This window comes from Jiella pacifica, from assembly GCF_010500815.1.
GTDB lineage: Bacteria > Pseudomonadota > Alphaproteobacteria > Rhizobiales > Rhizobiaceae > Jiella > Jiella pacifica.
The window spans coordinates 56,900-114,570 of sequence record NZ_JAAAMG010000002.1 but is presented as its reverse complement, the minus strand read 5'-3'; the positions used below and the strand labels follow the sequence as shown (position 1 = coordinate 114,570).

Below are 57,671 nucleotides of genomic sequence, written 5' to 3'. Positions count from 1 at the left end.
GGCTGGGTGGAGCACGATCCGGAAGACATCTGGAGCTCGGTCGTCGACACCGTGCGAGGGGCGATTGCCGATGCGTCCCTCTCTGCGTCGGACATCGCCGGCATCGGCATCACCAATCAGCGCGAGACGGTCGTCCTGTGGGACCGGGAAACCGGCAAGCCGCTCCACAACGCCATCGTCTGGCAAGATCGTCGGACGTCGGACCTCTGCCACAGACTTGTGGCCGACGGCATGGAGCCGATGATCACCGAGAAGACCGGGCTGATCGTCGATCCGTATTTTTCCGGCACCAAGATCGCCTGGCTGCTCGATCACGTCGAGGGCGCGCGGACGAGGGCCGAGCGGGGCGAACTCGCCTTCGGGACGGTGGATTCCTTCCTCCTCTTTCGTCTCACGGGCGGCAGGGTCCACGCCACCGACGCATCCAACGCCTCGCGCACCATGCTGTTCGACATCTCGGCTAACGAATGGGACGACGATCTCCTGGGGCTCCTGAACGTGCCCCGGGCAATCCTGCCGCAGGTGATGGACTGTGACGCGGATTTCGGCCTGACGGAGCCCGGGCTGTTCGGGGCGGCGATCCCGATCCTCGGCATGGCCGGCGACCAGCACGCCGCGACCCTCGGCCAGGCCTGCTTCGAGCCGGGCATGCTGAAATCGACCTACGGCACGGGGTGCTTCGCCGTCCTCAACACCGGCATGGAGCGCGTCGCGTCCAACAACCGGCTGCTCACCACCATCGCCTATCGTCTCGGCGGCCAGACGACTTACGCCCTCGAAGGCTCGATCTTCATCGCCGGCGCCGCCGTGCAGTGGCTGCGCGACGGGCTGAAGATCATCGACAAGGCCGAAGTCAGCGGGCCCTTGGCGGCAAAGGCCGATGCCGAGCAGGACGTCTATCTCGTCCCCGCCTTCACCGGCCTCGGGGCACCCTGGTGGGACGCGGACGCGCGGGGGGCGATCTACGGGCTCAGTCGCAAGACCGGGCCGAACGAAATCGTCCGCGCCGCACTCGAAGCGGTCTGCTATCAGACCGCGGATCTCCTGACCGCGATGAAGAAGGACTGGTCGCGGGCCGGGGACACGACCCTCAGGGTCGACGGCGGTATGGTGGCGTCCGACTGGACGATGCAGTGCCTCGCCGATCTTCTCGACGCCCCGGTCGACCGGCCGGTCGTGCTCGAAACGACGGCGCTGGGGGCGGCCTGGCTGGCGGGCCAGAAGGCCGGCGTCTGGCCGGGCATGGAGGGCTTTGCAGCGCGCTGGCGGCTGGAGCGGCGCTTCGAGCCGCGGATGGACGCCGTCACCCGCGGCCGCAAGCTGTCGGGCTGGGCGGATGCGGTGAAGCGGACGCTGACGGTATAGAGGCGCCCGGTCCTTCGCTGGCGAGGGCGCCTCTCATAGGCGGCACCCAGCGCCCGTCTTCGGACGATCCGACGCTGGAAGCGCTGCGGAAGTCGGCGTGTTTCCCGGACCATTTTTTATCAAATTGTGAAATTTGTAAAGTTTTATTCCTGCGTGTAGAAGCGTCGGCGATGACCGGCGGCCCGCCAGATTCGCGAGGGGGGGAGGAATGGCGCGCAGTGCCTATAAGTCGATGGAAGATTTTGCCAAGGCCTGCGGCGTTTCTCGCCCGACGCTGGCGAAGTATTTCAACAACCCGCAGGATGTGAAGCCGATCACCCGGCGGCGGATCGAAACGGTGCTGCGGCAGTCCGATTTCGAGCCGAGTTCCTTCGTGCGGCATCTCAGCAGCAAGATGGTGGTGAATGTCGGGATCATCGTGCCGACGATCTACGATCCGTTCTTCGCCAAGTTCGTCTCGCATATCGAGGCCGCGTTGCGCGGGCGGGACCTGCGCCCAATCCTGATCTCCTCGCAGACCGCGCCGGACCTCGAGGAAGAGGCGGCCGAACGGATGCTCGACTTCAAGGTCGCCGGCATCATCGTCGCGCCGCTGGGCAACCTGTCGCGGCCGGGCGTCTTCGATCGGCTGAAGAGCGAGATCCCGACCGTCAGCTTCGATGTTCCGCTCGGTGACGACGTTCCCTTCGTCAGCAACGACCACCGCTTCGGCATGACCGCGATGGTCCAATATCTCTGCCGCTCCGGTGAGCCGCCCGTCCTGATCGAGGGGCCGCATCTGACCGACAACGTGCTCATCCGCCAGGACGCCTACCGACAATGCATGAAGGCGGAAGGGCACGAGCCGCTCGTGGTGGATTTCGACCGCGCGGCTTCCTGGGACATGGAGCGCCTCGGCCGCGAGCAGATGCGGCGGCTTTTGCGGGAAGGGCTGCCCGGCAAGACGTTGCTCTGCTCGAACGACCGCATCGCCTTCGGGGTGATCTCCGCCGCCTGCGAGGCGGGCCTGAAGATCGGCCGCGAGCCCGGGGATGACATCCGTGTTGCTGGCCACGACGACCACCCCCTCAGCGAATATGTCTGGCCGCCGCTGACGACCACGGCCCAGGACACCGAGACGATCGCCTTCGAAACCGTGCAGCAGCTCGTCGACGTCCTCGGCGCCGAGCAGCGCGGCGAGACCATCGTGCCGCGCCAGAAGCGGATCCGCTCGACGCTGATGATGCGGCGGTCTGCCTGAGGGTGGGAGCGGAGCTGTCGCTCTCTTTTCAGGCTGAGTTGGCACTCCTTATTCAGAATTGAGACCGGGTGGCTTCGGCAGCTTTCGGCTCCTGCACGAACCCGCTCTCGCGGGATGGGCGGCGGCGTCTTGGTCATCAGGGGGTAACCGCCGAGAACGCACCGAATTCCGTCTGATCCATTTCCCCGAAGTCCATACGGATCCCCATCACAGAGAGCGGCCTCTCGTCCGGATGGCTGCAAATTCTCGTGTGGTGGCTTCGGGAGGTTTGGCCGGCAGCCAGTCGCAAACTGCCGAGGGTACTACCCCCCGAAACTCCCCGCCTGGGCCGGCACCATGTAGCGCCGGTCCATATACAGTAGCGCGTTCGGCCCCTTGTTCGTGCCGAGCCTCAAATCGGTGACGCGGCCGATGAGGATGTTGTGGGTGCCGACGCGGTGGATGTCGGCGGTTTCGCAGTCGAGGGAGACGATGGCGTCGGTGAGCGCCAGGGCGCCGGAGGCCATGGTCACCCAATGGGCGGCGGCGTAACGGGCCTCCATTTCGGGGATGCCGCCGGCAAAGCCGGACGCGAGGCCCGTGTGGTCGTTGGTGAGAACGTTGACGCAGAAGCGGCCGTTGGCCTTGAAGGTCTTAACCTGCGCCGAATTGGCGTTCATGCAGACGAGCACCGTCGGCGGCTCGTCGGTGACGCTGCACACCGCCGTGGCGGTGAAGCCGCCGCGGCCGTTGGCGCCGTTGGTGGTGACGATATTGACGGGGGCGCAGACCCGCGCCATCGCATCGCGGAACGAATCTTTGGAAACGGCGTCCGTCATCGCCGGGCTCACTCGGCTGCCTTGAGACCGACCTCGGCGCCGAGCGGCGGCAGCCAGGTATCGCCGGTCCAGCCGCTTTCGTCGTAGTCGGACATGCACTGGTCGACGAGGGCTTCCATCTCGGCGAGGCGACCGCCGCGCTCGGCGCCCTTCAAGACCTGCAGGCGAACCTCTTCCGGCGCGCCGGCATAGTTGAGCTCGTAGAGCGCATGGCGGCCGCCGAATTCGGTACCCGTCGCGTCCCATAAAAGCTTCATGATCTTGATGCGTTCGATATGCCCCATGCCGCCGGAACCGCGGACATATTGCGACAGATAGCGGTCGATTTCGGGATTGGCGAAGTCCTTGGCCGAGGAGGGCAGATAGATGAGGCCGGAGGCGACGACCCGACGCACCGTCTCGATCACCCGCGGATAGGCCTCCGACATGAAGGTGCGGTAGGCGAGCGCCGCCTCGAGATTGGGCAGGACGGCGCCGTTCGCCCAGGGGATGGGGTTGTGGGCCATGGCGTTGGAAAAGCTCCAGAACATGTGCCGGAGCGCGATCACCTCGCCGAGCGCCGCCTGGTTGCCGCGAAAGGCCGCGCCGCCGGTGGCGCGCAGCGCTTTCGCCAGAAGGCCGGCGAGAAAGTCGAGCTTCACTGCGAACCGCGTGCAGCCCTGGAAGCAGTAGCCGTGCATGAAGCCGGAGGCCGGATGGAATGACAGGATCTTCTTGGCATCGCGCAGGACGAGCACGTCCTCCCAGGGGATGAAGACGTCGTCGAGCACCAGGATCGCGTCGTTCTCGTCGAAGCGCGAGGAGAGCGGATAGTCGAAGGGATGGCCGGTCTTGTTCGCGGTTTCCTCATAGGAGACGCGGCAGAACATCTTGATGCCCGGCGCATTCATCGGCACGATGAACATCACCGACAGCGAGGGATCCTCGGTGACGGTCGCCGACCCTTGAGCGAGGAAGTTGTAGTGGGTCAGCGCCGAGGAGGTGGCGACGACCTTAGCCCCTTTCACATAGATGCCGGCGTCGGTCTCCTTGGTGATGTGGACGAAGACGTCCTTCACCTGATCGGCCGGCTTGTCCCGGTCGATCGGCGGATTGACGATCGCATGGTTCATGAACATGGCGGCTTCCTGGGCGCGTTTGTGCCAGGCCAGCGCGTTGTCCTTGAAGGGCCCGTACCACTCGGCATTGGCGCCGAGGGTGTTCATCAGCGCGGCCTTGTAGTCGGCGGTGCGGCCCATCCAGCCATAGGACATGCGGGCCCAGTCGGCGATGGCGCCCTGCTGGGCGACGAGGTCTTGCGGCGAGCGGGCGACGCGGAAGTATTTGTGGGTGTAGCCGCCATTGCCGGTATCCGTCGGCGAGGTCAGTCGGTCTCTGGTCTTTTCGTCGTGCAGCGCATCGTAGAGGCGGGCATGGGAGCGGGCCGCATTGCGCATCGCCGGGTGGGTGGTGACGTCCGCAATGCGCTCGCCGTTGATGTAGACCTCGCGGCCGTCTCGCAAGCTTTCGAGATATTCGGCGCCGGTGAAGGGGCGCGTCCTGTCGCGACGAAAGTCTTCGGCTCGCATGAAATCCTCCCTGATTATCATGTTAAGTTTATACCGGCGCGAGGGGCCGTTTCCATGGACAGAACGGGCGAAAGGATTGTACTTTTTCGCTCATGGAAAAGCTGTCGTCGCCGCCTGCCGCCCTGTCCGGGATCCCGGATTTCTACATCTATGGGGAACCGTCTCGGCATCTCGACATCGGCTTTCTCCATGTCGAGCAGGTCCGTGATCGCAATGCGATCCATCGCGGCGAGGTGGCGCTGCACACCCATCGCCAGATGGGCCAGATCACCTACTGGACGGGCGGCTCGGGCCGATACCTTATCGAGGCGGAGGCCCTGGACTTTTCCGCGCCTGCTGCGAGCTTCGTGCCGAGCGGCGTCGCCCATGGGTTCTCGATCGCGCCGGACGCCGACGCCGTCGTCGTCTCGGTGTCGGATGCGCTGCTGTCGTCCCTCACCGAGCTGACCGCGCTGCCGCTTGGCGCACCCAGCTTCGTCGCGGGGACGGGCCAGCCGGAGGCCTGGAGCCGGTTCGACGCGACGATCCATGCGATCGCCGCGGAACAGCGGACGCATGGCGGCAACGACAACGGCTTGATGGCGCTGCTCCTGGCGACGGCGCTGACCTATCTCGGCCGCCTCTGCCAGTTGCGGCGGCTGGAGCATCTGACGCCGACTATGAAGCTCGCCGGCGAGTTGCGCGCGGCGATCGACCGGGACTATCGCACCGACCAGTCGGTCGGCGAATACGTGGTGAAACTCGGCACCACCCGCTACCAGCTAGAGCGGGCGGCGACGTCGGTGTTGGGGCTCTCGGTCAAGCAGGCGGTGCTGCGCCGCCGGCTGCTCGAGGCCAAGCGTCTGCTGCTCTTCACCATCCGGTCGGTGGAGGAGATCGCCTATGAAATCGGCTTTCGCGATCCGGCCTATTTCTCGCGGTTCTTCACCCGGCATGTCGGTCGGCCGCCGGCACTCTGGCGCCGCGAGGAGGCGAGGCGTGATGGGCGGTGACCGACCGTGACGATCGACCGTCTTCGCACCCGGGCAGGCCCGTCGCCGGCTCGGGATTCCGGCGTCAGGCCGTCGCGGCGACGGCGTCGCCCCAGGGCGAGGAGGGTTCGCTCGCGCCCGAGTTCACGGATCCCTCCCGCATCACCCCGGCCGGGCAGGCGAAGGCGTAGGGGAAGGGCAGGCGCTCGGCCGTGCGGACCTGAAAGCTCGCCGCGAGATGCTGCAGCACCTCGCCCGGCAGCGCCTCGTCCGCGATGATCGTGGTGCCGCCGGAGACGTCGATGCGCGGGCCGTGGAAGGCGGTTTCGATGTCCTCGCCGAGCGCCAGCAGCCGGTGGGACAGTTGCGCGACGGCCGGCAGGATTTTTCGCCCGCCCGAGGCCCCGACCGCAAAGCGCCGGTCGCCGATTTCGCCGATCACCGGGCAGACGTTCATCAGGCAGCGTTTGCCGGGCTGGAGCGAGTTCGGCCGCCCCTGTTCAGGGTCGAACCACATGATGCCGTTGTTCAGGAGCAGACCGGTCGAGGGCGAGACAACCTTCGAGCCAAAGGCCGACAGCAGCGTCTGCGTCATCGCCACCATGTTGCCGTCTCGGTCGACGATCGAGAAATGCGTCGTCGAGCCGGGGGCCGCCGGGCTTTCGTGATCGCCCATCCGGGTCAGACGGTCCGCGTAGGCGCCGGATAGGGCCGTTGCCATGGCGGCGAGCCGTTCGCCTTCGCTGGGCTCCGGCCCGAGCGCCTCCAGCCCCGCCTCCAGACGGGAAAACGTATCGGCGAAGGTCGGCCCGGCGGTGAGCGTCGGGGTGACGTGAAATCTGCCCTCGAAGGCGCCAAAGGATAGCGGCTCCTCAATGGTGGCGCGATAGCCGGCAAGGTCCTCGTAGCGCAGCGAGCCGCCCTTGGCGGCGACGTCGGCGGCGAGGGCTCGGGCGACGTCGCCGTCATGCATCTCGCGCGGGCCATTGGCGGCAATCGCCTCCAGCGTGTCGGCCATTCGGGCGAATGGCAAGCGGATCTCGGTCAGCGCCGTCCAGGCGCCGACCGGCGGGAAGATCCCGTCCTCCAAAAACAACGCCGCCGCATCTGGGTCGCGGGCGAGCGCCCGGGCGGCGGAGGCGATGATGAGGCCGGCGTACCAGTCAACCGACAATCCCTCGCGGGCGAGGGCGGCGGCCGGGCGCACCAGATCGCCCCAGGGCATACGCCCCCAGCGGCCATGGGCGATGCCGATGCCGTCGACGACACCGGGCACGGCGACGGCGGTGGCGCCTTCGAGGTTGCGGTCCCCCACCACCCGCTTCCACGGGAAGAGATCGCCGGCGACGCCTTCGCCGGAGAGCGGAAAGTCGCGCGGGTCGAGCCCCCGCGGCGCCCGCATGCCGTAAGAGACCGCGTAGGGACGAGCCTCGCCAGCCCGCCAGACCATCATCGCCCCGCCGCCGGCCGGCCCGCTCATCCAGGGTTCGAGAGCCCCGATGGCGAAGGAAACGGCGGTCGCGGCATCGAGGGCGTCGCCACCCGCTGCCAGCACCTCGGCGCCGATTTCGGCAGCACGCCGATGCTGCGCCGCCACGATGCCGTGTTTCGAGATCGTGGCCGGCTTGCGGACGGTCCGGGCTTTGGAGAAATTGCTCAAGGGAGACGCTCTTCGGTCGGCAGTTTCGAAAGGGGCGAGGCAGTTCCGTCGAAGCGGATGCAACAGGGATCGAGGCGCGGCTCAGCCGATGCCGTTGGCGGCGTCGCGCAGCCGCGGAACCACTTCCCGTGTCAGTCGCTCGCGGCTCCATAAGGTCGCGCTGACCGAACAGTGAATGGCGCCGCCGCCACCGGAACGGTCGACGGCGACGGCGACGGCGAGTTCGTTCATCTGAAGTTCGTTCTCCGCAATCGAATAGCCAGTCTCGGCCGCCTCCTCGACGAGATCGCGTACGGTGTCCCGGCTCATGAGGGTGTCGGCGGTGAAGCGGCGCATCGGCCATTCGCGGATGCAGGCGAGGCGTTCTTCCGGGCTGCGCTGGGCCAGCATCACCCGGCCGCTGGACGTGTTGAGGGCCGGTACGCGGCGGCCGGCGATCATCGCCGCATAGCTGGTGCGGGCGCTCGGCAGGCGGACGGTGTAGACGATGTCGGAGCCGCTCAGGCGGGAGAAGTTGATCGTCTCGCCCAGTGCCTGCCGCAGATCGATCAGCCGGGGCATCGCCCGGTGCACCAGTTCGTCCGACCAGAGATAGGCGTTGGCGAGTTCGGTCATGCGGATCGACGGGCTGAAGCGGCGCGTCGCCGGATCCTTGTCGAGATAGCCGAGCCGGTGGAAGGTCGTCGTCACCCGCTGCACGCTGCTTCGGTCGAGGCCGGTGACATGCGCGAGCTCGGTCAGTCCCATGCGCGGCCGGTCCGAGCCGAAAGCTTCGAGCACCCGCATCGCCTTTTCGAGCGACGCGACGAAGTGGGTGTCGCTTCGCTTGCTCGTTTCCGACGGCATTGTTGCACTGCACACTATTTGATCATTCAAAACGGTTGACTGAATCCTAGTCGTGTTCCTACGATATCTCAATCCACAAATGATTGGCGCAATGCGCTAATCTATGCCGCTGCTTCCTGGGTTCCTCGCTCGTTCAACCGGAGACGCTCGCATGTCCTTCCTCGCCAACGCTTCCGCCTTCAAGCCGTCACGGCTCGTCCGATCGGCGCTGCTGGCTTCCGTCGTCGCCCTGTCCGGCTTCGTCGCCGCGCCGGTCGACGCCCAGGAGATCCGCGCCGTCATGCATTCCGGCATCCGCGTCCTCGACCCGGTGATCACCACCGCGCATATCACCCGCAACCACGGCTACATGATCTACGACACGCTGCTCGGCATGGACGAGAACCTGAAGCCGCAGCCGCAGATGGCGTCCTGGGAAGTCTCCGACGACGGGCTGACCTACACCTTCACCCTGCGCGACGGGCTGAAGTGGCATGACGGTGGGCCGGTCACCTCCGCGGACGCGGTCGCCTCGCTGAAGCGCTGGGGCGAGCGCGACGGCGGCGCGCAGATGATGTTCAAGTCGGTGGAGAGCCTGGAGCCGACCGGCGACAAGACCTTCGTCCTGAAGCTCTCCGAGCCGTTCTCCTACGTGCTCGAGCTGATGGCCAAACCCTCGGGCCTTCCGACCTTCATCATGCCGGAGCGCGTCGCCAAGACGCCGGCGGGAGAATCGATCACCGACTATACCGGGTCCGGCCCGTTCAAGTTCGTCGAGGCCGAGTTCGAGCCGGGCGTGCGTGCCGTCTACGAGAAGAACGAGGACTACGTGCCGCGCGACGAGCCGCCGAGCTGGACCGCCGGCGGCAAGGTGGTCAAGGTCGACAAAGTGACCTGGGTCGTGATGCCCGACGTCCAGACCGCCGTGAACGCCATCAATGGCGGCGAGATCGACTTCATCGAGCAGACGCCGATCGACCTCCTGCCGCTGCTTCAGGCCAATCCGGAGCTGACGGTCGAGGTGCTCAGCCCCCTCGGCTACCAGACCATGGCGCGGCTCAACTGGCTGAACCCGCCCTTCGACAACGTGAAGATCCGCCAGGCGGCGATGACCGCGCTCGGCCAGGAGCCGATCCTCGCGGCGCTGGTCGGCAATGCGGAATACATGAAGAGCTGCGGCTCGATGTATGGCTGCGGCACCCCCTTCGCGACGGATGCCGGCTCCGAGCCGATCATGTCCGGCCCCCAGCCCGACAAGGCCAAGGCGATGCTGGAGGAGGCGGGCTACGACGGAACCCCCATCGTCCTGATGCAGCCGACGGACGTTCCGTCGATCGCCCCGCAGCCCGTCGTCGCCGCGCAGCTGTTGCGCCAGGGCGGCTTCACCGTCGACATGCAGCCGATGGACTGGCAGACGCTGGTGACGCGGCGGGCGAGCCAGGCGGGCGTCGCCGAGGGCGGCTGGAACATGTTCTTCACCAACTGGATCATCCCCGAGGTGTGGAGCCCGATCAACAATCCGATGCTCAACGGCGGCGGCAAGGAGGCGGCCTGGTTCGGCTGGCCGAACGATCCGGAGCTCGATGAGATGCGCACGAAGTTCGCCCAGGCGAGTGACGAAGAGACGCGCAAGACGATCGCCGCAGACATCCAGGCCCATGCCTACGAGGTGGTGAACTACATCCCGGTCGGCGAGTACACGATCCCCTCGACGTCCCGCAATTCCCTGAGCGGCATGCTGAAGATGCCGGTTCCGGTGTTCTGGAACGTCGAGAAGGCGGCCGACTGACCGCCCGCATTCGAAATCTGCCCCGGCCGCCAAATCGGCCGGCCGGGGCGAATGTTCGTCGGCGCCACGCCGACCCGCCTGCCGCGAGGCTCGACCTATGTTCGCCTATATCGCCCGCCGCATCCTCGCCTCCGTCCCGGTGATGATCGTCGTCGCCCTGTTCGTCTTCCTGTTGCTGCGACTGACGCCCGGCGATCCCGCTGCAATCATCGCCGGTGACATGGCGACGCCCGCGCAGCTCGATCAGATCCGCCAGAGCCTCGGCCTCAACGAGCCGCTGGTGACGCAGTTCGTCACCTGGAGCGGGCAGCTCCTCAGCGGCGACTTCGGCCGCTCGCTGATCTCGCGGACGCCGGTGCTGACGCTGATCGGCCAGCGACTGGAGCCGACGCTGAGCCTTGCGATCGTCACGATGATCATCACGCTGGTCCTGTCGATCCCGATGGGCGTCCTGGCGGCCTGGCGCCACGGCAGCCTGACCGACAGCGCGGTGATGGCCGTCTCGGTCCTCGGCTTCTCGATCCCGGTCTTCGTCACCGGCTACATCTTCATCCAGATCTTCGCCATCGATCTGCGGATCTTTCCGGTGCAGGGCTTCAAGAGCATCAGCGAGGGGCTGTGGCCGTTCTTCTCGCGAATATTCCTGCCGGCCCTGACGCTGGCGACGATCTACATCGCGCTGATCGCCCGCATGACCCGTGCCGCCATGCTCGACGTTCTCGGCGAGGACTATGTGCGGACCGCCCGGGCCAAGGGCCTTTCCGAGCGGGTCGTCCTGTTCCGCCACGCGCTGCGCAACGCCGCGGTGCCGATTCTGACCGTCGTCGGCACCGGCTTCGCGTTGATGATCTCCGGCGTCGTCGTCACCGAAAGCGTCTTCAACATTCCCGGCCTCGGGCGGCTGACCGTCGACGCGATCCTGGCGCGCGACTATCCGGTGATCCAGGCGCTCATCCTTCTGACCAGCGGCATCTACGTCGTCATCAACCTGTTGATCGACATATCCTACGCCTTCATGGACCCGAGGATCCGCTACTGATGGCCGACAAAGCGACCCTTGCTGCGGCCGAACCCGTCATCCGGCAACGATTCCTGCCGAAGATCGAGGTCTCCCGCCTGCGTTTCGCCCCGACACTCGCGGCGATCTGCCTTGCCGTGATCGTCGCGGCGGCGATCCTCGCGCCGCTGCTCGCGCCCTACGATCCGATCGCGATGAACCCGATGGAGCGGCTGGCGCCGGCGAGTTGGGCGCATCCCTTCGGCACTGACCCCTACGGCCGCGACGTCTTCTCGCGCACGCTCTACGGCGCGCAGATCTCGCTGATCGTCGGTCTCGGTGCGGCCTTCGTCGCCGTTCTCGTCGGCCTGCCGCTCGGGCTTCTCGCCGGCTTCTTCCGCTGGGTCGACGCGGTCCTGATGCGGATCATGGACGGGCTGATGGCGATCCCGTCGATCCTGCTCGCCATCGCCATCGTCTCCCTCGCCGGCTCCAGCCTCTGGACCGTCCTCGTCGCCATCACCATTCCGGAGATTCCACGGGTGGTGCGGCTCGTTCGCTCCGTCGTCCTGTCGGCGCGCGAGGAGCCCTATGTGGAGGCGGCGATCGCCGTCGGCTCCAGCCTCATCAAGATCATGTGGCGGCATCTGACGCCGAACACCATCGCACCACTGATCGTCCAGGGCACCTATGTCTGTGCCTCGGCGATCCTGACGGAAGCGATCCTGTCCTTCCTCGGCGCCGGCATCGGCACCGAGACGCCGTCCTGGGGCAACATCATGTCCGAGGGCCGGCTCTACTTCCAGCTGAAGCCTGGCCTCATCTTCTGGCCCGGCCTGTTCCTGTCGCTCTGCATCCTGTCGATCAACATCCTCGGCGACACCGCGCGCGACGTCATGGACCCGCGGCTCGGCAAGGGGAGGAACGGGTGATGAGCGCATCGACGAACGCTGCAGAGAAGACCGGTGACGTTCTCGTCGTCGAGGACCTCGTCGTCGAGACAGGCGGGCGAAATCCGGCGACGATCCTCGGTGGCGTGTCGCTCCGGGTGGCGCCGGGCGAGACGGTCTGCCTCGTCGGCGAGAGCGGCTCCGGCAAGTCGGTGACGTCGCTGGCGACCATGGGGCTTCTGCCCAAGGGCGCGCTCGTCGCCCGTTCGGGGCGCATCCTGGTCGAGGGCGAGGACGTCCTCACCGCCAGGCCCGCGCGGCTGCGGCAGCTGCGGGCGACGCGCATGTCGATGATCTTCCAGGAGCCGATGACGGCGCTCAACCCGGTTCTGACGATCGAGAGCCAGCTGGAGGAGGTTCTCAGCGCCCATTCGCAGATGGGGGCGAAGGAGCGCCGCGACCGCATCCGCAGCATTCTGGAGCTGGTCAAGCTGCCGGACGTCGAGCGCATGTGCCGCTCCTATCCGCACCAGCTGTCCGGCGGCCAGCGCCAGCGGGTGATGATCGCCATGGCGCTCGTCCTCGAGCCGAAGCTCCTCATCGCCGACGAGCCGACGACGGCGCTCGACGTGACGACGCAGAAAGAGATCCTGCGGCTGATCGCCGAGATCCAGGAGCGGCTCGGCACCTCCGTCCTGTTCATCACCCACGACATGGGCGTCGTCGCCGATATCGCGACGCGGGTCTATGTCATGCGCCACGGCGAGATCGTCGAGGAGGGGCCGATCCAGCGGATCCTGGAGACGCCGCAGCGCGATTACACCCGCGACCTCCTCGCCTCGGTGCCGGCGCTGCATCCGCGCGAGGGGCGGGCGGCAACGTCGCGCGAGGTCGTGCTGTCGACTTCCGAACTCGGCATGGTCTACCGCCAGCCCTCGCTGTTTCGCAAGCGCCAGGGCACCGTCGCGGCGACGGACGTCAATCTCACACTCACCCGCGGGCGGACCCTCGGCGTCGTCGGCGAGAGCGGCTCCGGCAAGTCCACGGTGGCGCGCTGCGTGATGAGGCTGATCGATCCGACCGCAGGCAGCATCCGCCTGCGCGGCGAGGAGATCGTCGGCCTGTCGCGCGGGGCGCTGCGGCCGATGCGCAAGCGCATCCAGATGATCTTCCAGGATCCGAACCGCTCGCTCAATCCACGCCTCACCGTCGGCGACAGCATCACCGAGGGTCCGATCAACTACGGAACCGCGCCCAAGGCGGCGCGCGAGCGGGCGAAGGAGCTTCTGCAACTCGTCGGCCTTCCCCCTGACGCGGTCGACCGCCATCCGCACCAGTTCTCCGGCGGCCAGCGCCAGCGCATCGCCATCGCCCGGGCGCTCGCCATGGAGCCCGACGTCCTCGTCGCCGACGAGGCGGTGTCGGCCCTCGACGTCTCGGTGCAGGCGCAGGTGCTCGACCTCCTCGACGAGATCCAGACGAGGCTTGGCGTCGCCCTGCTCTTCATCACCCACGATCTCAGGGTCGCCGCCCAGATCTGCGACGAGGTGGTGGTGATGCAGCACGGCCGGGTCGTCGAATACGGACCGACGGCCGAGGTGCTCGGCCATCCGCGCGAGGCCTATACGCGCCAGCTGATCGAGGCCGCGCCCGGCAGGCACTGGGATTTCCCGAATTTTCGCCCGCTCGCTCCCGGCGGGCCCGGCAGCATCGAGGCGATGGAATGACAGGCATCGTCGAACGGGCGGGCGCCCCGCGGATCGCGGTGGGCGGCTTCATGCACGAGACCAACACCTTCGCCCCGACGAAAGCCGGGCTCGACGCCTTCGAGCATGGCGGCGGCTGGCCGGCGATGGTCGAGGGACCCGCCGTCTTCGAGGGGCTGCGCGACGTCAATATGGGCCTCTGCGGCTTCATCGAAGAGGCCGGGCGGCAGGGCTGGGCGCTCCAGCCGACGCTGTGGTGCGCGGCCAGCCCGTCGGCTCATGTCACCGAGGACGCCTTCGAGACGATTTCGGCGCGCATTCTCGACGGGATTAAGGCCGCGCTTCCCCTCGACGGCGTCTATCTCGACCTGCACGGGGCGATGGTCACGGACCATTGCGACGACGGGGAGGGCGAACTTCTCGCCCGTGTGCGCAGCCTCATCGGCCCCGACGTGCCGCTGGTTGCCAGCCTCGATCTGCATGGCAACGTCACCGCCCGAATGGTCGAGGCGGCCGACGCCCTGATCGCCTACCGGACCTATCCCCATGTCGACATGGCCGAGACCGGCCGGCGCACGGCGGTTCACCTCGCAAGGCTCCTCGGCGGCGAACGCCACGCGAAAGCGTTCCGCCAGATCGACTTCCTGATCCCGATCGCCTGGCAGTCGACGGTCATGGAGCCCAATGCCGGGATCTACGGCGCGCTGCCGGAGATCGAGACCGGCCCGGTCGCCTCCGTGTCATTCCTCTGCGGCTTTCCCGCCGCCGACATCGCCGATTGCGGCCCCTCCGTCCTCGCCTATGGTGAGACGCAAGTCGTCGCCGACACTGCGGCCGACGACATCGCCCGCCGGATCGAGGCGGCTAGGCCCGCCTTCGCCGGCAAGTCCTATGCGCCGCTCGATGCCGTGCGCGAGGCGATGCGGATCGCCGGGATTGCGGAAAAACCCGTCGTCATCGCCGACACCCAGGACAATCCCGGCGCCGGCGGCGATTCCGATACGACCGGCATGCTGCGCGCTCTCGTCGAGGCGGGCGCAACCCGAGCGGCGATCGGCGTCATCGTCGATCCGGCCGCCGCACGGGCCGCGCATGAGGCAGGCGTCGGCGCACGCCTGCGGCTGGCGCTCGGCGGCGGGTCGCAGATCCCCGGCGACGCGCCCTTCGAGGCCGAATTCGAGGTTGCCGCCCTCTCGGACGGCGCCTTCGTCGCGCCCGGCGCCTTCTATGGCGGGGCGCGCATGCGACTGGGGCTTTCGGCCTGCCTGACGATCGGCGGCGTCAGCGTCGTCGTCGGCTCGCAGAAGGCACAGATGGCCGACCGCGAGATGTTCCGCTTCGTCGACATCGAGCCCGAAGCCCAGGCGATCCTGGTGGTCAAGAGTTCGGTGCATTTCCGCGCCGACTTCGCGCCGATCGCCGAGACCATCCTGGTCGCGACGGCGCCCGGCCCGATGCCGCTGTCGCCGGCGTCGCTCGATTTCACAAAGCTCCGGCCCGGCGTCGATCTCAGCCCCGAGGGGCCGGTCGTCGCTTCTGCCGATTAACCGCATCGAAGCCGGGCGCGGTGCCGACGCCCGCAAGGAGACCAAGATGACCATCATTCCCGAGATCAAGAGCTTCGCCACCGATCTGACGGCGATCCGGCGCGATCTCCATGCCCATCCGGAGATCGGCTTCGAGGAGGTCCGCACCGCCGGCATCGTCGCCGAGGCGCTGGAAGCCTACGGCTTCGACGAGGTTCATACCGGCATCGGCGGGACCGGCGTCGTCGGCATTCTGAGAGGGACCGGCGGGGAGGGGCGGACGATCGGCCTTCGCGCCGACATGGACGCCCTGCCGATGGACGAGTTGACGAACCTTCCCTACCGCTCGACCAATGCCGGGCGCTTCCATGGCTGCGGTCATGACGGCCACACGACGATGCTCCTCGGCGCGGCGCGCTATCTGGCGGCCAAGCGCGACTTCAAGGGCACGATCACCTTCGTCTTCCAGCCGGCGGAGGAGGGGCTCGGCGGCGCCCGCGCGATGATCGCCGACCGGCTGTTCGAGCGCTTTCCCTGCGACGAGATCTACGGCATCCACAACATGCCCGATCTCGAGCTCGGCCAGGTCGCGGTGTTTCCCGGCAAGGCGATGGCCGGCGCCAGCTTCTTCGACATCCACATCAAGGCGCGTGGCAGCCATGCGGCGATGCCGCATAATTCCAAGGACGCCATCGTCATTTCGATGGCATTGGCGCAGAGCCTGCAGACCATCGTCAGCCGCAACGTCGAGCCGCTGAAGCCAGCCGTCCTGTCGATCACCAGGATGAATGCCGGCTCGGCCTACAATGTGATTCCCGAAGAGGCCCATCTCGCCGGCACGATCCGCTTCTTCCACGACGAGGTGGGCGAACTCGTCCGCCGCCGGCTGCGGGAGATCACGGCAGGCGTGGCGTCGAGCTTCGACTGCCAGATCGACGTCGACATCCGCGAGATCTTCTCGGTGCTCGACAACGACCCCGCCTCGACCAACGCCCTGCGTCAGGCGGCGGTCGACGTCGTCGGCGCGGCCGGCGTCATCACCGAGCCACGCCCGACCATGGGCAGCGAGGATTTCGCCGACATGTTGAAGGCCGTGCCCGGCGCCTATTGCTGGGTCGGCCACGGCGGCACCGTGCCGCTGCACAATCCGGGCTTCATCCTCGACGACGAGATCCTGCCCATCGGTGCGAGCCTGCTCGCGCGGGTCGCCGAGATGCGGCTGGCGGGGTGACGAGAGAGCCGGAGCCTTGCGAATGCACCTGTCGGCGCAAACGTGGCGCAAAGTGACCAGTCCCCCTCATCCGGAGGTGCCGCCAAAGGCGGCCTCGAAGGGCGAGGGGGCCGCGCGGACGGGGAAATGCGGGCGGCGGGGTGACGGTGTCGGTGGAATGGGCTTGGGCGGCGGATTTCTGCGCAAGGTTCTTCCAGAAGGCTGCGACGCTCGACGCTTCGTCATTCTCGGGCGCCGTCCCGAGAATCCAGGAATCGCAGGGCGCCTTTTGCTTCCGTTTGGATGGGCGTCGCGTCATCCAGAGTCGCGGCAACCGCCCTTGGATTCTCGGGACGGGGCCCGAGAATGACGATCTGGAGGGGCTGCAAAGCCCTTCAGTACAAGTCGCCGCCGGCCAAACAAGTGTCCACCCGCTTCCACCGGAAAGCCCGCACCCGCCACCTTGCACAGCCTGATGAACCGACGAAACGAGGACTGAAATGACGATCGACGTGAATGCCGTGCCGCTCGATGCGGAGGCGATGCTGAACGGGCTAAAGCGCTGGGTCGAGCTGGAAAGCCCGACCTATGACAAGCCCTCGGTGGACAAGATGACGGCGATGGCGGCTGAGGACATGGAGGATCTCGGCTTTTCGGTCGAGGTGATCCCCGGTCCCGAAGGCCTCGGCGACTGCGCCAGAGCCGCCTTTCCGCATGAGCGAACCGGCGAGCCGGGCATCCTCATCATCGGCCATCTCGACACGGTGCATCCGCTCGGCACGCTGGAGAAGCTGCCGTTCAAGCGGGAGGGCAACCGCTGCTGGGGGCCGGGCATCTGCGACATGAAGGGCGGCAACTTCGCCGCCATCAGCGCGGTGAAGGCGCTGGCCGACATGGGCGTCAAGACGCCGCTGCCGGTGCATGTGCTTCTGACTTCCGACGAGGAGATCGGCACGCCGGGAACCCGGGCGCTGATCGAGGCGGAGGCGCAAAAGCACAAATACGTCCTCGTTCCCGAGCCCGCCTGGGGCCGCAACACCGTCGTCACCGGCCGCTACGCCATCGCCCGCTATCATCTGACGGCGATGGGCCGGCCGAGCCATGCCGGCGCGGCGCTGAAGGCGGGGCAGTCGGCGGTGAAGATGATGGCCAGGGAACTCCTCGCCATCGAGGACATGACCGACGACGACTGCACCTTCTCCGTTTCCGTCGTCCATGGCGGGCAGTGGGTGAACTGCGTGCCGACGGTGTGCCGGGCGGAATGCCTGTCGATGGCCAAGCGCCAGGAGGATCTCGACCGCGGCGCGGCGCGGCTGATGGCCTTCGATCGGCGGCAGGCGGACGGCACCGGCTTCCTGGTGGAGAAGAGCGTCGTCCGGCCCGTCTGGGAGGCGAGCGAGGGGACGATGGAGCTGTTCGAGCGGGCGAAGCGTATCGCCGGCGACCTTGGCTTCCCGCTCTCCCACGCCTCGGAAGGCGGCGGCTCGGACGGCAACTTCACCGGCGCGATGGGCTTGCCGACCCTCGACGGCCTCGGCGTCGTCGGCGCGAACGTCCATACGCTGGACGAGCATATCGAGGTGGACAGCCTCGCCTCGCGCGGCCGGCTGATCGCCGGTCTTCTGGCGGAGCTCGACTGATGGGCGCTCTTCCTCTCCTCGCCGGGGCGCGGCCGTGACGCTTTCGGGCGACATGTCGGAGGAGACGGCGGCGAAGGGCGGCGTCCTGCCGCCCTTCGCTGTCGCCGGATCGTTGCGGGCGCCCGAGGGCGACATTCCTGCCATCTGCGCGATGTCCGCCGGAGATCTCGTTCGCGCGATCGGGGCGGGGGAGGTTTCGGTCGTCGAGGTGGTCACCGCCTTTCTCGACCGGATCGAGGCGGTCAATCCGGTCCACAACGCCATCGTCTCCCTGCGCCCGCGGGCGGATATTCTGGCCGACGCCGCGCGCAAGGACGCCGAACGTGCGGCTGGGGCGACAGTCGGCCCGCTCTTCGGCCTGCCCGTGGCGATCAAGGACCTTTCCCCCACGAAGGGGCTGACCACCACCTTCGGCTCGCCGCTCTTCCGCGACCACGTGCCGGACGAGGACGGGATCTCCACGGCCCGCATCAGAGCCGCCGGCGCGATCGTCACCGGCAAGACCAACACCCCCGAATTCGGGCTCGGCTCCCACAGCTTCAACGAGGTCTTCGGCGCGACCGGCAACGCCTTCGATCCGACGCGCTCGGCGGGCGGCTCCTCCGGCGGGGCGGCGGTGGCGCTGGCGACGCGGATGGTGCCCATCGCCGACGGCTCCGACATGGGCGGCTCCCTGCGCAATCCGGCCGCCTTCAACAACGTCTACGGCCTGCGCCCGTCCTTTGGCCGGGTGCCGAGCCTGCCGGCGGGCAGCGTCTTCGAGGCGCAACTGGCGACCGACGGCCCGATGGCGCGCAGCGCCGAGGATCTGGCGCTGCTGCTTGCGGTGCAAGCTGGCGCCGATCCGCGCCAGCCGCTGTCCTTCGGTCTCGCCAGCCTCGATGAACCGCGTCTGACGCAGGACCGGCCGGTGCGCATCGGCTGGCTCGGCGATCTCGGCGGCCATCTCGCCATGGAAGAGGGCATCCGCGAGACAGCCCTCTCGGCCGTGGCGCGAATTCCCGGCGCCGAGACGATGCCCGCCGACCTCGACTTCGAGCCGGAGCGGCTGTGGCAGAGCTTCGTCCTGCAGCGGCAGGCCGCGCTCGCCATGCGTTACGGGCCGCTTTATGACGAGCCGGCCAAGCGCGCGCTCCTGAAGCCCGAGATGCAGTGGGAGATCGAGGCCGGTCGTACCCGGTCGGCGGTCGACCTGCACCGGGCCTATGAGACCCGCACGGCCCTGCATCTGCGGCTGCTCGATCTGTTTCGACGCTTCGACTTCCTGGCTCTGCCCGCAGCACAGGTCTGGCCGTTCCCGATCGGCTGGCGCTGGCCGCAGATGGTCGCTGGCCGACCGATGGACAGCTACCACCGTTGGATGGAGTGCGTCGCCCTCGGAACCCTTTCGGGTTGCCCGGTCCTGGCACTTCCCGCCGGCCTGCGCGACGGACTCTCGACCGGCGTACAGATCATCGCGCCGCACGGCCGCGAGGCGGACCTGATCGAACTTGCGCGGATCTACGAAAGCCGGTCGCGGGCAAATTGAGGTCTCCGGGATGCCTTGGTCCCGGAGGTCACTTTGCTCATGCCTCGGGGCCTGCCGGCTTTCTTCTCGCCGTGCCTGAATTTTGAGCATTTTCGCTCGGGGACGGGCGTCCGGCCTTGCGGAGAAAAGCGGCAGGGTCTGATCCCCGCGGGTTGGCACGGCCGTTGCATCACTCTTTCGCGTAACGTCAACCGCGAAAGTCATGCCTTGCCGAATCAAGCCGCCGCTCTCGAACTTGCCGCTGTCACCAAGGCCTATGGCGAGACGGTCGCCGTCGATGCCGTGTCGCTGAAGATCCCCGCCGGCACCTATTGCTGCCTGCTCGGGCCGTCGGGCTGCGGCAAGTCCTCGACGCTGCGGATGATCGCCGGCCACGAATTCATCTCCGCCGGCGACGTGATGATCGGTGACACGGTGGTCAACGACCTGCCGCCGGCCAAGCGCGGCACGGCGATGATGTTCCAGAACTACGCGCTGTTTCCGCATCTGTCGGTGCGCGACAACGTCGCCTTCTCCCTGAAGATGGCGGGGATCGGCAAGGCCGAGCGGCTGCGCCGCGCCGACGAGTTGCTCGACCTCGTCGACATGGCGAAATATGGCGAACGCCTGCCGAGCCAGCTTTCCGGCGGCCAGCAGCAGCGCGTCGCGCTTGCCAGGGCCCTCGTCACCAATCCGACGGTGTTGCTCCTCGACGAGCCGCTGTCGGCGCTCGATCCGTTTCTCAGGATCCGCATGCGCGCCGAGCTGAAGCGCTACCAGCGCGAATTCGGCATTTCCTTCATCCACGTCACCCACAGCCAGGAGGAGGCGATGGCGCTCGCCGACATGGTGGTGGTGATGAACGACGGGCGGATCGAGCAGGTCGGTTCGCCACGCGAGGTCTTCAACGCGCCGAGAACGACCTTCGTCGCCAGATTCATGGGCGGCCACAACATCGTGCCGGAAGGCGGCCGGAACTATGCCGTCAGAGCGGACCGGCTGAAGCTCGTCGCGGCGACGCCTCCACAGGCCGCCAACACAGCGACGGTCACCGATGTCGAGTATCAGGGCATGACCGTCCATGTCGCGATGACCCGCAAGGACGGCACCGAGCTTCTGGCGACGCTGGCGGAAGCAGAATTCGACCGCTCGCCGGTGAAGGTCGGCGACGTCGTCGCGGTCGCCTGGCAGCCGGCCGACCGGCACGAACTGGCGGCCTGACCGCCCAACCCTTCACAAGTCCACATCGTTCAACACGGAGGAGCCCGAACCATGACCATCCTGAAGGAAACCCGCGGCGGCATCACCCGCCGGTCGATCCTGAAAGCCTCGGCCGCGCTCGCCGGCGCCGGCGTCGTCACCAAGGTCACCGGCTTTCCGGCGATCGCCCAGGAGCCCGTGACGCTTCGCTATCTGTCGACGGCGGTGAACCAGTCGCCGGCCATCGCCGCCAAGGCCGGCGAGGATCTCGGCATCAAGATCGAATACATCGCCGTGACGACGGACGACGTCGCCAAGCGCGTCATCACCCAGCCGAACTCCTTCGACCTCGTTGACACCGAGTATTTCGCCCTGCCGAAGCTCCTGCCCTCCGGCAACATCATGGGCCTCGACGCCTCGAAGATCACGCTGTCGGACAAGATCGCCTCGGTGATCCGCAACGGCACCGTCAACGGCAAGAAGGTCGGCCTGGACGGCACCGCGCCGACGGAAGTGCTCTATCTGCCCGACGAAGAGGCGACGGAGTTCGCCGGCGAGGAAACCGGCTTCCTCACTCTCATCCCGACCACCTACAACGCCGACACGCTGGGCATCCGGCCGGACCTCATCGACGGCGAGGTGTCGAGCTGGGCCTCGCTGCTCGATCCGAAGTTCAAGGGCAAGGCGGCGACGCTCAACATCCCCTCGATCGGCATCATGGACGCGGCGATGGCCATCGAAGCCCGCGGCGACATGACCTATGGCGACAAGGGCAACATGACCCGCGAGGAGATCGACAAGACCATCGCGGTTCTCATCGAGGCCAAGCGCAACGGCCAGTTCCGCGCCTTCTGGACGGACTTCAACGAGAGCGTCAACCTGATGGCCTCCGGCGAAGTCGTCATCCAGTCGATGTGGTCGCCGGCGGTGACGGCGGTGCGCACCCAGGGCATCGAGTGCAAGTATCAGCCGCTGAAGGAAGGCTACCGCGCCTGGGCGTCCGGTTTCGGCCTCCCGGTGGCGATCGGCGAGCGCGAGAAGGACGCGGCCTACGAGTTCATCAACTGGTTCCTCTCCGGCTGGGCGGGCGCCCATCTCGCCAAGCAGGGCTACTACACCGCCGTCTTGGAGACGACCAAGGAAGCCATGGAGCCCTATGAATGGGCGTACTGGTTCGAGGGCAAGGCGGCCGAGAAGGACATCATGTCGCCGGACGGCAAGCTGCTGGAGAAGGCCGGCGCCACCCGCGACGGCGGCTCCTACGACGAGCGCATGGGCGCCGTCGCCTGCTGGAACGCCGTCATGGACGAGAACATCTACATGATCCGCAAGTGGAACGAGTTCATTGCCGCCTGAGGTCATGACACAGAGGCTGGATGCCGCGACGCAGGTCGGGGCGTCCAACGCCAACAAAGGCGTTTCGAGCGGCGCGAGAAAGCGCCGCACGAGCTGGACGCCGGCCTGGGTACCCTATGCCCAGGCCGCGCCGCTGGCGCTCGTCTTCTTCCTGTTCTTCGTCCTGCCGCTGGTCGCGACCTTCGTGGTCTCGTTCTGGAACTACACCGAATATTCGATCGAGCCGGCCTTCGTCCTGTCGAACTATCAGGACGTCTTCTATGGCTGCTTCTCGGGCTCGTCGGGCCTCTGCACCACCTTCGCGACCTATCTGTCGACGCTGAAATTCGTCGCCATCGTCTGGGCGGTGACGCTCTTCATCGGCTTCACCGTCGCCTATTTCCTGGCCTTCCACATCCGTACCCTGCCGATGCAGATCGCGCTCTTCATGGTCTGCACCATCCCGTTCTGGACCTCGAACGTCATTCGGATGATCTCGTGGATCCCGCTGCTCGGCCGCAACGGCCTCGTCAACGAGACGCTCGCCTCGATCGGTCTCGTCGACGCGCCGATCGAATGGCTGCTCTATTCCGATTTCGCCGTCGCGCTGGCGCTCGTCCACCTCTACACGCTGTTCATGGTGGTGCCGATCTTCAACTCGATGATGCGCATCGACCGGGCGCTGATCGAGGCGGCCTACGACGCGGGGGCATCAGGCTGGCAGACGCTGACCAACGTCATCATCCCGCTGGTCAAGCCGGGCATCCTGATCGGTTCGATCTTCGTCGTCACCATCGTCACCGGCGACTATCTGACCATCGGCATCATGGGCGGCCAGCAGATCGCCTCGGTCGGCAAGACCATCCAGACCCAGATCAACTTCCTGCAGTTCCCGATCGCCGCCGCCAACGCCATCGTGCTGCTTGCCGTGGTGCTTCTGACGATCTGGGGCATGCTGCGGCTCGTCGACATCCGTAAGGAGCTCTAGTCAGATGGCAGCGGGATCCGCTTACCGCGAAGAGAGACGGCCGCGCTCCTTCTATGCGCTGGCGGTGTTCTTCGCGCTGTTCGTCGTCTTTCTCTACGGGCCGGTGGTGACGATCCTCACCTTGTCCTTCCAGGGACCCTCGGGCGGCCTGACCTTTCCGATGAACGGCTTTTCCTTCTACTGGTTCGAGCGCCTATGGAGCGGGCGGGGCACGGTCGACATCGGCACCGCCTTCCGGCGCTCGCTGATGCTGGGGCTGACGGTGATGGTGCTGACCGTCGTCGTCTCGGTGCTGGCGGGGCTCGCCTTCCGCAAGAAGTTCTTCGGCGCGACGCCGCTGTTCTACGTCGCCATCGCCAGCCTGATCGTTCCGTCGATCGTCGTATCGCTCGGCATCGCGCTGGAATTCCGCATCGTCGACGACGTCTTCCGGCCGTTCCTCTCCTCCATCGGCCTCGTCTCCCGGCGCGGCAATTCGCTGGGGCTGTTCACGTCGGGCCTCGGGGCGCATCTGTCCTGGACGCTGCCCTTCGGCCTCCTGATCATGTTCGCGGTGTTCAACCGGCTCGACAAGAGCTACGAAGAGGCGGCGCGCGATCTCGGCGCTTCGAACTTCCAGAGTTTCAGATATGTGATCCTGCCGATGATCGCGCCCTTCCTGATCGGCATTTCGCTGTTCGGCTTCACCCTGTCCTGGGACGAGATCGCCCGGTCCAGCCAGGCCATGGGCTCGACCAATACCCTGCCGCTCGAACTCGCCGCGCTGACGACGACGGTGACCACCCCGGAGATCTATGCCTTGGGGACTTCGGTCACCGCGGTGTCCTTCACAGTGATCTTCGGCACGCTCGCCGCCTTCGTCCTCCTGCAGAGACGCAGGCGGATGCGTGCTTTGGCGGGATGAACGGTCGGCCTGGCGTCGGCGAAATCGGATCGCCCGCGTGACAAATTCGCCGCCCCGAGATCGTGCGGATGCCGTAAGACTTTCCTCGTCGCGACTTTGCCGGCGGGCTCGATACCCTTGGCGGCGAATGTCGGAATGGGACCATCAGCCGTCTGAGGAGGCCCCTTGCGGATCTCGATCGTCAATCCGAACTCCACCCGCTCGATGACCGATACGATCGCCCTCGCGGCGCGCCAGGCGGCGGCGCGGGGCACTGAAATCCTTGCCTATCAGAACGACGCCGGCCCGATCTCGATCGAGGGCCATGTCGACGGCGCGCTCGCCGTGCCGGGCCTCCTGCACGCCCTCGCCATCGCCGAGCGGGACGGGGCCGATGCCCACATCATCGCCTGTTTCGACGACACCGGCCTCGAAGCGGCGCGCTCGGTGCTGGAGTGCCCGGTGATCGGCATCGGCGAGGCGGCTGCGCGGATGGCGACATTGGTGGCACGGCGTTTCTCGGTGGTCACGACCCTGTCCGTTTCCGTGCCGATCCTCGAAGACAACCTCGTTCGGGCCGGCCTCGCCTCGCTCTGCGCCAGCGTGCGCGCATCGGAACTGCCGGTACTCGCCCTCGAAGCCGACCCGGAGGCGGCGATGGCGAAGATTTCCGAGGAGATCGCCCTCGCCATCACGAAGGACGGCGCCGAGGCGATCGTGCTCGGCTGCGCCGGGATGGCCGAATTCGCCGCAGCGCTGTCGCGGGAGCACGGCGTGCCGGTGGTCGAGGGTGTTTCGGCGGCGGTCAAGCTGATGGAGGGGGCGGCGGCCCTCGGCCTGAAGACCGCCAAGCGCGGCGGCTATGGCGCGCCGCGCACCAAGCACCAGGGATTTGCCTATCCCGAGGGCATGGTCGCGCAGGCGAGGGAGCCCGCGTGAGAACGGGCGAAGCGGGCGGCCTCGACATTCGCGTGATGAGCGAGGCAGAGGTCGCGCTTGCTGTGGAATGGGCCGCGGGGGAGGGATGGAATCCCGGCCTGTGCGATGCGGAAGCCTTTCGTGCCGCCGATCCCGACGGGTTTCTGATGGCCTTTCTCGACGGCGAGCCGGCCGCCTCGATCTCCGTGGTCGCCTTTGGCGACACTCACGGCTTCCTCGGCTTTTACATCGTTCGGCCGGAGCTGCGCGGCCGCGGCATCGGACGGGCACTCTGGCAGGCCGGCATGGCGCGGCTCGCCGGGCGCTCGGTGGGGCTCGACGGCGTCGTCGACCAGCAGGCGAACTACGCCAAATCCGGCTTCGTCTTCCAGCACCGCAACGTTCGATACGAGGGCCCCGTGCCGAGGGTCATCGCGGCGCCCGACGATACGCGGCCGGTGACGCAGGGCGATTTCGAGCGCATCGTCGGCTACGACGCCGCCCGTTTCGGCACCCCGCGGCCGGTGTTTCTTACCGCTTGGCTTTCCACGCCCGGACACGTCGCCAGGCTCGTCGAGCGGCCGGATGGCGCACCGGCCGGCTACGGCGTCATCCGTCCGTGCCGTGTCGGCTTCAAGATCGGACCGCTCTTCGCCGCGTCGCCCGAGATCGCCGCTAGCCTCTTCGACGCGCTGGTTCGCACGGCCCCGTCCGGCGAGACGGTCGTCCTCGACGTTCCCGAGTCCAATGCCGCCGCCGTCGGCCTGGCAAGGTCCCGCGGGCTTCTGCCGGTTTTCGAGACGGCCCGAATGGTGACGGGTATGCCGCCGTCCTTGCCGCTCGACGAGATCTTCGGCATTACCAGCTTCGAGCTCGGCTGAGCTTCCGGCGGGGGGGGGGCGAAGAAGATGGCGACGTTCGACTTCATCCTCAGGCAGGCCCGGATCGACGGGCACGGCGAACCAGCCGACATCGGCGTTTTCAACGGTCGGATCGTGGCAATCGAGGCAGCCTTGCCGCAGGGCGGGCCGGAGCGTCCGGCGGATGGGCGTTTCGTCTGCACGGGTCTGGTCGACGCCCACATCCATCTCGACAAGGCCGGCATTCTCGGCCGTTGCCCGATCTGCGAGGGGACGCTGCAGGAAGCCGTCTTGCTGACCGCTGGGGCCAAGGCCGACTTCACACAGGAGGACGTCTATGCCCGCGCCGAGACGGTGCTTCACGCGGCGATCGTCAACGGGACGATGGCGATGCGCAGCTTCGTCGAGACCGATCCGCGCGTCGGCCTGTCGTCTTTTGAAGCGCTCACCCAGCTGAAGCGCGACTATGCGGCGATGATCGACCTCGACCTCTGCGCCTTCGCGCAGGAGGGGCTCACCCAGGAAATGGCGACCTACGATCTCCTGATCGCCGCGCTCGAACAGGGCGCCACCAGCGTCGGCGGCTGCCCCTACACCGATCCGGATCCGGTCCGGCACATCGATCTCATCCTCGACCTCGCCGAGCGCTTCGCCGTGCCGGCGGACTTCCACATCGACTTCGACCTCGACCCGGAGGGCTCTGATCTTCCCGGCCTGATCGCTGCGACCCGTCGGCGAGGCCTTGAGGGCCGCGTCTCGATCGGCCATGCCAGCAAGCTTTCGGCAATGGCCCCGGAGCGGTTCCGCCAGTTCGCGGAGCAACTTGCCGAAGCGGATATCGGCGTCGTCGTGCTGCCGGCGACGGATCTCTATCTCATGGGCCGGGGCGCCGACCGCCTTGCGCCGAGAGGCATGGCGCGGGCCGACTTTCTCGCCGCCGCCGGCGTCCGGACGGCGGTCGCCACCAACAACGTCCTCAATCCCTTCACCCCCTTCGGCGACGCCTCGCTGGTCCGCATGGCCAATCTCTTCGCCAATGTCGCGCAGATCGGCGCCAACGAGGAGATCGCCCGTAGCTTTTCCATGGTCGGCGAGAGCGCCGCTTCGGTCATCGGGCTGTCGCGGCCGTCGGCACCGGCGGTCGGCGCGCCGGCCGATCTCCTCGTTCTCGATGCGGTGGACGCCGTCGATGCGGTGCGCCGCATCGCCCAGCCGATCGCCGGCTGGAAGGCCGGGCGGCAGACCTTCGAGCACGCACTCCCGAGGCTATTTCGCGGCGAGGCCGACGGTGGGCGGTGACCGGCCCTTGCGGCAGTCCGACGCCTGGCGCGTCCATCGCCTTCCATCCCCATCCTCCCTCCAGTGAGAGACTGTCCTGCGATGCTCATCGACGACGATCCGGTCCATGCCTTCATGCCCTATCCGCCGGTCGCGGTGCCTTCCGCCGCAGAAGGGCCACTGACGGGCCTGCGTCTGGCGGTCAAAGATCTCTTCGCGGTCGAGGGCTACCGGACGAGCTGGGGATGTCCGCTGAAGCTCGCCATGAGCGCGGTCGAGACCGAGACCGCGCCCGCGGTACAAGCCCTTCTGGACGCCGGCGCGCGCTTCGTCGGCAAGACCCATACCGACGAACTCGCCTGGGCGCTCTACGGGCTGAACGCCCATTTCGGCGCGCCGATCAATCCGGCGGCGCCGGACCGCATTCCCGGCGGATCCTCCTCGGGCTCGGCCGCGGCCGTCGCCGCGGGGCTTGCCGATATCGGCATCGGCACGGACACCGGCGGCTCGGTGCGGGCGCCGGCGAGCTTCTGCGGATTGTGGGGCATCCGGCCGACCCACGGGCGGGTGTCGCTCGCGGGCTGTATGGAACTCGCCGCGAGCTTCGACACCGCCGGGCTGTTTGCGAGGGACGCCGACACGTTGGAGCGCGCGGCGGCGGTCCTGCTCGGGCCGGATGCCGCCGACGCGCCGGCGCGGCCGCGCTGGCTGATGCCCGTCGACATGGTCGGCCGCCTCGGTCCCGAACAGCGGGCGATCTACGATTCAGTCTTCGGGGCGATCGGGGCGGAGCCGGTCTCGCTCTATCCGGACGGCGGGGCGGAGGCGCTTTATGAAGCCTTCCGGGTCCTGCAGGGCTGCGATGCCAGGCGCTCCGTCCTGCCCTTCATCGACGCGACGAGGATGCCGCTTGCCGCCGGGCTCGATGAACGCGTCGCCTTCGCGCGCCAGCTGAACGAGGAGGACGAGGCGGCCGCCAATGCCGTGCGCGGGCCCTTCGCCGCCGCCATGGACGCGCTCCTCGGCGCGGACGGCGTGTTGCTGGCGCCGGTGGTGCACGACGCGCCGTTCCGGCGCGACGCCGAGCGCGCCGTGTTCGACGCCTTCCGCCACGAGGCGATGAAGCTCCTCGCCGTCGCGGGCATGGCCCGCCTGCCACAGGTCGTCTTCCCGGCGGGCACCCTTGACGGGGCGCCGTTCGGACTGTCGCTCGTCGGCCCGCGTGGCTCCGACCGTTGGCTTCTGGGTGTGGCCGGCCGCTTCTTCAGGCCGTAGGGCGCCGGGGGCCTGTGTCGGAGCGGCGTTCTTCGCTAGGATCGCGCCGGCAACGGCGGTCGAGGGACGATGGCGAGCAGGCGAGGCATCAGAGAGCGGTTTCGGCGCGTCCGTCTGGTCGCCGCGCTGGTGGTGGCGAGCCTGTCCCTCACGGCGATCTGGCTGGTCGCCAGCATCCAGGCCGATGCCGCCCGGATCGCGGTCGGGCGCGAAGCCGTCGAGACGCTCGCCGTGCAGCGCGAGACGCTGACCGGCGTTCTCGACAAGTACCGGCTGCTGCCGCCGCTGCTCGCCCGCCAGCAGGACGTCGCCGGGCTGTTTCGCCAGGAGCCGGATACGGGCGAGCATGAGCGTGCGCGGTTGAAGGCGCGGGAGGTGGCGAGCCTTTCCGGCGCCAAGGACGTCGCCTTCCTCTATCCCGATGGCGACGTGCTCGCCTCCGCCCACGGCTTCTTCCTCGACCGCTCGCCCGACCGCGAGGCGTTGATCGAAGCCGTTCGCCAGGGCCGGCTTGGCCGCGCCGCCATCGCGATCGACAGCGACGAGCGCGCTTATGCATTCGCTTCGGGCGTTCGAACCGGCCTGACGCTGATCGGCATCGTCGTCGTCTATGTCGGCTTCGACGAGATCGAGGCGACGTGGTCGCTGTCGACCAACCCGATCTTCGTGACCGATCCCGCCGGGACGATCTTCCTGACCAATCAGCCGCGATGGCGGCTGAAGCCGCTGCATGAGATCGCCGACGACGGGCTGCCCGAACGGCGCTTCAGGGTCGGGAGCATGGCGATTCCCTATCTCGATCTCGTTCGCGACCTGCCGTTGCTCGATTGGCGGCTGCACGTCCTCGCCGACGCCCGGCCGGTAATGGAAGCGCGGCTGACAGGCGGTCTGATTGCGGCGCTGGCGGCGCTTCTCGGGGCGGCGCTCGTCGCCCTCGTCGTCTGGCGGCGCGAGCGCGCCGTGCTCGGCCGGCGGGCCGAGCGGGTTGCGGCGCTGCGGCTCGAACGGCTGGTGCGCGATCGCACCCGCGCCCTCAACGCCACCAACCGCTCGCTGTCCTCGGAGATCGCCGAGCGGCGCCAGGCCGAGGACCGGCTGCGCAAGGCCCAGGCCGATCTCGTCCAGGCCGCCAAGCTGGCCGCCCTCGGCCAGATGTCGGCGGCGCTCAGCCACGAGTTCAACCAGCCGCTGGCGGCGATCGCCACCTATGCCGAGAATGCCGGCGAGTTTCTCGCCCGTGGCCGGGGCGATCTCGCGGGCGACAATCTGAAGCGCATCGGCCAGATGGTGGAGCGGATGGCCGAACTGTCGCGCACGCTCCTGTCCTTCGCGCGCAAGCCGGGGACGAGCACCATGCCCGTGCCGCTCGCGGCGGTGCTCGACGAGGCGATGATCCTGGTCGGTCCGCGCGCCCGCAAGGAAGGCGTCGCGCTCGTCGTCGACGAACGGCTGCGGGCGGTCGACGTCGTCGGCGGCCGCACGCGGCTGTCGCAGATCTTCGTGAACCTGGCGAACAACGCCATCGACGCGCTGGCCGGGCGCCCGGGCGCCGAGATCCGCGTCGATCTCGAAGATGCCGGTGAGACCGTCGTCGTGCTCGTTTCCGACAACGGTCCCGGCATTCCCGAGGAGATCGGCGGCGCCGTGTTCGAGCCGTTCTTCACCACCAAGGAGACGGGATCGGGTATCGGCATCGGCCTCTCGATCGCCTACAGCATCGCCAAGGACTTTGGCGGCAGCATCGCGCTGCGCGACGGTCCGCAGGGCGGCTGCATTTTCGCCGTCTCACTGCGGGCGGCCGCGGCCGAGCGCCAAGCGGCGGAGTGAGGGTTTCGTGGCGAAGGATTTCGAGCGGGCGGTCGTTCACCTTATCGAGGACGACGAGGATCTGCGCCACGCGCTGCAGCAGGGGCTGGAGCTCGGCGGCTTCGCCGTCTCGCCCCATCGCACCACCGAGGAGGTGCTGACGCGGATCGGCACCGAATCCTACGCCGTGATCGTCAGCGACATCCGCATGCCCGGCATGGACGGCCTGTCGTTTCTGAAGGCGGCGCTGGCGATCGACCCGACAATGCCGGTCATCCTGATCACCGGCCATGGCGACGTGCAGATGGCCGTCGATGCTATGCGCGCCGGGGCATACGACTTCATCGAGAAGCCGTTCTCGGTGTCGCGGCTGATGGCCGTCGCCGAGCGGGCCCTGGAAAAGCGCCGGCTGGTCCTCGAGAACCGCATCCTGCGCTCGACCCTCGACGGCGGCGACGAGCTCGCCGGGCGCCTCGTCGGCCGCACGCCCGGCATCCAGCGGCTGCGCCAGCAGATCCATGCCCTCGCCGACACCGACGTCGACGTTCTCGTCCTCGGCGAAACCGGCACCGGCAAGGAGGTGGTGGCGCGGGCGCTGCACGATTGCGGTGGCCGGGCGAAGGGCAATTTCGTCGCCATCAACTGCGCGGCCCTGCCGGCCGATATCATCGAATCCGAGCTGTTCGGCCACGAGCCCGGCGCCTTCACGGGCGCGGCGAAGCAACGGATCGGCAAGCTCGAACATGCCAATCGCGGCACGATCTTCCTCGACGAGATCGAATCCATGCCGTTCGACCTGCAGGCCAAGCTGCTGCGCGCCATCGAGACGCGCTCGGTGGAACGCCTCGGCTCCAACCGGCCGATTCCGCTCGACGTCCGCTTCGTCGCGGCGACCAAGACCGATCTCGCCGAGGCAGGCCTCGGCGGGCGCTTCCGGCTCGACCTCTATTACCGCCTCAACGTCGTCACCCTGACCATCCCGCCCCTGCGGGAGCGCCGCGAGGACGTGCCGCTCCTGTTCTTCCACCTCGCCCGCGAAGCGCGAGCGCGCTTTCGCCGCGAGATCCCGGCGGTGAGCCACGCGCTGGAAATGCAGCTGATGCGACAAGACTGGCCGGGCAACGTCCGCGAACTCAGGAACTATGCCGACCGCTTCGTCCTCGGCATGTGGCCGGGCTTCGAGGCGGAGGAAGGGCAGGGGGCGGTCGCCGGTGTCGCAGCGGGCGGCAATGGCGCCTCCGGCTCCCTGGCCGATCGCCTTGCGTCCTACGAGCGCTCGGTCATCGAGGCCGAGCTCGCCCGCAATGGCGGCGCGCTGAAGCCGACCTACGAGGCGCTGCAGATCTCCCGAAAGGGCCTCTACGACAAGATCAGGAGGCTCGGGATCGAGGGCGGGGTCGGATTGGAGGAGTGATGCGGGAGGCGAGGGGCGGCGCGTGAGGGAGAATAGGCTGAAAGTGTTTCAAAGCGATCGACCGGGGTGGGTGGAAAGCGGTCGGGCAACTTGAGGGTCAGGGACGATCAAAGCAGACATTGCTGTCCCATTCGGTAGTCCAACTATCTTCGCTACCTGCCACCCGCCATCCGCAAAAATAAGCTACGAGTACGTGAGATAACCGAGAACTGCACGCTCCACACGTGCAGCCAGATCAATCTGGATGGTCTCACCTCGCTCGCCCGCTGCATCGATCATGCCCTTGATGATCGCCATCACGTCTTGCGTCACAACGAGAGGCGGCTCCTGCGATGTGAGGTCTGGTCGACTGAACAGCGATAAGCCGATCTGGCGAAACTCTTCGGCAACCCTTGCTGTTTCGATATCTCTCGGCAGGACCGCTTCTTCGAAGTCCAACAACCGGGCGAGGGCCGGCCGTCGCAACTGATGCGCCACGCAGGCCCGGATCAGCCTTGTCAGAGCGGCCCGGCCGGTCGGCTCGTCCAGTGCGGTCTTGGCCTCGGCGATCAACAGGTTCGTTTCACGAACGATGAGCGCGCTGAGCAGCGCCTCTTTGCTCGGAAAGTATTGGTAAAGCGAACCGATGCTGACGCCTGCACGCTCGGCCACCGCGTTGGTCGAGAATCCAGCGCGTCCATTCTCCTCCAGAATGCGAGCAGCCGCCTCGACAAGCGCAGCGACGGTAGCTTGTGCCCGCTCTTGAATGGGCTGTTTGCGGGGACGAGGGCGATGATCGGTCATAAACAAGTCCACGATCGGAATGCGAGTATAAAAACTGAGCGAATGCTCATATCATTCATCCAGTCAATCAATCAAGGTGACATGAGATGAATGAAGAGAATATCGGCAAGACGGTGATGACGGTATTTATGCTCGTCAAGACAACGCGGCTCTGGCTGGACAAGCCTGTCGACGAACGCTTCGCGTGGGGCGAAGCGGTTCTGGAGCCGATACTGAAAAAGCATGCCAGCGGCGTCTCTCTTCGCTTCTTCGACGTCGAGTTCTACAGCGCTCGGGTAACGGATATCTTCGTATGGAACGTTGTAAATCGGAAATCATACGAATTGCTCGTCGAGGAACTGAGAGAAACGGACTTCTGGGACAAGTATTTCGGGATTATCGAAATATTGGTCGGCGTCGAGGACGCATACGCCGACAACTATGACCGCAAAACGCTCGCATCAGCTTGAATGACAGAGGAAGTAATGAGTGGCAAAAACCCGATGAAGGCGGCAATCATTAAAGAGTACGGCGACAACGGCGTTGTGCGTATCGACGACGTGGAGCGGCCCAGACCGCAGACGGATGAAGTCCTGATCAGGGTCCATGCTGCAGGCGTCAACCCGGTTGACTGGAAGATCCGCGATGGCGCGGGGCAGCGCCTGGGCCTCACCTTACCGATCTGCCTCGGAGGCGAGATTGCCGGTACGGTGGCAGAAATTGGTGAGGGTGTCAGCGCGCTCAGTGTTGGCGATGCGGTGTTCGGCATGGTCAAGTCCGGTGGCTTCGCTGAGTACGTTGTGGCCAAGGTGAGCGGTGTCGTCGCCAAGCCTGCGAGCCTCGACTTCGTCGAAGCTGCGGCGGTACCGTTGGGCGGGCTGACTGCCTGGCAGGCGATGTTCGACATGGCTGGTCTTGCGAGTGGCCAGCAGTTGTTGGTCACGAACAGCTCGGGAGGTGTCGGCTCGCTGGCGGTGCAGTTGGCCAAAGCCAAAGGGGCTCATGTCACCGGTATGGCCTCCTCCGGCAACGAGGACTTCGTGCGCAGCCTCGGTGTCGATGCCTTCATCGATTACACCAGGCAGCCTTTCGAGCAGGTTGCACGTGATATGGACGTGGTCTTCGACACGGTGGGCGGGGACACGTTCCAACGTGCCTTTCAGACCCTGAGAAAGGGCGGCTTTCTCACTACGGCAACAGCCTTCCCTCAGAACGAGGCAGCGCAATACGGCGTGGGCGTCGGGCGGGTGTTCTGCACACCCAACACCGAACAGCTCAAGGCCATTTGTGAACTGGTAAATGCGGGGAAGGTGCGGCCGTTCGTCAGCACCGTGTTGCCTCTCTCACAGGTTCGGGAAGCGCTCGCGCTTTCTGCGAGCGGCCGGACACGGGGAAAGATTGTTCTGCGGATTGCGGAATAGAGGAGTGGGAAGGCGAAAGCCTCCCCCCGAGTGCTCGAAGTCCTTTTGGCTCAATCCATTCCACCCAACGCTGCCGAAGACGACCCGAACCAGCGTCGACTGTCGGTTGTCGTTAGAGGCGACCATTGATGGCCTCAAAGGGTCGAATGCCGCCGATCGATTGAGCTGGAATGAATTCAGCAATTCCGTTTCAGTTTGCGTCGACAGGGGAATGCCGCCGGTCGCCTTCAAAACCGCTTCGGCCGTTGCCTCGCGCCATGCACGAGCGTCAGGATTTCGACCTCGACCCGCACCGGCAGACCATCATATCGCCCGGTAGGGATCTCCGGTTCTCGGCTTCCGCGACACGGCCGGGGCGGCTGGCCGTTGGGTTGGCCGCAAGCAAGGGCCGTCGCGGGGCGAGCGATCTGCGATCTCCATGACGCGACGTCCTCGGCCCGGGAGGGGCGATGGCCGGACGCCCTTCGGTCTTCGTCATGGTCACTGATGATGTCACCTTCGCCACCCATTTGCGCCGGGCGGATGGGTAGCTGGCGATACGCCGTGGTCGCTTCGGCCCGTCCGTGGTGGCACCGAAAAGCCTCGTCGCGCTTTGTGGCCAGCGGTTTGCTGCATTTGCGCCACTTTTTGTCCCCTCTGGCACGTCCCTTGCTGATCATTCGTCGTCGCGACGGCGGGAGGCGCTGCGGCGGAACGACGGGCTCGTCATCGAGCGGTCGGTCGGACGGGCCCCGAAGAACGGCGGCCGTTCATTTCCGCATATCTTCTTCCGAAGCGTCGCGGTCCGCCACTCGGCGGGTCGCAGAGCTGTGCAATTCAAGCGGGCCGAAGCGGCCCGTCGCGGAGGAGAACATTCATGAACAAGCTTTTGCTCGGCAGCGTCTCGCTGATCGCCTTCGGTTTCGCCTCGGGCGTCGCCCAGGCCGATCCGAAGGGCTGCGACGACGGCGAGATGGTCATCAAGTTCAGCCATGTCGTCGCCGCGACCGGTCATCCGAAGGGCGATGCCGCGACGATGCTCGCAAACCGCGTCAACGAGGAGATGGAAGGCAAGGCCTGCATGCAGGTCTTCGCGAATTCGACGCTGTTCGACGACGACAAGGTGATGGAGGCGCTGCTGCTCGGCGACGTCCAGCTCGCCGCGCCGTCGCTGTCGAAATTCGAGGCTTATACGCTGAAGTACCGGCTGTTCGATCTGCCCTTCCTGTTCGAGAGCCTCGACGCGGTCACCAGCTTCACCCAGTCCGACGCCGGCAAGGGCATGCTGACCCTGATGGAGGACGTCGGCTATACCGGCCTTGGCTACTGGTCTTCCGGCCTGAAGCAGTTCTCCGCCGACAAGCCGCTGCTGGTGCCCGAGGATGCCAACGGCCTGAAGTTCCGCATCCAGACCTCCGACGTCGCCGAGGCGATGATCGAGGCGATGGGCGGCTCGGCCCAGAAGCTGGCCTTCAAGGAGGTCTACGGCGCCTTGCAGACCGGCGTCGTCGACGGCCAGGAGAACACCTGGTCGAACATCTACACCCAGAAGTTCTTCGAGGTGCAGGACGGCGTCACCGAGACCAACCACCAGCTGCTCGCCTATCTCCTCGTCACCTCGACCGAGTGGCTGAACGGCCTCGACCCGGAGATGCGTGACCAGTTCGTGAAGATCGCGGACGAGGTGACGCAACAGGCCAATGCCAGCGTCGCCGAGATCGAGCAGAAGAACCGCCAGAACATCGTCGATGCCGGCGGCACCGTGCGCGAGCTCTCGCCCGAGCAGCGCAAGCAGTGGGTCGACACGATGAAGCCGGTCTGGGCGAAGTTCACCGACGACATCGGCCAGGACCTCATCGACGCCGCGGTGGCTTCCAACTCCGGCGACTGATCGCGTCTTTGCTGATCTTGCAGCCGACCCTCGCTTAGCGCGAGGGCCGGCATGCGGGCCGACATCCCGCCGCCCTGCGCGTGAATTTTCCGCGCCGCATTCCCCCATCGCCCGAAGGCGCATTCGTTCCGCCGCTCGAAAGGTCCCGCCCCGTGCTTAGCCTGTGGCCGTATTTCGCGATCCTCGGCCTGATCGCGCTGCTCTTCGTGATCGAGCGCCGCTGGCCGGACGCCGTCACCCGCTTCGAGGAAAACGTCCTCGCCATCCTGCTGGCGACGATCACTCTCGTGTCGTTCTTCCAGGTGATCGCCCGCTACGGTTTTTCGACCGGCTGGGGCGGGGCGCTGGAATTCAACCGCATCCTGTTCGCCTGGCTGATCCTGTTCGGCATGGGCTACGGCCTGAAGACGGGGCTGCATCTCGGCGTCGACGCGGCGATCCGCACCTTTCCCAAGCCGCTGTTCAGGGTCACGGCGATCTTCGGCGCCTTCGCGACCCTCCTCTACGCCGCGATCCTCCTGTCCGCCGACTGGCTGCAACTGTTCGGTGCCCACACCTCCGGCGGCGCGGTCTTCTACTGGGAGCGCTTCTTCAAGATCGGCATCGGCCTCGACGACCTGCGCTACCCCGAATGGTTCCAGGAGACCTTTGGGGTGCAGGAGCGGGTGCAGCGCTGGATTGCCTATCTGATGCTGCCCATCGGCCTCGCGCTTCTCGGCTTCCGCGCCATCGAGGCGATGGTGGCGATCGCGACGGGCCGGCGCGAACTCGTCATCGCCGGACACGAGGCGGAAGACCTCGTGGCGGAAAACAAAGACGTCCTGAAGGACTGACGCCACGATGGAAGCCCTGATTCTCCTCCTCCTCGTCCTCGGACTGCTGTTCCTGGGCGTTCCCGTGGCGATCTCGCTCGGCCTGTCGGCCGTGATCATGATCGCCTTCTTCTCCACCGATTCCATGTCGTCGGTGGCGATCCAGCTGTTCACAGCTGCCCAGAACTACACGCTGCTCGCGATCCCGTTCTTCGTCCTCGCCTCGGCCTTCATGTCGACGGGCGGCGTCGCCAAGCGGCTGATTGATTTCGCCATCGCCACCGTCGGCCATTTTCGCGGCGGCCTCGCCATGGCGTCGGTGCTGGCCTGCATGCTGTTCGCGGCGCTGTCCGGTTCCTCGCCGGCGACCGTCGTCGCCATCGGCACCATCGCCATCGCCGGCATGCGCAAGGTGGGATACACCAAGGAGTTCTCGGCCGGCATCATCGCCAATGCGGGTACGCTCGGCATCCTCATCCCGCCGTCGATCGTCATGGTCGTCTATTCGGCAGCGACGAACGTCTCGGTCGGCCGGATGTTCCTCGCCGGCGTCATTCCCGGCCTTCTCGCCGGGCTGATGCTGATGGGGGCGATCTACATCGTCGCGCGCTGGAAGAACCTGCCGTCGGAGCCGTGGCACGGCTTCCTGCCGCTGCTCAGAAGCGGCAAGGCCGCCGGCTTCGGCCTGTTCCTGATCGTCATCATCCTCGGCGGCATCTATGGCGGCGTCTTCACGCCGACGGAGGCGGCGGCCGCGGCTGCGGTCTATGCCTTCCTCGTTGCCGTCTTCGTCTATCGCGACATGGGCCCGCTGAAGGGCCGGCCGTGGGTGGCCGAGAGCGACGCGCCGCGCGCCCGCACCGGCTTTTCCGCGCTCGCCTACGGCATCTCCTTCTTCGTCGTCGCGCTGATCCTCGTCTATTTCGTCACCGCCGGCCCCGGCGGGGACTCCACCCTGTCCTTCGGCGAGCGCAGCGTCCTGTGCGGCGTGCCGGCGATCCTCCTTGCCATTGCCTACGGGCTGTGGCGGGGCGAGGGCGGGTTTGCCGCGCTGCCGGCGATCTTCGCCGCCGGCCTGCCGATCTTCGGGCGGAACTTCGGGGCGATCGCCTTGAGCTTCTTCCCCGCCTGCTTCCACGGCGAGACGCGAAAGGTGCTCGTCGACGCGGCGCGGACGACGGTGATGCTGATGTTCATCATCGTCAACGCGCTGCTCTTCGCCCATGTGCTGACGTCCGAGCGCATTCCCGACGCGATCACCGCGTTGATGCTCGACTACGGCTTCAACTGGTTCACCTTCCTGATCGCCGTGAACGTGCTGCTCCTGATCGGCGGCCAGTTCATGGAGCCGTCGGGCCTGCTCCTCATCGTCGCCCCGGTGGTCTTTCCGATCGCCATCGAACTCGGCGTCGATCCGATCCATCTCGGCATCATCATGGTGGTGAACATGGAAATCGGCATGATCACGCCGCCGATCGGGCTCAACCTCTTCGTCACCTCGGGCATCACCGGCATGAGCCTCGTGAAGGTGGTGAAGGCGGCCATGCCCTTCGTCGGGGTGCTGTTCCTGTTCCTGATTCTGGTGACCTACGTGCCCTGGCTCTCCACCTGGCTGCCCTACAGCCTGATGGGGCCGGAACTCGTCACGCGATAGTGACACGGCCGGGAGCGATGGCGGCGTTTCGGGTGCCCTCGGGCGACACCGGGGCGCCGCCCGCGCGGCCTTCGTCCGCCGCCCTCATCGCCTGGAAAAGACTGCGACGGGGCAGCGTGAACCCTATTGTCGTCATCGGCCGGACAGCCGCTTCAAATCCGCCGCGGCCTATGCCACCATGACGGGTGACAAAGACGTTTGCGCTAATGCGGGCGTCCTGACGGCCGGGAGGAAAGCGGCCGCCAGACCGGGAGGAATACATGAAGACGATGAAGGGGCCGGGGATCTTCCTCGCCCAGTTCGCGGGCGATTCTGCGCCGTTCAACGATCTGAAGTCGATCGCCGACTGGGCGTCCGGCCACGGCTACAAGGGCGTGCAGATCCCGACCTGGGACACCCGTCTGTTCGACCTGAAGAAAGCGGCCGAATCGAAGGACTATTGCGACGAGGTCACCGGTATCTGCCGGGAGGCCGGCGTCGAGATCACCGATCTGTCGACCCATCTCCAGGGCCAGCTCGTCGCCGTCCATCCGGCCTTCGACGAAGCCTTTGACGGCTTTGCTGCGCCGGAAGTGCGGGGCAATCCCAAAGCGCGGCAGGAATGGGCGGTCGAGCAGCTGAAGATGGCGGCGAGAGCTTCCGGAAACTTCGGCTTCAAGAGCCACGTCACCTTTCCCGGCGCGCTTGCCTGGCCGTTCCTCTATCCGTGGCCGCAGCGCCCGGCGGGGTTGATTGACACCGCCTTCGAGGAACTGGCGAAGCGCTGGGTACCGATCCTCGACGCCTTCGACGCAGTTGGCTGCGACGTCGGCTACGAGATCCATCCGGGCGAGGACGTCTTCGACGGCGCGACCTTCGAGATGTTCCTCGAGGCCTGCAACGACCATCCGCGCTGCCAGATCAATTACGACCCGTCGCATTTCGTACTGCAGCAGCTCGATTACGTCGAGTTCATCGACATCTATCACGAGCGGATCTGTGCCTTTCACGTCAAGGACGCCGAGTTCAATCCCACCGGCCGACAGGGCGTCTATTCCGGCTATCAGCCCTGGCTGAAGCGCGCCGGCCGCTTCCGGTCGCTCGGCGACGGGCAGGTCGACTTCGCCGCGATCTTTTCGAAACTCGCCGAATACGACTACGATTCCTGGGCCGTCCTTGAATGGGAATGCGCCATCAAGGACGCCGAGCAGGGCGCCGCCGAAGGTGCGCCCTTCATCGCCAGCCACATCATCACCGTCACCGAAAAGGCCTTCGACGACTTCGCCTCGGGCGGAACGGACGAGGCGGCGAACAAGCGCATGCTCGGCATCGACGGCTGAGGGAGAGGCGAGAGATGGCTATCGAAGGACGCGACGAGACAAACGCGGGCCGCATCCGCCTCGGCATGGTCGGGGGCGGCGAGGGCGCCTTCATCGGCGGCGTGCACCGGATGGCGGCAAGGCTCGACGACAAGTTCCAGCTTCTGGCCGGTGCCCTGTCGTCGACGCCGGACAAGGCTGCGCGCTCGGCCGCCGCGCTCGGGCTCGATCCGGCGCGCAGCTACGGCTCCTATGAGGAGATGGCAAGCGCCGAGAAGGCGCGGCCGGACGGCATCGAGGCGGTGGCGATCGTCACGCCCAACCACATGCATTTCCCGGTGGCCAAGACCTTCCTCGAGGCCGGCTTCCACGTCATCTGCGACAAGCCGATGACGACGACGCTGGCCGAGGCGAGGGATCTGGCAGCCATCGCAAAGAGATCCGGCAAGGTCTTCGTGCTGACGCACAATTACACTGGCTATCCGATGATCCGCCAGGCGCGAACAATGGTGGCGGATGGCGAACTCGGCAAGATCCGCATGGTCGTCGCCGAATATGCCCAGGACTGGCTGGCGGAGCGGGCCGAAGACACCGGCTCCAAGCAGGCCGGCTGGCGGGTCGATCCCGCGAAAGCGGGAGCCGGCGGGGCGATCGGGGACATTGGCACCCACGCCCACAATCTCGCCTGCTACGTCACCGGGCTGAAGGTGGAGAAGCTTTCGGCCGACCTCTCGACCTTCGTGCCGGGCCGCCAGCTCGACGACAACGCCTCGATGCTGCTGCGCTTCGAAAACGGCGCCAAGGGCATGCTCTGGGCGAGCCAGGTGGCGGTCGGCAACGAGAACGGCCTGACGCTCCGGATCTACGGTGAAAAGGGCGGGCTCGACTGGTGCCAGGAGGAGCCGAACAAGCTCTGGTTCACGCCCTTGGGCGAGCCGAAGCGGCTGCTGACCCGCAACGGCGCCGGCGCGACCGCGCCTTCGACGTCGGTGAGCCGCATTCCGGCGGGCCATCCGGAAGGCTATCTGGAAGGCTTCGCGACGATCTACGCCGAGGCCGCCGCGCTGATCCGCGCCGCCACCGAGGGCCGCGAGCCGCCGGCCGGCCTCGCGCTGCCGACGATCGAGGACGGCATCGACGGCCTCGCCTTCATCGAAGCCTGCGTCAAGTCGTCGAAAGAGGATGGCGCTTGGGTATCGCTTTGATTGATCAGGACCTTGGCGGCCGACGGGCAGCCGCAGAAGCGGGCGGTCTTTCATTCGCTGCGAGGGTCCCTCCGGGATTGGCAGTGCTCGCTTGGGCTTCACCGGCCGACCGAAACCCGGGATCATTCACGCTGACAGGTGGGCAAGAGCATTGCCACGTCGTCATTCTCGGGCCCCGTCCCAAGAATCCAGGGGCCATAGCCGCAGCTTCGGCGGTTCGCACTGAGAACGCCCAAGGAAGACGCCACCGCTCAGCAATCTCTCTGAGACGTCATCGTCTCACGATCCCTGGATTCTCGGGACGGGGCCCGAGAATGACGGCCGCCTGTATGGTGGCCGTTGCGCCTGCTGCGGAGACGGGCAGAAGCGACGCCGCAGGATGAAGTCCTCCCGTCCTGTCCCCATCCTTGAAGCGCGCGGCGTCATCAAGTCCTTTGGCCCGATCGAAGTTCTGCACCACGTCGATTTCGCGCTCAGGCCCGGCGAGGTGCACGCCCTCGTCGGCGAGAACGGCGCCGGAAAGTCGACGCTGATGAAGTGTCTCGCCGGCTATCAGCCGGTGTCGGGCGGCGAGATCGTGCTGAAGGGCGAGCCGGTGAGCTTTCCCGACAGCGAGGCAGCCGAAAAGGCCGGCGTCGTCCTCATCCATCAGGAGTTCAATCTCGCCGAACAACTCTCGGCCGAGGAGAACGTCTTTCTCGGCCGGGAGCTGAAGCGCGGGTTCTTCCTCGATCGCAAGGCGATGCGGGCGAGGGCCGAGAGCCTTCTTCGCGAGCTTGCGACACCGGTCGACACGCGGCTGCCTGTGTCGCGGCTGTCGGTGTCGCAGAAGCAGATGGTGGAGATCGCCAAGGCGCTAGTCCGCGAGGCCCGCGTCCTGATCATGGACGAGCCGACGGCGGTCCTGACCGGCCGCGAGGCCGAGGTGCTGTTCGCCCAGATCGAGCGGCTGAAGGCGGATGGGGTCGCCATCCTCTACACCTCCCACAAGCTCGACGAGATCGCCCGGATCGCCGACGAGGTGACGGTGCTGCGCGACGGAGCGCTGGTCGCCAATGCGCCGGCGGCGGAGATGAATCCGAACCGGATGGCCGAACTGATGGTCGGACGCGAACTCAGCGATCTCTTTCCCGAAAAGCTCGCCGACCGGTCCCGCGAGGTCGTGCTGTCGGTGCGGGACTTCTCCGTCCCCGGCTATGTCGAGACGGCGAGCTTCGATCTGCATCGCGGCGAGATCCTCGGCTTTGCCGGCCTCGTCGGCGCCGGCCGCACCGAGCTGATGGAAGGCATTATGGGGCTGCGCCCGGCATCGGGCACGATCGGCCGCAACGGCGAGACGGTGCGGATCCGCGATCCGAAGGAGGCGACGCGCCGCGGCCTCGCCTATCTCACCGAAGACCGCAAGGGCCGGGGGCTGCTCTTGAAATACGGCCTCAGGGAGAACCTGACGCTGCTCGGCCTTGACCGCTTCTCCGGCATTTTCGTCGACGAGAAGGCCGAGGATAAAGCGCTGGACGCGGCGATCCGCCGCTTCGACATCCGGGCGGGGTCGAAGACGATGGCGGTCGGCAATCTTTCCGGCGGCAACCAGCAGAAGCTGCTTCTCGCCAAGACCATGCTGGTAGAGCCGCAGATCGTCATTCTCGACGAGCCGACCCGCGGCATCGACATCGGCACCAAGCAGCAGATCTACGCCTTCATCAATGAGCTGGCGCGCGAGGGGCGGTCGGTGATCGTCATCTCCTCGGAGATGACGGAGGTGATTGGGCTCTGTGATCGGGTGATCGTCATGCGGTCCGGCCGGATCGCCGGCGAGGTCTCCGGCGCCGAGATCACCGAGGAGGCCATCGTCCGGCGGGCGATGGGTTTGGAAGCAAGGCAAGGGACGGAAATGACGGGGGAGGCGGTTCATGTCGGCTGAGGCCAAGGTGGAGCCGCAGCGACGGCGCTTTGCCGTCGATCTTCACGTGATCGGGCCGCTTTTGGCCCTTCTCGCGCTCGTGATCCTCGGAATGTCCCTGAACGACCAGTTCCTCTCCGCCGGCAACGTCACCAATGTGCTGGCCCGCTCGGCCTTCATCGGCGTCATCGCGGTGGGCGCGACCTTCGTCATCACCATCGGCGGGCTGGACCTCTCGGTCGGCTCGATGTCGGCCTTTCTCGCCGGCGTGACGATCATCGTCCTGAACTCGCTGATCCCCATCGCCGGCGGCGGCTGGGGAACCATCATCCTCGGCATGGCCGCCTGCCTGTTGCTCGGCCTCGGCGCGGGGTTTCTGAACGGCATCCTGATCACCAAGGGCCGGATCGAGGCCTTCATCGTCACCCTCGGCACGCTCGGCATCTTCCGCTCGCTGGTCGTCTGGCTGGCCGATGGCGGCACGCTGTCGCTCGATTTCAACCTGCGCGAGGTCTACCGGCCGGTCTATTACGGCGGCCTCGCCGGCATCGCCTGGCCGATCATCGTCTTCGCCCTCGTCGCCATCATCGGCGAGATCGTCATGCGCCGCACCGCCTATGGTCGGCATTGCGCGGCGATCGGTTCCAACGAGCAGGTGGCGCGCTATTCGGCGATCCATGTCGACCGCGTCCGGCTCGCCACCTACATGCTGCAGGGCCTGCTCGTCGGCATCGCCACCGTGATGTACGTGCCGCGCCTCGGCTCCGCCTCCTCGACCACGGGTATCTTGTGGGAACTCGAGGCGATCGCCGCGGTGATCATCGGCGGAACGGTTCTGAAGGGCGGCTTCGGCCGGGTCTGGGGCACCGTCGTCGGCGTCGTCATCCTCAGCCTCATCGACAACATTCTCAATCTGACGGACCTCGTCAGCCCCTATCTCAACGGGGCGATCCAGGGCGTCATCATCATTCTCGCCGTCGTTCTGCAACGCGGCCGGAAAGGCGCATGAAGCGTCATCATTCGGGAGGAGTGATATGAAGAAAATCGTGAAATACGCAGCCGGCGCGCTGGTTGCCGCAGCGCTCGCGCTGCCCGGCGGAGCCTTCGCACAGGACAAGGACGCCAAGGCGACCATCGGCGTGTCGATCCCCGCGGCCACCCATGGCTGGACGGGCGGCGTGAACTTCCATGCCCAGGAGGCGATCGACGAACTGAAGGCCGCCTATCCGAACCTCGACTTCGTGCTCGCGACCGCCGGCGATCCCGGCAAGCAGGTCTCCGACATCGAGGACATGATGGCGACCCGCAACATCGACGCGCTGGTCGTGCTGCCCTTCGAATCCGACCCGCTGACCAGCCCGGTCAAGCGCGTCGCCGATGCCGGCAAGTTCGTCACCGTCGTCGACCGCGGCCTGTCGCAGCCGGGCATCCAGGACCTCTACGTCGCCGGCGACAACACCGCCTTCGGCCGCGTCTCGGGTGAATTCTTCAAGGAGAAGATGCCCGACGGCGGCAAGATCGTCGTCCTGCGCGGCATTCCGACGACCATCGACAACGAGCGCGTCGAGGCCTTCCAGGCCTCGCTCGAAGGCTCGAACATCGAGATCGTCGGGATGGAGCACGGCGACTGGAACCGGGACAAGGCCTTCGAGGTGATGCAGGACTTCCTGTCGAAGCACTCGGAGATCGACGCGGTCTGGGCTTCCGACGACGACATGGCGCTCGGCGTCATCGAGGCGGTCAAGCAGGCCGGCCGCGAGAGCGAGATGTGGGTGCTTGGCGGCGCCGGCATGAAGCAGATGATCGAGCGGGTGAAGGCCGGCGACACGATGGTGCCGGCCGACGTCACCTATCCGCCGTCGATGATCGCGACCGCGATCCGCCTCACCGCCGACCGCTTCGTCTCGCGGGCGCCGATGGCCGGCCGCTTCGTCATCGACTCGGTCCTGGTGACGCCGGAGAACGCCGACGAGCACTACTATCCAGACTCGCCGTTCTGAGCCGGTGTTCGCCCGACGGGCGAGCGCGTTTCGGAACGTGTGAGCGTCGATGCATGCAGCCGCCCGACGAGCGGCGAAATCGCGCGGGGGGGCCATGGGTTCCCGCCCGCATTGCGTTGGTGCACAGGGATCCGACGAATTGCGACCGCCCTTCGATCGGTGATGAGCCGTCGCCACGGCACCCTGTCCGCTGTCGACCTCGTCGACCTTGTCGACCGGACGTAAGCCCGATTTACCCGCTTCGTCATCCTGGGCTTGACCCGGGAACCATTCCTCTGCGCTGAAGCCACTCGTCCGGAGCAGAAAGACCCATGAATAGCGGTCGACCGGCTTGGCAGCGTCGGCGGTTTGGAATGGGTCCCGGTTCAAGCCCGGGATGACGAGGCTTCGTTGTCCTCGCCTCTTCTGCGACGTCGATGCCGGCCATGAGCCAACAGCCGCGGCACTGGCCCGTTCCGCCCAATAAATGCGGCGAGCGGCATTGCGCGGACAGGCGTCCGGGTCAGTGGGGATCAACCCCGCCGCGGCCGCCGGAATTCGGCGCGCCGTAGCGCAGCCCGTCCATCAACAGATTGACCAGCCGCTGCGAGCGCTCTCGCCAGTCCGGCCCGTCCTTGGTCGAGTAGAGGCTCGACAGGGCGTGCAGGACGTCGTCGGCGTCGGCGTCGCGGCGGATCGCGCCGGCGGCGACGGCGTCGCCGATCAGGCCGCGGAGCGCCAGCGGCACCTTGCCGGAGGTCGCAGCGAATAGCGGCGAATTGGATTCCAGGAGCAGTTTCAGACTGTCGCGCATGCCCCGCTTGGTGGCGATGTAGTGGACGAAGCGCTGCATCCATTCGGCCAGCGCCTCGTCCGGCGTCCTGGTGCGGCGCAGTTCCTCCGCGGCGGCGGCGAGCCCCTCGACCTCGCGGCAATAGACCGCCTCGATCAGCGCCTCGCGGGTCGGAAAATGCCGGTAGAGCGTGCCGATGCCGATGCCAGCCTCGCGCGCCATCGCCTCCAGCGACGCGTCGACGCCAGCCGTGGCGAAGGTCTCCGCAGCGATCGCCATGATCTTCTCCCGGTTCCGCCGCGCGTCGGCGCGCATCGGACGCTCGGTCGCCGGCTGCGGCCGGGTGGTGTGTTCGGGCTGCGTCTTCGGCAATGCCTGATTCCGATTCTTCCCTGAAATTCTTCCAGACGGGACTTGAACCCGCTGGCGCGGCACTTACTTCGGCGTTAACCGGAGGACCCTCCGTTTAAGATGGGGTCGCCGGTGGATCATCGCATTCCGCCGCCGTTCTGTCACCGCGCTTTGATCGCGGGCGGGACGGTCCGGCCCATTCCGCTTGTTCTGCGAAATGCTTTCGGCCTGTTCGAAGGAGCCTGCTCATGGCGAGCTTGAGATCGATGGAATTGGAAATCAACGGCGCGCAATACGCCCTCACGATCGAACCGCGGGTGACGCTGCTCGACGCGCTGCGCGAGAATCTAGGGCTGACCGGCACCAAGAAAGGCTGCGACCAGGGCCAGTGCGGCGCCTGCACCGTGCATGTCGACGGCGAGCGCGTGCTCGCCTGCCTGACGCTCGCCGTCCAGGCGGAGGGACGATCGATCAGGACGATCGAGGGTCTGGCCTCCAAGGACGACACGCTCGACGCCGTCCAGCAGGCCTTCATCGAGGAGGACGCCTTCCAGTGCGGCTACTGCACGCCGGGCCAGATCATGTCCGCCGTCGCCTGCATCCGCGAGGGCCACGCCGGATCCGACGCCGAGATCCGAGAATTCATGGCGGGAAATCTCTGCCGTTGCGGCGCCTATAACGGCATCGTCGCGGCTGTCCGCAAGGCGGCGCAAAGGATCCAAGGAGCGGCGGCGTGAACGATTTCGATTATCTGCGCGCAACGGCGCTCGATGAGGCTTCGACGCTGGCGAAAACTCCCGGCACGATGTTCCTCGCCGGCGGCACGACGCTGATCGACCTCGCCAAATGCGGCGTCGAAAGGCCTGGGACTCTCGTCGACATCACCCGGCTGCCGGATCTTTCGGCCGTCACCGTGGACGAGGCCGGCGCAACCATCGGGGCGCTGGCGACGATGAGCCGCGTCGCCGTGGATGCTGCCGTCACGGAGCGCTATCCGGCGGTCTCCGAGGCGCTGCTCCTCGCCGCCTCGGCGCAGCTGCGCAACATGGCGACGATCGGCGGCAACCTGATGCAGCGCACCCGCTGCGCCTATTTCCGCGATCCCGCCGGCTATCCCGCCTGCAACAAGCGTATGCCCGGTTCGGGCTGCTCGGCGCTCGAGAACGTCACCCGCGACCACGCCATCCTCGGTACCAGCGACCAGTGCATCGCGCTCTATCCCGGCGATCTCTCCGTCGCGCTGACGGCGCTGGGCGCCACCGTGCGGACGACGAGCCGCGAGATCCCCATTGCCCGGTTCTTCGTCGAGCCCGGCGACCGGCCGGATCGCGAGACCGTGCTGGAGAGAGGCGAGATCGTCACCGCCGTCCACGTTCCGGCATCGGCTGCGGCCGCGAACTCGACCTATCTGAAGGTCCGCGATCGGCAGTCCTACGAATTTGCCGCCGCGAGCGCTGCCGTCGGCCTCGAACTCGAGGAAGACGGTCGGACGATCCGCGACATCCGCGTCGCGCTCGGGGGCGTCGCGACGGTGCCCTGGCGGGCGGAAGCGGTCGAAGCCGCGCTGCGCGGCAGGCGCTTGGGTGAGACGACCATCCGCGAGGCCAGCCGCGCCGCCGTCGAGGGCGCGCGATCCTGGTATGCCAACGGATACAAGATCGAACTCGCCTGCCGGGTCGTCGCCCGGGCGATCATGGAAGTCGGAGGAATCAAATGAGCCTCACCGATAGCCCCGCAAAATACGGCAGCGTCGCCGGCAGCGAAACTGCCTCCGGGCCTCTCGGCCGGGCCGCGCTGAGAGGTGACGGTTCGTTGAAGGTTCGGGGAGCGGCGACCTACGCGCTCGAACAGCCGGTCGAGGGCGTGCTTCACTGCGTCCTCGTCCAGTCGACCATCGGGGCGGGACGCGTCGCCGCGATCGACAGGAGCGCGGCGGAGGCAGCGCCTGGCGTGCGCCTGGTGCTCGATGCCGGGAACTCGCTCACGCTTGCGCCGATGCCGGACTTCTTCGGCAACACCCCGCCGGGGGACAGCTACGTTCCGTTCGCGCGCGAGATCAGCTTCAACGGCGAACTGATCGCGGCCGTGGTCGCCGATACGCTGGAGCAGGCGCGTGCCGCCGCCGCGCTGCTCGAGGTCACCTACGAAGAAGCGCGGAGCGTTCCGACCTTCTCCGACCCACGGGCCGGCGAGGGGCGCGCCGTCGACGCCATGACCAAGGAATGGGGCGAGCCGGATGCAGCTTTCGCCGAAGCGCCGGTCCGCATCGAGGCGACCTACGAGACGCCGCGCGAATACAACCTGCCGATCGAGCCGCATGGGCTGATCGTTCATTTCGAGGCGGACGACCGCCTGACGATCTACGAGCCGACCCAATGGGTCGACGGCACGGCGCGCAACTATGCCGGCTGGTTCGGCCTTTCCTTCGACGCCGTGCGGATCGTCTCGCCTTTCATCGGCGGCGGTTTCGGTTCGAAGGCGCAGGGGCTGCCCCATTCGGCTGCTGCCGCAATCGCCGCGAAGATGCTCGGCCGGCCGGTCAAACTCGCAGTGACGCGGCCGCAGACCTTCACCGCCTATGGCGGGCGCCCGGCGACACGCCAGACGCTGCGACTGGGCGCTGCGGCGGACGGGCGCCTGCTTGCGCTCGATCATGACGCCGCCAGCGAGACGTCGGTCACCGGCACCTTCACCGAGACCCTCGGCATTGTCACCAAGATGATGTACGCGGTGCCGAATCTCAGTTCTCGGCAGAATGTCGTGCCGGTCAACACCGTGCTGCCGGGCCCGTTTCGCGCGCCCGGCAAGAACCCCAGCGCCTTCGCGTTCGAATGCGCGGTGGACGAACTGGCGGTCGAACTCGGCATGGATCCGGTCGATCTGCGCCGCGTGAATGAGCCGGACCACGACTTCGAAACAGGCAAGCCCTGGTCCTCGCGCCGGCTTCTGAAGTGCTACGACGTCGCCGGCGAAGCCTTCGGCTGGGCCGGCCGCAACCCCGCGCCGCGATCGATGCGCGAGGGCCGCCAGCTGATCGGCTGGGGCATGGCGGTCGGCACCCACCCGGTCTATGCCGCGCCCGGCGAGGCGACGGTTCGGCTGCTCGCGAACGGCTCGGTGGAAGTCTCGTCGAGCGCCATCGACATGGGCACGGGCACCTATACGATCCTCGCCCAGACCGCCGCCGATGTCCTCGGCGTTCCGGTCGAGAAGGTCACGGTCAGGCTCGGCGATTCCCGCCTCGGCCGGGCACCGGTGGCGGGCGGCTCGCAGCTCGCCAATCTGATGACGGCGGCCGTCCACAAGACGGCGCTGGCTGCGCGGGACGAACTGGTCACCCTCGGCCTCACCGACCCAAACTCGCCGCTGCGCGATCAGGCGAACACGCTCACCGTTGCGGACGGACGGATCGGGGCCTCGCGCGGCGGGGCTATTTCGGTCGGCGAGCTTTTGGCAGCGACGGGCCGCGATCATCTCGAAGTGACGCGCGACACGCTGCCCGAGGCCGACCGGACGCCGGAAGAGCGCCAGCGCATGTTCTCGACGCTTGCCGGCCGCGGGGCGCTGCCGGATTTGCCGGTCTCGCGCCATTCCTTCTGCGCCCATTTCATCGAGGTGCGCGTCGACGAGGACTTCGGCACGATCCGCGTCTCCCGTGTCGTCACCGCGTTCGATGCCGGCCGGCTCTACAATCCGAAATTGGCCGAGAGCCAGTTCAAGGGCGGCATCGTCATGGGCATCGGCATGGCGCTCTTGGAAGAGGGCGTCACCGATCCCCGTAACGGCCGGATCCTCTCGTCGAACCTTGCCGACTACCGTATCGCGACGAATGCCGACGTGCCGGAGATCACCACCATCTCGGTCGGCGAGCCGGACTATGACGCGACGCCGCTGGGCGGCAAGGCGGTGGGCGAACTCTCCATCGTCGGCGTCGCTCCGGCGATCGCCAATGCGGTCTACCACGCGACCGGAAGGCGCGTCCGTAGCCTGCCGATCAAGCTGGACGACCTGCTCTGACTTAAGGAGCGAGCGGGCGGGTAGTGTTTCGCCTGTGACGAAGACTCCCTTTCGTGCGGTGCACTTCCTGCCTGCCGCTCAGACGCCGTCGCCGCCGGGTGGCGGCGTTTTCGCATCCGTCATAGGTGTTCGCAACGCGCTGCCTCCTTGCTCGGCGACGTCGCTGCTGGCAACCTTGCGGCCAGTCGAATGAATGCCGTCGGATCGCCAGGCGCCAGGCGCGAGTCATTTGCGCGGGGCTCCGGATCCACCAAAGGAGCGAGGCGGCCGGCCCTCTCGATCCGGCCGTCCCACCGGGGAAGCGAACATGCCCGACTTTCGGCCGGCCCGGGATCAAATGGTCGATCTCATCGCGTCGCGCGGCGTTGGCGACGACCGCACCCTCGCGGCGATGCGCGCGGTGCCGCGCGAGATGTTCTTGCCGTCGCACATGCAGGACGTCGCCCATGAGGACGCGCCGCTGTCGATCGGCGAAGGACAGACCATTTCCCAGCCAACGATCGTCGCCATGATGATCGAGGCGGCCGGAATCGGGCCGCAGGCAAGCGTGCTGGAGGTCGGCGCCGGCTCGGGCTACGCCGTCGCCGTTCTTAGCCGCATCGCCCGGAAGGTCTACGGCATCGAGCGCCACCGCTCTCTGGGAGAGGCGGCGGCCGAACGGCTGGCGCGCCTCGGCTATACGAATGCCGAGATCCGCGTCGGCGACGGGTCGAAGGGCTGGCCGGAGGCGGCACCCTTCGACGCGATCATCGTCTCGGCGGCGGCGGCCAAGGTGCCGGAGGGAATCCGGCGGCAACTCATCATCGGCGGCCGGCTGATCGTGCCGGTCGACGAAAGCATCGCGGGCCAGGCCCTGCAGCGGATCACGCGCCGGGGCGACGACGATTTCGACGTCGAAACCCTGGCGAAGGTGCAGTTTGTCCCGTTGATCGGGGAGGGATGAGGCGCGGGGTTTTGCCTGCTTCTGTCACGGAGAGATTCTCCGGGAGGCGAGCTGCACGTGTTTCGTCGGTGGGATGCGCGCGAGCCGGCGGCCCGCGCGCTTCGTTTCGGTTGAACCATCCCACGCGCCGCCTGCCGAACGCGGCGAAACGGCATCGTGGTGCGGAGAAAGCCGCCTCAGACGGCCTTCACCATGGCCTCGCGCGGCCAGTGGCGGAGCTTGCGGCATAGTTCGACGAAGCTGGCCGCCTCGCTCGCAGCGCCGAGCTTCACGCAGCCTTCGTCCATGTCGGCGGCGATGCCGGCCTTTTCTAACAGCGGCATGGCTTGCGGCGAATAGGCGATGAACTTGCAGTGGGCGAAGGCGTCGGTGACGAAGTCCTTCGCCGTCGGCTCCTTGGCGAGCATCGCCGCACCTTCGGCGGACAGGAGCACCGCCACCGCGTCGAACAGCACAGACGGGCCGCCGTCGACCTTTTCGTCGCCCTTGACCGTCGATCCATCGGACGCCGTCACGCCGCCGATCATCGGGGCGACGATCTTGACCATCGCGCCCTCCGCCTCGGCGGCCTTCTTCAGACCGGCGAGAAGGCCGGCATCCACACCGTCGGAGACGAGAACGCCGATCTTGCGGCCCTTGAAGCTCTCCGGTCCGTTGAGGAGGATCGAGAGCGCCGGGGAGGCGGCGAGATCCATCCTGGTCGGCATGGCCGCCGGTGCCGGCTCCGGCATCGCCTCGAGCCTGAGGCCCTTCGCGACGGTCTTGGCGAGGTCCTCGTCGATGTTAAGGAGATGCGAGACGACGCGGGCGCGGATCGCCGGGGTTTCGACCTTGGACAATTCGAAGGTCAGCGCCAGCGCCATGTGGCCCTGTTCGGTCTCGGTCTGGGAGACGTAGAACTGCCGGGCCTGGCTGTAGTGGTCGGCGAAGCTTTCAGGACGGATGCGGCGCTTCGCGCCGCTTATCTCCTCGGGATAGCTCTTGAAGCCGCGCACCGGATCCTCGCGCGGGCCGCCCATCTCGCCGCCCCAGGAATTCGGCTCGTAGTTGGCCCGGCCCTTCGGGTTGTGCATCGCCATGTGGCCGTCCTGCTGGAAGTTGCAAGCAGGCGAGTTGCGCGGCGCGTTGACCGGGATGTGGGTGAAGTTCGGCGAACCGAGGCGCTTCAGCTGGGTGTCGAGATAGGAGAAGTTCCGGCCCTGCAGCAGCGGATCGTTGGTGTGGTCGATGCCGGGCACGAGGTTGGCGGTGTGATAGGCGACCTGCTCGGTCTCGGCGAAGAAGTTGTCGACGCAGCGGTTGAGAACCATCTTGCCGACGCGCTTCACCGGCAGGATCTCTTCGGGGATGATCTTCGTCGCGTCGAGGATGTCGAAGTCGAACTTGTCGGCAAATTCCTCGTCAAAGAGCTGGAAGCCGAGCTCCCACTCCGGATAATCGCCCATCTGGATCGCGTCCCACATGTCGCGGCGATGGAAGTCCGGGTCAGCGCCGTTGATCTTCAGCGCCTCGTTCCAGACCACCGACTGCATGCCCTGCTTGGGCTTCCAGTGGAACTTGACGAAGGTCGACTTGCCCTCGGCGTTGATGAAGCGGAAGGTGTGGATGCCGAAGCCTTCCATGAAGCGCAGCGAGCGCGGGATGGTGCGGTCCGACATGATCCACATCACCATCGCCATGGCTTCCGGCGTCAGCGACATGTAGTCCCAGAAATTGTCATGGGCGGTCTGCGCCTGGGGGAAGCCGCGGTCCGGCTCCTGCTTGGCGGCGTGGATGAGGTCAGGGAACTTGATGGCGTCCTGGATGAAGAAGATCGGGATGTTGTTCCCGACGAGATCCCAGTTGCCCTCCCTGGTATAGAATTTCACGGCAAAGCCGCGCACGTCGCGGGCGAGATCGGGCGAGCCCTTGTTGCCGGCCACCGTCGAGAAGCGGACAAAGACGGGGGTCTGCTCGCCGGCGCGCTGGAAAAGGTCGGCGGAGGTGATGTCCCACAGGGATTCGTAGGGCTCGAAATAGCCGTGGGCGCCGAAGCCGCGCGCATGGACAACGCGCTCGGGAATGCGCTCGTGGTCGAACTTGAAGATCTTCTCGCGAAAGTGCTGGTCTTCGAGGAGAGACGGGCCGCGCGCGCCGGCCTTCAGCGTGTTCTGGTCGTCGGCGACCGGCACGCCCTGCTGCGTCGTCAGCGTCGGCACGTCGCCGCCTGCCACCTGATGGACTTCGCCGCCTTGACCGCGCTGGAATTCGACGTCGCCGAACTTTGCCGTCGGCCGTTTCTCGAAATCATTGGCCATGTTCTGCCCCTTCGCGATTGTACGTGGCGTGTTGATCCAGGCCGGTCCGCGTGGGACGACCTTGTCTAGCCTGGAACTGTTCGAAGCGCCGGGCTGTTCCGCGCGAAATTGCCGGAACATGGAGCCGCAAGTTGTCGCCTCCGGGCTCGGTAGGACCCAGCAGCCCCGAAGCGTACGGGTTTAGAACGATTTTCGTTCACGCATGCCCCATCGAGGCGCAGCCGAGGCTACGGCGCAATTTTAGTTTGCTGCCTCTGCTTCGGTTTCAGCCTGCCTCGGCGTCTGGATCGAGGAGCCGATTTCGCCCGGGCGTGTCAGGTAGTCGGCCATCGTCAGGCCGAACAGGATGGCCAGCCAGACGACGCCCGCAAGGCTTGCCAGCGTCATCACCGCCATGGCGCTGCGCAGATGCATGAAGAAGATCATGACGAGCGCCGCCATGACGACGGCGATGGCGAGACAGGCGAGGATGGCAAGGCCGCCAAAGGCGCTCCAGAAGGCGACGAGCACGGACGTCGCGGCGAGGGCGAAGAGAGCGACGAAGACCCCGAGTTCCGGCATCAGCGGCGGGAGAAGCGCCTTGCGGTCGGCGGCGTTCCTGACGTCCGCAGTCAGCAGGTCCTCGTCGTTCCGATGCTGCGTGGCGTGGCTCATGTCGCCCGTCCCATCAGATAGAGCAACGGCCAGATGAACAGCCACATCAGGTCGACGAAACCCCAATAGAGGCCGGCGATGCGCACCCGCGAATTGTCGGTGAGGGAGAAGCTGCGGCGCCACGCCTGGAACAGGATGACACCCCAGGTGCCGAGGCCGACGAGGATGTGGATGGCGTGCAGGCCGGTCATCATCCAGTAGAGCGACCAGAACAGCTTGGCCGGCGGCGCGGCGAGGGGAAAGTCCGGGCTCGTCGGGTAGAGGTGGTGGCCGAAGTCGAGCCAGTATTCGTAGCCCTTGGCTCCGAGGAAGACGACGCCGAGGCCGATGGTGACAGCGATCAGCAGCATGACGCTTCGCCGCATGTCGTTGCCGGCCGCCTTCACCGCCAGCGCCGCAGAAAGGCCGCTGGTCAGAAGCAGCGCCGTGTTGATCGTGCCGATGACGACCTCGGTCTCGGCAGCAGCTTCGAGGAAGCCGTCGGGATAGAGCACGGCATAGACGAGATAGGCGGCGAAGAGCCCGCCGAAGAACAGGATCTCGGTCGCCAGGAAGATCCACAGGCCGAGATCGGCCGCCGCGTGCTGCTGGCGCAGATCGTGGAAGTGGGATGCGAGGGCTGGGCTGGAGGCGGCGGTCCCGCCCCGGGTCCTGCCGATGGTCGCCGCCTCGACGTCAGTCATCTGAGACCTCCCGCCGCGGTTCCTGCGCCGGATGGTAGTCGTAGACCGAACCTTCGATCTTCGGGTTGGTCAGGAAATTGTGCTTCGGCGGCGGGGAATCGGTCTGCCATTCGAGGCCGCTCGCCCGCCATGGGTTGGACGGCGCGCGCTTGCCCCAGATCAGCGACCAGACGAGATAGAAGAGCGGCATCAGATAGGCGGCGGCAAGGATGACGGCGCCGGCCGAGGAGAGGACGTGCCAGACCTGGAAGGCGTCCGGATAGGCGTGATAGCGCCGCGGCATGCCGATATTGCCGAGGATGTATTGCGGAAAGAAGGTCAAGTTGAAGCCGAAGAACATGAGCAGGGCGGCGATCTGCGCGGCGATCTCGGGATAGAGCCGGCCCGTGATCTTCGGCCACCAGAAATGCAGGCCGGCGAAGAAGGCCGACACCATGCCGCCGACCATGATGTAGTGGAAATGGGCGACGACGAAGTAGGTGTCGTGGAGATGCAGGTCGACCGGCACCGAGGCGAGGAACAGCCCCGTCAGCCCGCCCATGGTGAACAGGCCGACGAAGCCCATGGCATAGAGCATCGAGGCCTCGAAGGTGATCTGCCCCCGGAACATGGTGGCGATCCAGTTGAACACCTTGATGGCCGATGGCACGGCGACGATGAAGGACAGGAAGGAGAAGGTGAGCGAGGCGTACATCGACTGGCCCGAGGTGAACATGTGGTGGCCCCAGACGAAGAAGCCGATCACCGCGATGGCGAGAAGCGCGTAGACCATCGCCGCATAGCCGAAGACCCGGCGCCGCGAAAAGCAGGTGATGACCTCCGTGACGACGCCCATCCCCGGCAGGATCATGATGTAGACCGCCGGGTGGGAATAGAACCAGAAGAGGTGCTGGAAGAGGATGGGATCGCCGCCGCGGTTCGGATCGAAGATGCCGAGGCCGAGTAGCCGCTCGGTGATCAGCAGCGTCAGCACCATGGCGAGGACCGGCGTCGACAGGAGCATGATCAGGCTGGTCGCATAGATCGACCAGACGAACAGCGGCATGCGGAACCAGCCCATGCCGGGCGGGCGCATCGTATGGACGGTGACGATCATGTTGACGCCGGTGGCGATCGTCGAAAAGCCCGAGATGAAGACGCCGATCGCCGTCAGCGAGACGTGGGAGTTGGCGAAGGCGGTCGAATAGGGGGTGTAGAAGGTCCAGCCGGTATCGACGCCGCCCGCCAGCATCGCCCAGACGGCGAAGGCTCCGCCAATGATGTTGAGATACCAGGACATCAGGTTGAGGCGCGGAAAGGCGAGATCCTTCGCCCCCAGCATCAGCGGCACGAGGAAGTTGCCGAGCACCGACGGGATGACCGGCACGAGGAAGAACCAGACCATCACCACGCCATGCAGGGTGAAGACCTTGTTGTAGCCGTCGTCGGTCAGGAGATCGCCGGCCGGGGTAAACAGCTCAAGCCGGATCAGCGTCGCGGCAGCGCCGCCGATGAAGAAGAACAGCGTCGTCGAGATCAGGTAGAGGATGCCGATCCGCTTGTGGTCGGTCGTGGTCAGCCACGACCAGATGGAGAATCTCTCGCCGAGATAGCTCTCCTCCATGATGCGCCAGCCGGGCTTTTCGCCCTCGACGTCGACGTCTCTGTAGGGGATGTCGCTCATGTTCGTCCCCTCATCGGGCCGTCTCGGTTTCGGCGAGACTGCGGATATAGGCGGTGAGGCTCACCAGTTCGCCCTCGGAGAGGGCGCCGGCGAAGCTCGGCATGATCGGCTCGAAGCCGGCGACGACGTCGCGCTTCGGCTGCAGGATGGAATCGCGGATGTATTCGTCGTCGGCAGTGATCATGCGGCCGTCGGACAGCGGAACCTGCGACCCATAGACGCCCGCCAGCCGCGGCGCCCGGACCTTCGACGAGCCGTAGTGGCAGCCGGCGCAGCCCTTGGCAACGAACAGTTTCTTGCCGTCTTCCTGGAGATCGTCGCCTTCTGGCTGGCGCGTCAGCCAGTCGGCATAGTCCTCCTTGGCCATCACCACGACCCGGCCGATCATCGCCGAATGCTGCGTGCCGCAATATTCGGCGCAGAACAGCCGGTAGGTGCCGATCTTCTCGGTATGAAAGCGCATGCGCGTCGTGTGGCCCGGCACCACGTCCTGCTTCAGCCGGAAGGCCGGCACGTAGAAGGAGTGGATGACGTCCTGGCTGTTGAGGACGAGTTCGACCGTCTCTTCGGCCGGCACGTGCAGCTCGTTGATCTCGCGCTGGCCGCTGGGATGTTCGGCCTTCCACATCCACTGCTTGCCGACGACGTGGATCTCGACCGAATTGGCCGGCGGCACGGCGAGGGCGAAGTCCTGCGAGGCGGCCCAGGCGAAGATCGCGACGAAGAGGCCGACGGTCGCCAGCGTCCAGACGGTTTCGAGGTCGCGGGCGAACCAGTTCGGCAGCCGGTCCCGGCTGGCCTTGGAACCGCGGCGATAGCGCACGGCGAAGAGCCCGATGAGGCTCGCCACCAGGAGCGTGATCAGGCCCGAGATGACCAGCAGGCCGAGGAGCTTGCCGTCGGTCGAGACGGCCGCCGAGGAGGCGGCGGGAAGGACGATTTCGACTTCACCCATGGCGGCCTCCCGGCAGGGTCTGCTCCTGCTGGCCGGCCTGCTTGCGCCGCTCGCGCAGGAGCATGAAGCCGACGAAGCCGGCGGCGGCGGCGGCGGTGCCCGAGCAACCGATCATCAAAATTCGGTCGATCAGCGGCTTGTAGCGGCCGGTCTCGGCGTCCCAGCCGTAGCAAGAGAGGATCGCCCGCTCGACGAAGCTGCCGGCGGAGCCGTTCGAAGCCTCGATCAGCGCCGAGCGCAGGGTGTCCGGCTCGAGCGAGACGAGATCGAGGGCGCGCAGGATGCGGCCATTCGTGTCGACGAGGAGCGCGCCGGCCGGATGGGCGAACTGGTCGTGCTCGAGGTCGTAGATGGTCCTGAGGCCGGCCGCTTCGACCAGACGCTCAGTCGTCGTTGGATCGGCGGTGACGAAGGCGGCCTTTCCGAGCGTCGCCGCCTCGGGGTTGCGGGCGAGCCAGGCGTCGCGGTCCGCCGCCAAGTCTCGGGCGTCGAAGCCGACGACGAGGGTTCGGTGGTCAAGCGCGCCGGTCTCGACAAGGGCCTCCTCCGAGCCGGCGAGGACGTTTGCCGCAACGCCGCAGATGGTCGTGCAGGTGAAGTCGACGAAGGCGACGAGGCCGGGCCGGCCACCGAGCCGTTCACCGAGCGTGCGGGCATCGCCTTGCGCATCGCCGAGCATCGCATCGAGCGGCAGGGTGCGGCCGGCCGTCGGGAAAAAGCCGACCGACGACAGCTCGTCGCGGGT

The 57,671-nt window shown here is 66.7% G+C and carries 47 protein-coding genes (2 of these 47 running past the window's edge); 35 read left to right on the top strand and 12 right to left on the bottom strand.

The window, feature by feature from the left end; genetic code table 11:
- Together glpK and GTK09_RS03260 are read left to right on the top strand one after the other, a co-directional pair.
- Positions 1-1,365: the 3' portion of a glycerol kinase GlpK gene (gene glpK / locus GTK09_RS03265; RefSeq protein WP_163461076.1), read on the top strand. The gene continues 123 nt to the left of window position 1, outside the view; the window shows 1,365 of its 1,488 coding nt (coding positions 124-1,488); its start codon lies off the left edge, out of view; the stop codon is at positions 1,363-1,365.
- A 208-nt stretch (positions 1,366-1,573) separates the two neighbouring features.
- Entirely contained in the window at positions 1,574-2,605 is a 1,032-nt protein-coding gene (locus tag GTK09_RS03260) for a LacI family DNA-binding transcriptional regulator (protein ID WP_163461075.1), read from the top strand.
- Positions 2,606-2,907: 302 nt separating this feature from the next.
- On the opposite strand, the gene GTK09_RS03255 is transcribed toward GTK09_RS03260, so the two are convergent.
- Together GTK09_RS03255 and GTK09_RS03250 are read right to left on the bottom strand one after the other, a co-directional pair.
- Entirely contained in the window at positions 2,908-3,423 is a 516-nt protein-coding gene (locus GTK09_RS03255; protein ID WP_163461074.1) for a flavin reductase, read from the bottom strand.
- An 8-nt stretch (positions 3,424-3,431) separates the two neighbouring features.
- Positions 3,432-4,991: a 4-hydroxyphenylacetate 3-hydroxylase N-terminal domain-containing protein gene (locus tag GTK09_RS03250; RefSeq protein ID WP_163461073.1), complete on the bottom strand. Its 1,560-nt coding sequence runs from the start codon at positions 4,989-4,991 to the stop codon at positions 3,432-3,434.
- A 92-nt stretch (positions 4,992-5,083) separates the two neighbouring features.
- Here GTK09_RS03250 and GTK09_RS03245 point away from each other — a divergent pair, with 92 nt between their 5' ends.
- Positions 5,084-5,983 (top strand): helix-turn-helix domain-containing protein, encoded by a 900-nt coding sequence (locus GTK09_RS03245; RefSeq protein ID WP_163461072.1) that lies wholly within the window; start codon positions 5,084-5,086, stop codon positions 5,981-5,983.
- 64 nt (positions 5,984-6,047) lie between these two features.
- Here GTK09_RS03245 and GTK09_RS03240 read toward each other — a convergent pair whose 3' ends face one another.
- A complete protein-coding gene (locus GTK09_RS03240) occupies positions 6,048-7,622 on the bottom strand; it encodes a gamma-glutamyltransferase (protein WP_163461071.1) in 1,575 nt (524 codons plus the stop codon).
- An 81-nt stretch (positions 7,623-7,703) separates the two neighbouring features.
- Entirely contained in the window at positions 7,704-8,468 is a 765-nt protein-coding gene (locus GTK09_RS03235; protein WP_163461070.1) for an IclR family transcriptional regulator, read from the bottom strand.
- 151 nt (positions 8,469-8,619) lie between these two features.
- Between GTK09_RS03235 and GTK09_RS03230 the strand changes: the two genes are divergently transcribed.
- The 18 genes from GTK09_RS03230 (at position 8,620) to GTK09_RS03145 (ending at position 31,669) form a co-directional block, all read left to right on the top strand.
- The gene (locus GTK09_RS03230) at positions 8,620-10,236 is read left to right on the top strand and encodes an ABC transporter substrate-binding protein (RefSeq protein ID WP_163461069.1); all 1,617 of its coding nucleotides are present in this window, start codon (positions 8,620-8,622) and stop codon (positions 10,234-10,236) included.
- 97 nt (positions 10,237-10,333) lie between these two features.
- Positions 10,334-11,275 (top strand): ABC transporter permease, encoded by a 942-nt coding sequence (locus tag GTK09_RS03225; RefSeq protein ID WP_163461068.1) that lies wholly within the window; start codon positions 10,334-10,336, stop codon positions 11,273-11,275.
- Positions 11,275-12,165 carry an ABC transporter permease gene (locus tag GTK09_RS03220; RefSeq protein WP_163461067.1) on the top strand — a complete coding sequence of 297 codons (891 nt, stop codon included), beginning with the start codon at positions 11,275-11,277 and terminating at the stop codon, positions 12,163-12,165. Before GTK09_RS03225 ends, GTK09_RS03220 begins: the two co-directional genes overlap by 1 nt.
- Positions 12,165-13,850, top strand: coding sequence for an ABC transporter ATP-binding protein (locus GTK09_RS03215; protein WP_163461066.1), 1,686 nt, complete (start codon positions 12,165-12,167; stop codon positions 13,848-13,850). Before GTK09_RS03220 ends, GTK09_RS03215 begins: the two co-directional genes overlap by 1 nt.
- Positions 13,847-15,376, top strand: a complete 1,530-nt coding sequence (locus tag GTK09_RS03210) for a M81 family metallopeptidase (RefSeq protein WP_163461065.1) — start codon at positions 13,847-13,849, stop codon at positions 15,374-15,376. The genes GTK09_RS03215 and GTK09_RS03210 overlap by 4 nt, the downstream gene beginning before the upstream one ends.
- 46 nt (positions 15,377-15,422) lie before the next feature.
- Positions 15,423-16,586, top strand: coding sequence for a M20 aminoacylase family protein (locus GTK09_RS03205; RefSeq protein WP_163461064.1), 1,164 nt, complete (start codon positions 15,423-15,425; stop codon positions 16,584-16,586).
- A 479-nt stretch (positions 16,587-17,065) separates the two neighbouring features.
- On the top strand, positions 17,066-18,205 hold the full coding sequence (locus GTK09_RS03200) for a M20/M25/M40 family metallo-hydrolase (RefSeq protein ID WP_203560872.1): 1,140 nt from the start codon (positions 17,066-17,068) through the stop codon (positions 18,203-18,205).
- Positions 18,206-18,239: 34 nt separating this feature from the next.
- Positions 18,240-19,733 carry an amidase gene (locus tag GTK09_RS03195; RefSeq protein ID WP_312869594.1) on the top strand — a complete coding sequence of 498 codons (1,494 nt, stop codon included), beginning with the start codon at positions 18,240-18,242 and terminating at the stop codon, positions 19,731-19,733.
- Between the two features lie 207 nt (positions 19,734-19,940).
- Positions 19,941-20,933: an ABC transporter ATP-binding protein gene (locus GTK09_RS03190; protein WP_163461063.1), complete on the top strand. Its 993-nt coding sequence runs from the start codon at positions 19,941-19,943 to the stop codon at positions 20,931-20,933.
- Between the two features lie 51 nt (positions 20,934-20,984).
- Positions 20,985-22,268, top strand: a complete 1,284-nt coding sequence (locus tag GTK09_RS03185; protein WP_163461062.1) for an ABC transporter substrate-binding protein — start codon at positions 20,985-20,987, stop codon at positions 22,266-22,268.
- 4 nt (positions 22,269-22,272) lie between these two features.
- Complete coding sequence (locus tag GTK09_RS03180) at positions 22,273-23,235, top strand: ABC transporter permease (RefSeq protein ID WP_163461061.1); 963 nt, start codon at positions 22,273-22,275, stop codon at positions 23,233-23,235.
- 4 nt (positions 23,236-23,239) lie between these two features.
- Positions 23,240-24,139 carry an ABC transporter permease gene (locus GTK09_RS03175; RefSeq protein WP_163461060.1) on the top strand — a complete coding sequence of 300 codons (900 nt, stop codon included), beginning with the start codon at positions 23,240-23,242 and terminating at the stop codon, positions 24,137-24,139.
- A 165-nt stretch (positions 24,140-24,304) separates the two neighbouring features.
- On the top strand, positions 24,305-25,057 hold the full coding sequence (locus GTK09_RS03170) for an aspartate/glutamate racemase family protein (RefSeq protein ID WP_163461059.1): 753 nt from the start codon (positions 24,305-24,307) through the stop codon (positions 25,055-25,057).
- Positions 25,054-25,917 (top strand): GNAT family N-acetyltransferase, encoded by an 864-nt coding sequence (locus GTK09_RS03165; protein ID WP_312869590.1) that lies wholly within the window; start codon positions 25,054-25,056, stop codon positions 25,915-25,917. The genes GTK09_RS03170 and GTK09_RS03165 overlap by 4 nt, the downstream gene beginning before the upstream one ends.
- Positions 25,918-25,944: 27 nt before the next feature.
- Positions 25,945-27,195 (top strand): amidohydrolase family protein, encoded by a 1,251-nt coding sequence (locus tag GTK09_RS03160; RefSeq protein ID WP_163461058.1) that lies wholly within the window; start codon positions 25,945-25,947, stop codon positions 27,193-27,195.
- Between the two features lie 81 nt (positions 27,196-27,276).
- Positions 27,277-28,449, top strand: a complete 1,173-nt coding sequence (locus GTK09_RS03155; protein ID WP_163461057.1) for an amidase — start codon at positions 27,277-27,279, stop codon at positions 28,447-28,449.
- 69 nt (positions 28,450-28,518) lie between these two features.
- On the top strand, positions 28,519-30,276 hold the full coding sequence (locus tag GTK09_RS03150) for a sensor histidine kinase (protein WP_163461056.1): 1,758 nt from the start codon (positions 28,519-28,521) through the stop codon (positions 30,274-30,276).
- Positions 30,277-30,283: 7 nt separating this feature from the next.
- Positions 30,284-31,669 (top strand): sigma-54-dependent transcriptional regulator, encoded by a 1,386-nt coding sequence (locus GTK09_RS03145; protein ID WP_163461055.1) that lies wholly within the window; start codon positions 30,284-30,286, stop codon positions 31,667-31,669.
- Between the two features lie 183 nt (positions 31,670-31,852).
- Here GTK09_RS03145 and GTK09_RS03140 read toward each other — a convergent pair whose 3' ends face one another.
- Entirely contained in the window at positions 31,853-32,452 is a 600-nt protein-coding gene (locus GTK09_RS03140; RefSeq protein ID WP_163461054.1) for a TetR/AcrR family transcriptional regulator, read from the bottom strand.
- Positions 32,453-32,538: 86 nt separating this feature from the next.
- On the opposite strand from GTK09_RS03140, the gene GTK09_RS03135 reads away from it, so the two are divergent.
- The 10 genes from GTK09_RS03135 (at position 32,539) to GTK09_RS03090 (ending at position 44,591) form a co-directional block, all read left to right on the top strand.
- Positions 32,539-32,901 (top strand): darcynin family protein, encoded by a 363-nt coding sequence (locus tag GTK09_RS03135; protein ID WP_203560870.1) that lies wholly within the window; start codon positions 32,539-32,541, stop codon positions 32,899-32,901.
- Positions 32,902-32,916: 15 nt separating this feature from the next.
- The gene (locus GTK09_RS03130; protein WP_246217678.1) at positions 32,917-33,852 is read left to right on the top strand and encodes an NADP-dependent oxidoreductase; all 936 of its coding nucleotides are present in this window, start codon (positions 32,917-32,919) and stop codon (positions 33,850-33,852) included.
- 856 nt (positions 33,853-34,708) lie between these two features.
- Complete coding sequence (locus GTK09_RS03125) at positions 34,709-35,722, top strand: DctP family TRAP transporter solute-binding subunit (RefSeq protein ID WP_163461053.1); 1,014 nt, start codon at positions 34,709-34,711, stop codon at positions 35,720-35,722.
- A 152-nt stretch (positions 35,723-35,874) separates the two neighbouring features.
- On the top strand, positions 35,875-36,555 hold the full coding sequence (locus GTK09_RS03120) for a TRAP transporter small permease (protein WP_163461052.1): 681 nt from the start codon (positions 35,875-35,877) through the stop codon (positions 36,553-36,555).
- A gap of 7 nt (positions 36,556-36,562) precedes the next feature.
- Entirely contained in the window at positions 36,563-38,188 is a 1,626-nt protein-coding gene (locus GTK09_RS03115; protein WP_163461051.1) for a TRAP transporter large permease, read from the top strand.
- 260 nt (positions 38,189-38,448) lie between these two features.
- Complete coding sequence (locus tag GTK09_RS03110) at positions 38,449-39,507, top strand: sugar phosphate isomerase/epimerase family protein (protein ID WP_163461050.1); 1,059 nt, start codon at positions 38,449-38,451, stop codon at positions 39,505-39,507.
- 14 nt (positions 39,508-39,521) lie between these two features.
- A complete protein-coding gene (locus tag GTK09_RS03105) occupies positions 39,522-40,691 on the top strand; it encodes a Gfo/Idh/MocA family protein (RefSeq protein ID WP_163461049.1) in 1,170 nt (389 codons plus the stop codon).
- A 379-nt stretch (positions 40,692-41,070) separates the two neighbouring features.
- Positions 41,071-42,612 (top strand): sugar ABC transporter ATP-binding protein, encoded by a 1,542-nt coding sequence (locus GTK09_RS03100; RefSeq protein ID WP_163461048.1) that lies wholly within the window; start codon positions 41,071-41,073, stop codon positions 42,610-42,612.
- Positions 42,602-43,600: an ABC transporter permease gene (locus GTK09_RS03095; protein ID WP_163461047.1), complete on the top strand. Its 999-nt coding sequence runs from the start codon at positions 42,602-42,604 to the stop codon at positions 43,598-43,600. Before GTK09_RS03100 ends, GTK09_RS03095 begins: the two co-directional genes overlap by 11 nt.
- A 25-nt stretch (positions 43,601-43,625) precedes the next feature.
- Positions 43,626-44,591: an ABC transporter substrate-binding protein gene (locus GTK09_RS03090; protein ID WP_163461046.1), complete on the top strand. Its 966-nt coding sequence runs from the start codon at positions 43,626-43,628 to the stop codon at positions 44,589-44,591.
- A gap of 502 nt (positions 44,592-45,093) precedes the next feature.
- Here the strand turns inward: GTK09_RS03090 and GTK09_RS03085 are convergent.
- Positions 45,094-45,678 carry a TetR/AcrR family transcriptional regulator gene (locus GTK09_RS03085; RefSeq protein ID WP_163461369.1) on the bottom strand — a complete coding sequence of 195 codons (585 nt, stop codon included), beginning with the start codon at positions 45,676-45,678 and terminating at the stop codon, positions 45,094-45,096.
- Positions 45,679-45,962: 284 nt separating this feature from the next.
- On the opposite strand from GTK09_RS03085, the gene GTK09_RS03080 reads away from it, so the two are divergent.
- The 4 genes from GTK09_RS03080 (at position 45,963) to GTK09_RS03065 (ending at position 50,674) form a co-directional block, all read left to right on the top strand.
- Entirely contained in the window at positions 45,963-46,451 is a 489-nt protein-coding gene (locus GTK09_RS03080; protein WP_163461045.1) for a (2Fe-2S)-binding protein, read from the top strand.
- Positions 46,448-47,431: an FAD binding domain-containing protein gene (locus GTK09_RS03075; protein WP_163461044.1), complete on the top strand. Its 984-nt coding sequence runs from the start codon at positions 46,448-46,450 to the stop codon at positions 47,429-47,431. The genes GTK09_RS03080 and GTK09_RS03075 overlap by 4 nt, the downstream gene beginning before the upstream one ends.
- Positions 47,428-49,731 carry a xanthine dehydrogenase family protein molybdopterin-binding subunit gene (locus GTK09_RS03070; RefSeq protein ID WP_163461043.1) on the top strand — a complete coding sequence of 768 codons (2,304 nt, stop codon included), beginning with the start codon at positions 47,428-47,430 and terminating at the stop codon, positions 49,729-49,731. Before GTK09_RS03075 ends, GTK09_RS03070 begins: the two co-directional genes overlap by 4 nt.
- 307 nt (positions 49,732-50,038) lie before the next feature.
- A complete protein-coding gene (locus GTK09_RS03065) occupies positions 50,039-50,674 on the top strand; it encodes a protein-L-isoaspartate(D-aspartate) O-methyltransferase (RefSeq protein ID WP_163461042.1) in 636 nt (211 codons plus the stop codon).
- 176 nt (positions 50,675-50,850) lie between these two features.
- Here GTK09_RS03065 and GTK09_RS03060 read toward each other — a convergent pair whose 3' ends face one another.
- The 6 genes from GTK09_RS03060 to GTK09_RS03035 all read right to left on the bottom strand — a co-directional run.
- Positions 50,851-52,971: a catalase gene (locus tag GTK09_RS03060; RefSeq protein ID WP_163461041.1), complete on the bottom strand. Its 2,121-nt coding sequence runs from the start codon at positions 52,969-52,971 to the stop codon at positions 50,851-50,853.
- Positions 52,972-53,211: 240 nt separating this feature from the next.
- On the bottom strand, positions 53,212-53,625 hold the full coding sequence (locus GTK09_RS03055) for a cytochrome C oxidase subunit IV family protein (protein ID WP_163461040.1): 414 nt from the start codon (positions 53,623-53,625) through the stop codon (positions 53,212-53,214).
- Positions 53,622-54,308 (bottom strand): cytochrome c oxidase subunit 3, encoded by a 687-nt coding sequence (locus GTK09_RS03050; RefSeq protein WP_163461039.1) that lies wholly within the window; start codon positions 54,306-54,308, stop codon positions 53,622-53,624. Before GTK09_RS03050 ends, GTK09_RS03055 begins: the two co-directional genes overlap by 4 nt.
- Complete coding sequence (ctaD, locus tag GTK09_RS03045) at positions 54,301-55,911, bottom strand: cytochrome c oxidase subunit I (protein WP_246217696.1); 1,611 nt, start codon at positions 55,909-55,911, stop codon at positions 54,301-54,303. The genes GTK09_RS03050 and ctaD overlap by 8 nt, the downstream gene beginning before the upstream one ends.
- Before the next feature lie 70 nt (positions 55,912-55,981).
- A complete protein-coding gene (gene coxB / locus GTK09_RS03040) occupies positions 55,982-56,926 on the bottom strand; it encodes a cytochrome c oxidase subunit II (RefSeq protein WP_163461037.1) in 945 nt (314 codons plus the stop codon).
- Positions 56,919-57,671, bottom strand: the 3' portion of a protein-coding gene (locus tag GTK09_RS03035) for a thioredoxin domain-containing protein (RefSeq protein WP_163461036.1). 39 nt of this gene lie beyond the right edge of the window; the window shows 753 of its 792 coding nt (coding positions 40-792); the start codon falls outside the window, past its right edge — the gene reads right to left on this strand; it ends in the stop codon at positions 56,919-56,921. The genes coxB and GTK09_RS03035 overlap by 8 nt, the downstream gene beginning before the upstream one ends.

What these genes read in the sequence shown, in the direction of transcription:
- GTK09_RS03060 (WP_163461041.1), bottom strand. Translation starts at nt 52,971, where the DNA reads ATGGCCAATGATTTCGAGAAACGGCCGACGGCAAAGTTCGGCGACGTC.
- GTK09_RS03150 (WP_163461056.1), top strand. Translation starts at nt 28,519, where the DNA reads ATGGCGAGCAGGCGAGGCATCAGAGAGCGGTTTCGGCGCGTCCGTCTG.
- GTK09_RS03220 (WP_163461067.1), top strand. Translation starts at nt 11,275, where the DNA reads ATGGCCGACAAAGCGACCCTTGCTGCGGCCGAACCCGTCATCCGGCAA.
- GTK09_RS03180 (WP_163461061.1), top strand. Translation starts at nt 22,273, where the DNA reads ATGACACAGAGGCTGGATGCCGCGACGCAGGTCGGGGCGTCCAACGCC.
- GTK09_RS03255 (WP_163461074.1), bottom strand. Translation starts at nt 3,423, where the DNA reads ATGACGGACGCCGTTTCCAAAGATTCGTTCCGCGATGCGATGGCGCGG.
- ctaD (WP_246217696.1), bottom strand. Translation starts at nt 55,911, where the DNA reads ATGGAGGAGAGCTATCTCGGCGAGAGATTCTCCATCTGGTCGTGGCTG.
- GTK09_RS03140 (WP_163461054.1), bottom strand. Translation starts at nt 32,452, where the DNA reads ATGACCGATCATCGCCCTCGTCCCCGCAAACAGCCCATTCAAGAGCGG.
- GTK09_RS03135 (WP_203560870.1), top strand. Translation starts at nt 32,539, where the DNA reads ATGAATGAAGAGAATATCGGCAAGACGGTGATGACGGTATTTATGCTC.
- GTK09_RS03065 (WP_163461042.1), top strand. Translation starts at nt 50,039, where the DNA reads ATGCCCGACTTTCGGCCGGCCCGGGATCAAATGGTCGATCTCATCGCG.
- GTK09_RS03210 (WP_163461065.1), top strand. Translation starts at nt 13,847, where the DNA reads ATGACAGGCATCGTCGAACGGGCGGGCGCCCCGCGGATCGCGGTGGGC.
- GTK09_RS03185 (WP_163461062.1), top strand. Translation starts at nt 20,985, where the DNA reads ATGACCATCCTGAAGGAAACCCGCGGCGGCATCACCCGCCGGTCGATC.
- GTK09_RS03235 (WP_163461070.1), bottom strand. Translation starts at nt 8,468, where the DNA reads ATGCCGTCGGAAACGAGCAAGCGAAGCGACACCCACTTCGTCGCGTCG.
- GTK09_RS03080 (WP_163461045.1), top strand. Translation starts at nt 45,963, where the DNA reads ATGGCGAGCTTGAGATCGATGGAATTGGAAATCAACGGCGCGCAATAC.
- GTK09_RS03125 (WP_163461053.1), top strand. Translation starts at nt 34,709, where the DNA reads ATGAACAAGCTTTTGCTCGGCAGCGTCTCGCTGATCGCCTTCGGTTTC.
- GTK09_RS03230 (WP_163461069.1), top strand. Translation starts at nt 8,620, where the DNA reads ATGTCCTTCCTCGCCAACGCTTCCGCCTTCAAGCCGTCACGGCTCGTC.
- GTK09_RS03250 (WP_163461073.1), bottom strand. Translation starts at nt 4,991, where the DNA reads ATGCGAGCCGAAGACTTTCGTCGCGACAGGACGCGCCCCTTCACCGGC.
- GTK09_RS03205 (WP_163461064.1), top strand. Translation starts at nt 15,423, where the DNA reads ATGACCATCATTCCCGAGATCAAGAGCTTCGCCACCGATCTGACGGCG.
- coxB (WP_163461037.1), bottom strand. Translation starts at nt 56,926, where the DNA reads ATGGGTGAAGTCGAAATCGTCCTTCCCGCCGCCTCCTCGGCGGCCGTC.
- GTK09_RS03055 (WP_163461040.1), bottom strand. Translation starts at nt 53,625, where the DNA reads ATGAGCCACGCCACGCAGCATCGGAACGACGAGGACCTGCTGACTGCG.
- GTK09_RS03130 (WP_246217678.1), top strand. Translation starts at nt 32,917, where the DNA reads ATGAGTGGCAAAAACCCGATGAAGGCGGCAATCATTAAAGAGTACGGC.
- GTK09_RS03260 (WP_163461075.1), top strand. Translation starts at nt 1,574, where the DNA reads ATGGCGCGCAGTGCCTATAAGTCGATGGAAGATTTTGCCAAGGCCTGC.
- GTK09_RS03225 (WP_163461068.1), top strand. Translation starts at nt 10,334, where the DNA reads ATGTTCGCCTATATCGCCCGCCGCATCCTCGCCTCCGTCCCGGTGATG.
- GTK09_RS03215 (WP_163461066.1), top strand. Translation starts at nt 12,165, where the DNA reads ATGAGCGCATCGACGAACGCTGCAGAGAAGACCGGTGACGTTCTCGTC.
- GTK09_RS03095 (WP_163461047.1), top strand. Translation starts at nt 42,602, where the DNA reads ATGTCGGCTGAGGCCAAGGTGGAGCCGCAGCGACGGCGCTTTGCCGTC.
- GTK09_RS03085 (WP_163461369.1), bottom strand. Translation starts at nt 45,678, where the DNA reads ATGCGCGCCGACGCGCGGCGGAACCGGGAGAAGATCATGGCGATCGCT.
- GTK09_RS03175 (WP_163461060.1), top strand. Translation starts at nt 23,240, where the DNA reads ATGGCAGCGGGATCCGCTTACCGCGAAGAGAGACGGCCGCGCTCCTTC.
- GTK09_RS03245 (WP_163461072.1), top strand. Translation starts at nt 5,084, where the DNA reads ATGGAAAAGCTGTCGTCGCCGCCTGCCGCCCTGTCCGGGATCCCGGAT.
- GTK09_RS03070 (WP_163461043.1), top strand. Translation starts at nt 47,428, where the DNA reads ATGAGCCTCACCGATAGCCCCGCAAAATACGGCAGCGTCGCCGGCAGC.
- GTK09_RS03110 (WP_163461050.1), top strand. Translation starts at nt 38,449, where the DNA reads ATGAAGACGATGAAGGGGCCGGGGATCTTCCTCGCCCAGTTCGCGGGC.
- GTK09_RS03090 (WP_163461046.1), top strand. Translation starts at nt 43,626, where the DNA reads ATGAAGAAAATCGTGAAATACGCAGCCGGCGCGCTGGTTGCCGCAGCG.
- GTK09_RS03100 (WP_163461048.1), top strand. Translation starts at nt 41,071, where the DNA reads ATGAAGTCCTCCCGTCCTGTCCCCATCCTTGAAGCGCGCGGCGTCATC.
- GTK09_RS03050 (WP_163461039.1), bottom strand. Translation starts at nt 54,308, where the DNA reads ATGACTGACGTCGAGGCGGCGACCATCGGCAGGACCCGGGGCGGGACC.
- GTK09_RS03155 (WP_163461057.1), top strand. Translation starts at nt 27,277, where the DNA reads ATGCTCATCGACGACGATCCGGTCCATGCCTTCATGCCCTATCCGCCG.
- GTK09_RS03200 (WP_203560872.1), top strand. Translation starts at nt 17,066, where the DNA reads ATGACGATCGACGTGAATGCCGTGCCGCTCGATGCGGAGGCGATGCTG.
- GTK09_RS03115 (WP_163461051.1), top strand. Translation starts at nt 36,563, where the DNA reads ATGGAAGCCCTGATTCTCCTCCTCCTCGTCCTCGGACTGCTGTTCCTG.
- GTK09_RS03160 (WP_163461058.1), top strand. Translation starts at nt 25,945, where the DNA reads ATGGCGACGTTCGACTTCATCCTCAGGCAGGCCCGGATCGACGGGCAC.
- GTK09_RS03105 (WP_163461049.1), top strand. Translation starts at nt 39,522, where the DNA reads ATGGCTATCGAAGGACGCGACGAGACAAACGCGGGCCGCATCCGCCTC.